Annotated in this window: 39 protein-coding genes, 2 tRNA genes and 2 rRNA genes; 13 read left to right on the top strand and 30 right to left on the bottom strand. The window is 26.8% G+C overall.

Translation table 11 applies throughout. The features are described from left to right. Positions 1-56: 56 nt before the first annotated feature. Positions 57-812: a hypothetical protein gene (locus WC356_00215; GenBank protein MFA5381566.1), complete on the top strand. Its 756-nt coding sequence runs from the start codon at positions 57-59 to the stop codon at positions 810-812. A 379-nt stretch (positions 813-1,191) separates the two neighbouring features. On the opposite strand, the gene WC356_00210 is transcribed toward WC356_00215, so the two are convergent. The 8 genes from WC356_00210 to WC356_00175 all read right to left on the bottom strand — a co-directional run bounded on the left by WC356_00210 (position 1,192) and on the right by WC356_00175 (position 10,656). Then, positions 1,192-1,575 (bottom strand) — tRNA-Ala (locus WC356_00210). A gap of 62 nt (positions 1,576-1,637) precedes the next feature. Next, positions 1,638-3,644: a methionine--tRNA ligase gene (gene metG, locus WC356_00205; GenBank protein ID MFA5381565.1), complete on the bottom strand. Its 2,007-nt coding sequence runs from the start codon at positions 3,642-3,644 to the stop codon at positions 1,638-1,640. A 64-nt stretch (positions 3,645-3,708) separates the two neighbouring features. Next, positions 3,709-4,179, bottom strand: coding sequence for a hypothetical protein (locus WC356_00200; GenBank protein MFA5381564.1), 471 nt, complete (start codon positions 4,177-4,179; stop codon positions 3,709-3,711). Positions 4,180-4,624: 445 nt separating this feature from the next. Then, entirely contained in the window at positions 4,625-5,458 is an 834-nt protein-coding gene (locus WC356_00195) for a hypothetical protein (protein ID MFA5381563.1), read from the bottom strand. A 30-nt stretch (positions 5,459-5,488) separates the two neighbouring features. Continuing rightward, positions 5,489-7,236, bottom strand: a 16S ribosomal RNA gene (locus WC356_00190). Positions 7,237-7,507: 271 nt separating this feature from the next. After that, complete coding sequence (locus WC356_00185; GenBank protein MFA5381562.1) at positions 7,508-8,281, bottom strand: hypothetical protein; 774 nt, start codon at positions 8,279-8,281, stop codon at positions 7,508-7,510. Positions 8,282-8,312: 31 nt separating this feature from the next. Further along, on the bottom strand, positions 8,313-9,842 hold the full coding sequence (locus WC356_00180) for a tRNA uridine(34) 5-carboxymethylaminomethyl modification radical SAM/GNAT enzyme Elp3 (GenBank protein ID MFA5381561.1): 1,530 nt from the start codon (positions 9,840-9,842) through the stop codon (positions 8,313-8,315). Positions 9,843-9,852: 10 nt separating this feature from the next. Beyond that, positions 9,853-10,656: a hypothetical protein gene (locus WC356_00175; GenBank protein MFA5381560.1), complete on the bottom strand. Its 804-nt coding sequence runs from the start codon at positions 10,654-10,656 to the stop codon at positions 9,853-9,855. A 62-nt stretch (positions 10,657-10,718) separates the two neighbouring features. On the opposite strand from WC356_00175, the gene eno reads away from it, so the two are divergent. Further along, entirely contained in the window at positions 10,719-12,020 is a 1,302-nt protein-coding gene (eno, locus tag WC356_00170) for a phosphopyruvate hydratase (GenBank protein ID MFA5381559.1), read from the top strand. Here the strand turns inward: eno and speB are convergent. Next, the gene (speB, locus tag WC356_00165) at positions 11,971-12,834 is read right to left on the bottom strand and encodes an agmatinase (protein MFA5381558.1); all 864 of its coding nucleotides are present in this window, start codon (positions 12,832-12,834) and stop codon (positions 11,971-11,973) included. The two genes, eno and speB, sit on opposite strands and share 50 nt — an antisense overlap. 59 nt (positions 12,835-12,893) lie before the next feature. On the opposite strand from speB, the gene WC356_00160 reads away from it, so the two are divergent. Together WC356_00160 and WC356_00155 are read left to right on the top strand one after the other, a co-directional pair. Next, positions 12,894-13,754: a UbiA family prenyltransferase gene (locus tag WC356_00160; protein MFA5381557.1), complete on the top strand. Its 861-nt coding sequence runs from the start codon at positions 12,894-12,896 to the stop codon at positions 13,752-13,754. 8 nt (positions 13,755-13,762) lie between these two features. Further along, the gene (locus WC356_00155; protein MFA5381556.1) at positions 13,763-14,338 is read left to right on the top strand and encodes an rRNA adenine N-6-methyltransferase family protein; all 576 of its coding nucleotides are present in this window, start codon (positions 13,763-13,765) and stop codon (positions 14,336-14,338) included. Here the strand turns inward: WC356_00155 and WC356_00150 are convergent. The 14 genes from WC356_00150 to WC356_00085 all read right to left on the bottom strand — a co-directional run bounded on the left by WC356_00150 (position 14,318) and on the right by WC356_00085 (position 25,351). After that, on the bottom strand, positions 14,318-14,632 hold the full coding sequence (locus WC356_00150; GenBank protein ID MFA5381555.1) for a hypothetical protein: 315 nt from the start codon (positions 14,630-14,632) through the stop codon (positions 14,318-14,320). The two genes, WC356_00155 and WC356_00150, sit on opposite strands and share 21 nt — an antisense overlap. A gap of 71 nt (positions 14,633-14,703) precedes the next feature. Further along, entirely contained in the window at positions 14,704-16,425 is a 1,722-nt protein-coding gene (locus WC356_00145) for a cation:proton antiporter (protein MFA5381554.1), read from the bottom strand. 77 nt (positions 16,426-16,502) lie between these two features. Continuing rightward, a tRNA-Leu gene (locus tag WC356_00140) sits at positions 16,503-16,728 on the bottom strand. A gap of 132 nt (positions 16,729-16,860) precedes the next feature. Further along, complete coding sequence (locus tag WC356_00135) at positions 16,861-17,307, bottom strand: hypothetical protein (protein ID MFA5381553.1); 447 nt, start codon at positions 17,305-17,307, stop codon at positions 16,861-16,863. Positions 17,308-17,316: 9 nt separating this feature from the next. Next, on the bottom strand, positions 17,317-18,063 hold the full coding sequence (locus WC356_00130; protein ID MFA5381552.1) for a PAC2 family protein: 747 nt from the start codon (positions 18,061-18,063) through the stop codon (positions 17,317-17,319). 65 nt (positions 18,064-18,128) lie between these two features. Continuing rightward, positions 18,129-19,859, bottom strand: coding sequence for a type II secretion system F family protein (locus WC356_00125; GenBank protein ID MFA5381551.1), 1,731 nt, complete (start codon positions 19,857-19,859; stop codon positions 18,129-18,131). Between the two features lie 5 nt (positions 19,860-19,864). Beyond that, the gene (locus WC356_00120) at positions 19,865-21,229 is read right to left on the bottom strand and encodes an ATPase, T2SS/T4P/T4SS family (protein ID MFA5381550.1); all 1,365 of its coding nucleotides are present in this window, start codon (positions 21,227-21,229) and stop codon (positions 19,865-19,867) included. Positions 21,230-21,240: 11 nt separating this feature from the next. Further along, positions 21,241-21,558, bottom strand: coding sequence for a DUF192 domain-containing protein (locus WC356_00115; GenBank protein MFA5381549.1), 318 nt, complete (start codon positions 21,556-21,558; stop codon positions 21,241-21,243). Next, complete coding sequence (gene uppS, locus WC356_00110) at positions 21,555-22,229, bottom strand: polyprenyl diphosphate synthase (protein ID MFA5381548.1); 675 nt, start codon at positions 22,227-22,229, stop codon at positions 21,555-21,557. The genes WC356_00115 and uppS overlap by 4 nt, the downstream gene beginning before the upstream one ends. A 1-nt stretch (position 22,230) precedes the next feature. Then, the gene (locus WC356_00105; GenBank protein ID MFA5381547.1) at positions 22,231-23,268 is read right to left on the bottom strand and encodes an NAD(P)/FAD-dependent oxidoreductase; all 1,038 of its coding nucleotides are present in this window, start codon (positions 23,266-23,268) and stop codon (positions 22,231-22,233) included. Beyond that, on the bottom strand, positions 23,261-23,908 hold the full coding sequence (locus WC356_00100; GenBank protein ID MFA5381546.1) for a PHP domain-containing protein: 648 nt from the start codon (positions 23,906-23,908) through the stop codon (positions 23,261-23,263). The genes WC356_00105 and WC356_00100 overlap by 8 nt, the downstream gene beginning before the upstream one ends. Continuing rightward, the gene (locus WC356_00095) at positions 23,901-24,668 is read right to left on the bottom strand and encodes a nucleotidyl transferase AbiEii/AbiGii toxin family protein (GenBank protein ID MFA5381545.1); all 768 of its coding nucleotides are present in this window, start codon (positions 24,666-24,668) and stop codon (positions 23,901-23,903) included. Before WC356_00095 ends, WC356_00100 begins: the two co-directional genes overlap by 8 nt. Continuing rightward, positions 24,665-24,835: a hypothetical protein gene (locus WC356_00090; protein ID MFA5381544.1), complete on the bottom strand. Its 171-nt coding sequence runs from the start codon at positions 24,833-24,835 to the stop codon at positions 24,665-24,667. The genes WC356_00095 and WC356_00090 overlap by 4 nt, the downstream gene beginning before the upstream one ends. Before the next feature lie 291 nt (positions 24,836-25,126). Continuing rightward, positions 25,127-25,351: a hypothetical protein gene (locus WC356_00085; protein ID MFA5381543.1), complete on the bottom strand. Its 225-nt coding sequence runs from the start codon at positions 25,349-25,351 to the stop codon at positions 25,127-25,129. Positions 25,352-25,643: 292 nt separating this feature from the next. Here WC356_00085 and WC356_00080 point away from each other — a divergent pair, with 292 nt between their 5' ends. Further along, positions 25,644-28,628, top strand: coding sequence for an STT3 domain-containing protein (locus tag WC356_00080; protein ID MFA5381542.1), 2,985 nt, complete (start codon positions 25,644-25,646; stop codon positions 28,626-28,628). Here the strand turns inward: WC356_00080 and WC356_00075 are convergent. Next, positions 28,615-29,769, bottom strand: coding sequence for a glycosyltransferase (locus WC356_00075; GenBank protein ID MFA5381541.1), 1,155 nt, complete (start codon positions 29,767-29,769; stop codon positions 28,615-28,617). The two genes, WC356_00080 and WC356_00075, sit on opposite strands and share 14 nt — an antisense overlap. A gap of 96 nt (positions 29,770-29,865) precedes the next feature. Here WC356_00075 and WC356_00070 point away from each other — a divergent pair, with 96 nt between their 5' ends. After that, positions 29,866-30,534: a class I SAM-dependent methyltransferase gene (locus WC356_00070; protein ID MFA5381540.1), complete on the top strand. Its 669-nt coding sequence runs from the start codon at positions 29,866-29,868 to the stop codon at positions 30,532-30,534. Then, the gene (gene wecB / locus WC356_00065) at positions 30,531-31,637 is read left to right on the top strand and encodes a UDP-N-acetylglucosamine 2-epimerase (non-hydrolyzing) (GenBank protein MFA5381539.1); all 1,107 of its coding nucleotides are present in this window, start codon (positions 30,531-30,533) and stop codon (positions 31,635-31,637) included. Before WC356_00070 ends, wecB begins: the two co-directional genes overlap by 4 nt. A 76-nt stretch (positions 31,638-31,713) precedes the next feature. Here the strand turns inward: wecB and WC356_00060 are convergent, their stop codons facing one another. The 4 genes from WC356_00060 to rrf form a co-directional block, all read right to left on the bottom strand. Next, positions 31,714-32,322: a class I SAM-dependent methyltransferase gene (locus WC356_00060; protein ID MFA5381538.1), complete on the bottom strand. Its 609-nt coding sequence runs from the start codon at positions 32,320-32,322 to the stop codon at positions 31,714-31,716. Positions 32,323-32,333: 11 nt separating this feature from the next. Beyond that, entirely contained in the window at positions 32,334-33,878 is a 1,545-nt protein-coding gene (locus tag WC356_00055) for an oligosaccharide flippase family protein (GenBank protein ID MFA5381537.1), read from the bottom strand. A gap of 13 nt (positions 33,879-33,891) precedes the next feature. After that, positions 33,892-34,851, bottom strand: coding sequence for a glycosyltransferase 4 family protein (locus WC356_00050; protein ID MFA5381536.1), 960 nt, complete (start codon positions 34,849-34,851; stop codon positions 33,892-33,894). Between the two features lie 58 nt (positions 34,852-34,909). After that, positions 34,910-35,023: ribosomal RNA gene (gene rrf / locus WC356_00045) — 5S ribosomal RNA — on the bottom strand. Positions 35,024-35,076: 53 nt separating this feature from the next. Between rrf and WC356_00040 the strand changes: the two genes are divergently transcribed. The 6 genes from WC356_00040 to WC356_00015 all read left to right on the top strand — a co-directional run bounded on the left by WC356_00040 (position 35,077) and on the right by WC356_00015 (position 41,644). Next, a complete protein-coding gene (locus WC356_00040; protein ID MFA5381535.1) occupies positions 35,077-35,460 on the top strand; it encodes a hypothetical protein in 384 nt (127 codons plus the stop codon). 73 nt (positions 35,461-35,533) lie between these two features. Next, entirely contained in the window at positions 35,534-36,343 is an 810-nt protein-coding gene (locus WC356_00035; GenBank protein ID MFA5381534.1) for a hypothetical protein, read from the top strand. Positions 36,344-36,358: 15 nt separating this feature from the next. Continuing rightward, positions 36,359-37,933, top strand: a complete 1,575-nt coding sequence (locus tag WC356_00030) for an ATP-binding protein (protein MFA5381533.1) — start codon at positions 36,359-36,361, stop codon at positions 37,931-37,933. Between the two features lie 10 nt (positions 37,934-37,943). Continuing rightward, complete coding sequence (locus WC356_00025; GenBank protein MFA5381532.1) at positions 37,944-38,366, top strand: hypothetical protein; 423 nt, start codon at positions 37,944-37,946, stop codon at positions 38,364-38,366. A 4-nt stretch (positions 38,367-38,370) separates the two neighbouring features. Next, complete coding sequence (locus WC356_00020; GenBank protein MFA5381531.1) at positions 38,371-39,135, top strand: hypothetical protein; 765 nt, start codon at positions 38,371-38,373, stop codon at positions 39,133-39,135. A gap of 1 nt (position 39,136) precedes the next feature. Further along, complete coding sequence (locus WC356_00015; GenBank protein ID MFA5381530.1) at positions 39,137-41,644, top strand: hypothetical protein; 2,508 nt, start codon at positions 39,137-39,139, stop codon at positions 41,642-41,644. A gap of 2 nt (positions 41,645-41,646) precedes the next feature. Here the strand turns inward: WC356_00015 and WC356_00010 are convergent, their stop codons facing one another. Together WC356_00010 and WC356_00005 are read right to left on the bottom strand one after the other, a co-directional pair. Continuing rightward, entirely contained in the window at positions 41,647-42,777 is a 1,131-nt protein-coding gene (locus tag WC356_00010; GenBank protein MFA5381529.1) for a glycosyltransferase, read from the bottom strand. Next, the coding region (locus WC356_00005) for a DUF2070 family protein (GenBank protein MFA5381528.1) at positions 42,774-43,644 on the bottom strand (871 nt) is incomplete at its 5' end. The genes WC356_00010 and WC356_00005, both read right to left, overlap by 4 nt.

Below are 43,644 nucleotides of genomic sequence, written 5' to 3'. Positions count from 1 at the left end.
AACCCATAAAACAATATATTAAATAACAAAAATATAATTTTTGGGAGGGATGAAATATGTCAGATATAATATTTAGAAAAGTTGAAATACCAAAACCAAATATTCCGAAAATAGGAGCTTTTAAAAATGATATGACTCCTTTAGAAGCATTTGGAAATTTCGTAGAAGATAAAACAAAAAGAGGAATTACAATTCCTGAACATATAAAAGTTTTTTATGACGAAAAAGGAAAATTAAGAGAAGAAGCAATAAAAGAATTTGAAACCCCATTTGGCTGGATTTTAGGACAATCTATTGCAGATACAAATAAAAAACCTGGTCCAGTATCAATTTTTGAATGTCCAGTATCAAAAGACCAATTAGATAATAATTCCTTAACAGGTAAAAAAATAGATGAAATATCAAATGCAATTGTATTTGAAGAAGAAAATAATAGAATAATAACAGACGTAACAGGTATTTCTTTTAATCCTGAAAAAGATATGTTATCATTTATACAACCAAAAATAACAATAGCAACACATCCAATAACTGGATTTACTGAATGGATAATACAAAACGGAAAATTTGATCCAATCACAGCAGCAAAAATAACAAAAAATGGAACATGTAAAATAGATTTAGAAACAGGTTTACCAAATAAAGACGCAAATTCAAACTTAGAACTGTATGTTTGGATAAGATATAATGGAGAAATGGCTGGCTTTCCGCATGGCGGCGGGTGCGTCGGCGGCGGGAACCTCAGCTTCGGCGGCAGGCTTGGCTATTCCTTCAGGCTGTTTTATACCGACGCTACCGCAGGTAGCGAGTAAAGTTTTTTTAGTTTTTTTCTTTTTGTTTTCCATTTTTATATAATTAATTTTAATTTTATTCTAAATTTATTTTTGAAAAAAAGAAAATAGTCCCACCCGGATTCTCATTTCCTGTTTTTTCTTTTTAGTACAGGTTTTTCTTTTTTCTTAAAAAAGAAAAAAGTGTATTCGAACCGGGGTCCTCAGCTTTCTTTACCCTTTCTTTTTCCCTAGGGTTTTTCTTTCGGGAAAGAAAAAGGCTACCAAAGGCTGATATCCTTGACCAATGTCCAACCTTTTCTGATTTTTTAATCAGAATTTCTTTCTTTTTGGTTAAGCTTTTACTTTCTTTTTAAAGAAAGAAAAAGGTTACTAGACTATGGGACTTTAAAATAAAAAATGGACCTGGGGGGAATTGTTCATTTCCCAATTTCTTTTTGGGATAAAGACCTTTTTCTTTTCAAAGAAAAAGGGATTTAATTGAACCCCCGGCCTCCTGCTTTCGGAACCGCGTGGGAACCTAGGTTCCCCCTCAGTTTGACGTTTTTCCTGATCCCCCTCCTTTGAGGAGAAGCGATTTTTCTGGAACCTTTCCTAGTTCTTTTCTTTCCTTAGGGTTTCTTTTCTTTTAAGAAAAGAAAGGCTATGCAAAGCAGGCGCGCTTTAGCGAACAAATACTTTTACCAATATTAATTAGAACAACTTCTGTTCTTTCTTTTTTGGTAACGTAGCTTTTTTCTTTCTTCCAAGAAAGAAAAAAGGTCGACCGCTGCGCTACAGGCCCATATTCTACAATTTAACAAAGTTAAATTGTGAGAAATATTATCTTTAAAACTCTTTATAAATTTAACTAACTTTCCCTTCTTTGATTTTTTCTGTTTTTATTGGTTTATTTTCAATAAAAAGCTGTTTTCCATTTATAAATAAATTATTATTTTCTATATTAAATTTAATTTTTTGGAATTCTTTAAAATCTATTTCTTTTTTATATTCTTGTTTTATTCCTTGAATTAAAATTTTATCTCCGATTTCAAAATCTTTGCAATCAATAACTTCAATTTTTCCTTCTTTATCTCCCCCCGCTAATAACATACCTTCAGATATTATGCCCCGTAATTTTGCAGGTTTTAAATTTTTAAACCAAATGATTTTTTTATTAATCAATTCTTCTTTTGAATAATAGGGGGCAAGTCCAGAAACAATAGTTTTTTCACCTTCTGAAGTTTTTAATTTTTCAATATATAATTTTTCTGCTTCTGGATGTTTTTTAATTTCAATTATTTGTGCAACTTCTAAATCTATTTCTTGTATTTCTTCTTTTATCTCTTTTATTTCTTCTATTTTTTTAAATAATATTTCTGCTTCATTTAATTTTGAATTTTTTTCCAAACTCAATTCTCCTAAATTATCCCATTTTTTATTTTCAGTATTTAATTGTTTAAATATTTTTTCAGAAGCATTAGGTAAAAATGGATTTATTAAAATAGCTAAATCTTTTACTTGATTTAATAAAACATAAATAACAGTTCCACATCTTTCTTTATTTTCTTTATTTAATTTCCAAGGTTCATTTTCTTGAAAATATTGGTTTGAATTTTTTGAAACTAACATAATTTTATCTAAAGAGTCTCTAATATTATTTTCATTTAATAAATTTTCTATTTCTTTGTATATTAATTTTTGTTTTTCAATAAATTCTTTATCTTTTTCATTTAATTCAAATCCTGGAATTTTAGATTCGAAGTATCTATTAGCAAAAACCATAGTTCTATTAACTAAATTCCCAAAATTAGCAACTAATTCATTATTATTAATTTCAATTAATTTTATTTCTGAGAAATCTCCATCTAAAAAGGTCGGGATTCCACTTAATAAATAATATCTTACACTATCTATTTCATATTTATCTATTATTTCTAAGGGATCTTTAATATTTCCTAAAGACTTACTCATTTTTTCTCCCTCTATTGTGATATAGCCATGTATGAATAAATTTTTTGGTAATTCAATTCCTGCTGACAATAACATTGCAGGCCAATAAACAGCATGAAATCTTGTGATTCCTTTTCCAATTGCATGTATATCTGCCGGCCACCAATTTTTATATTTTTCATCTGGATATCCAATACCAGTTAAATAATTACTCAGTGCATCATACCATACATACATTATTTGATTTTCATCATCTGGAACAGGTATTCCCCACCCATGTGCTCTTTCTTTTGACCTGGATACACTAAAATCTTCTAATCCACTTTGTATAAAACTTATTACTTCATTTTTCCTTGATTCTGGTATTATTTTATAAATGTCATTTCCTATTAATTCTATTAATTGGTTTTCATATTTTGATAATTTAAAAAAGTAATTTTCTTCTTCAATAATTTCAACTGGTTTTTTATGTTCTGGACAAAAATATTCTTCTCCGTGTTTTTCTAATTCATCTTCTTTATAAAAACATTCACATCCTACACAATATAAACCCCTATATTTTTTTTTGTAAATATCTTCATTTTTATAACTTAATTCCCATAATTTTTTTACTCCTGGAAAATGTTTTTCTTTATTTGAAGTTCTTATAAAATTATTATATGAAATATTATATTTTTTACATACTTCAATAAAAACAGCAGTATTTTTATCACATAATTCTTGAGTTGATATTCCTTTTTTTTCTGCTGCTTGTACGTTTTTTAAACTATTTTCATCAGTACCAGTTAAGAAAAAAACGTCTTCATTTAAAAGTCTGTGATATCTAGCAATCACATCTGTCTGAACGTATTCTAATACATGACCTAAATGTGGAGTTGCATTAACAAAAGGAATTGCAGTTGTAATATAAAATTTTTTCATTTTAAACACCCAATTTTAAATAAATTTAATATGTATTAAAGATGAATGATTTTAAATTATTTGTTTAAACATCCATTTTTCTATATTTTCCAATATATGCTAAAAATTCATTTTTATTTGCAATTAATAATTGTTTTTTAAATAATTTTACTTTGAAACCCAATCTTAAACAGGTCATTTCATCATGTTTATCTGCATCAACTATATAAATAAATTTTTTATCTCTAGATTCTCCTCCTTTTGCATCATATAATCCTGCTAAAAATGCTTTTGAATATTCATTATGGTATTTGAATTTATCTTCTTGTTCTTTTAGTATATCTTGAAAATATTTTCTATATGCAGTATGATAAAAAAATACTTTCATTCTATCAATTTGTATTTTATCAGAAGTAGTTAATTTTGCAGTTATTATTCCTTTAATAAAAGCTGTTCTTAAATTTTCATTTCCAGAAATTCCTATGCCTTCAGTTGTTTTTTTTAGTTTCCACAAACCAATTACATAGCTCATTTCCGGAGTTAATTTAATTTTCATATAATTCTATTATTTGTTTGTATTTATATTTTTAATGTTTTATAATTTAATGGGGCTATAGGGTAATCTGGTTATCCTCCTGGTTTCGGGGACCAGGGATCTGAGTAAATCCTTTTTTCTTTTAGAAAAAGAAAAAAGTCTTTATCCAAAAAAGAAAATTTGATTTCGGAAATTCAAAAGAGATTTATTTTATGAAAATCTCAGTGGCCCCATTTTTTTACAAAGTTTACACTAATTTTTATAAAATTATAAAAACTTCAAAAAATTTCAATCTCTGATTGAAAATTTTGAAGCGAATAGCTTCAAATGTAATTTGATAGGAGTAAAATACATATTGGTGTATTTCCTAAAATCATCTTGCAACATACAAATTTATTATTGGTTTTTCCTTAAATATTTAATTAAGGAGGTGATCTATCCGCAGGTTCCCCTACGGATACCTTGTTTATCGAACAACGAGATAGGTATGTTTGTTTCCAAGCTTATTTTTTATTATTAATCTTTTTTTAGATAAAAATATCAATACTTTTCTGGTTTTATAATAAGAACATTTTAATTCTTTCATTAAATATGCAATAGTAATATCTTTTTTACCAAAAACATTTAATATCTCTTCTTCTGTTGGATCTTTTTTGAGTTTAGAAATCTCAATCAAGAGATTTAATGTCTCTTGTTTTTTTCTATCTATAAATCCTATAAGATTATTATATTTTTCAAGATCTTTAACACAGAAATATATGTCTTGTTTTTGTTTTGTAGTATCATTTTTGATTTTGGGTTTTGTACATTTAATTTTATTAATTGTTAGTTCTTTAAATATATTTTTAACCATTTTAATTTTTTTAGGGTCTGCTTTTTGTTTAAATTCTATATATCCTTTATAATCAACATGGGCTTCTGCATCAAATAAACCTTTGATAAAGAGTCTTTTGTTTTTAATAGTCCACTTCTCTTTATTTTTAAGTTTTTCTTTAATTAAATTAACCATATCTTTTGATGCAATCCTAATTCTTACTCTTTCTAAATTAGTTGTCCATGGACTTAAATTTTTCTTTGTTTTGACATTTTGTAAAGGAATTTTTAAGAATTTAGACCATTTTATACATGATTTACAATTATTAGAATATACATCTACTTTAATGTGTGTTAATGGGAAATTTAATTCTTCTTTAATAACTCTAACTACTTCAGATATAATTGTTTTTGAAGAATTGTGTATTTCTATATGTCTGTCATCTATATATCCATCACCTAATAATATACCTAAAAACCAACTCACTTGAAAACACCCCTCTCGCCATTTTACGACTTTAGGCCCACAAAATATAAAAACATTTATATTTTGTGGTTAACCCCCCTCACAAAGCATAGACTCGACACTAACCGAAATTAGCGCCTCATCAACACCTCGCTTGGGTGATTTGACGGGCGGTGTGTGCAAGGAACGGGGACGTATTCATCGCACGATCCTTACATGCGATTACTAGGGATTCCAGCTTCACGTGGGTGAGTTTCAACCCACGATCCGAACTTAGGCCGGGTTTTTGAGATTGGCTTCTCCTTTCGGAGTTGCTGCCCATTGGCCCGGTCTTTGTAAGCCGCGTGTAGCCCTGGGGATTCAGGTCATACTGACCTACCGTAGCCCTCAGCTTCCTCCCACTTAACGCGGGCAGTCCTCCTAGAGTGCTCCATATCCGGAGACATAGATAGCAACTAAGAGCAAGGGTCTCGCTCGTTACAGGACTTAACCTGACACCTCACGGCACGAGCTGACGATGGCCATGCAACACTTCTCAGCGCGTCTGGCAAGATCTTTAGTCTGACCGTCATTCTGCTGTCGCCCCAGGTAATATTCCAGGCGTTTCATCCAATTGAACCGCAGCTTCCACCCCTGGTGGTATGGGATACGATAAGATTTTTTTTGGATGTTCAAATCCAATTTTGTTTAAAAATAATATTGTATTTTTACTATAAATTCTAAATCTAAAACATCTTGTTTTTTTGTTATTAGATATATGGCCATCTGCAGCTATAAGTCCTGCAAGATAGGATAAATTATTTTTTTGCATAAGTTGTTTATTTATTAAACTATTAAAATCTTATCGTAAGTTCCCCCGCCAATTCCTTTAAGTTTCAATCTTGCGATCGTACTCCCCAGGTGGCAGACTTAACGCCTTCGCTTCGGCACTATTATACCTCAAAGGTAAAATAACACCAAGTCTGCATAATTTACTGCCAGGACTACCGGGGTATCTAATCCCGTTTGCTCCCCTGGCCTTCGTCTCTCACCGTCAGATACGTATTAGTCAGGCGCCTTAGCGAAGCCTTTCTTAGCTTCTTTTGCAAGCTTTTCTTTCTAAGAAAAGCTTTTCGCCACTGATAGTCCTCATAGGATCACTTGATTTAACCCATACCCTATGAGTACTCCTGACCTCCTCCGTTCTCAAGTCAAACAGTATTCACTGCACGCCTTGAAGTTGGGCTCCAAGATTTCACAGTGAACTTATTTAACAGGCTACAGACTCTCTAGACCCAGTATTCGTGGGCACCACTCGAACTGTCGGTATTACCGCGGCGGCTGGCACCGATCTTACCCAGTCCTTATTCGCCAAGCTGTTTACACTTAGCAAAAGGCAGCGAACTTTGTCCACTACCACTCAGAATTCCCTTATCACACTTTCGTGCATTGTAAAGGTTTCGCGCCTGCTGCACCCCGTAGGGCTAGGGACCTTGTCTCAGTTCCCTTCTGGGGGCTCCATCTCCCAATGCCCCTACCGATTATAGGTTTGGTGAGCAGTTACCTCACCAACAGCCTGATCGGCCGCAGTCTCATCCTAAGGCAGAATTGCTCCAATTCACAATCTATTTGGACAATAGAACATTCCAGTATCTATTATCTATCGAAGATTCCCCTCAATTTCTCAAGGTTATGTTCGTCCTTAGGGCAGATTGACTACGTGTTACTCAGCCGTTTGCCGTCCTTCCAAGTGAAAGGGCTGACTTGCATGGCTTAATCGAATTCTGAAAGCAGTACCCTCCAGCAGGATCAACTGGAATTGATCCTATTTTTGAGCACACTATACTGTATTAACAAGACTTGAATTGACTTTTGGGTTTTCACCACTTACGTCTTTTACTCCTTTTATCAATACATTTGAAGCCTGCGACAAATCCAATAATAATTAGATTTCAATTTACAAAAGTTACTCTTTTTCAAGAGTTAAGAATTTCCTCGTTTGCGCAAGCGCACGTTGGAAATAAAATTAGTGTTATAGTTATAGATGACATCTCTTTATAAATGTTTTGTTAGGATTTTGAATTTATTAATTTAACAAATGATTAATGAGTATGTAAAACCTTTTAGTTCTTTAAATTTACTATGTGGTGTTTGTGTATATAAAGAAAAGGGGACATAAATTTTTGCAATATATTCTTCATTCTCTTCTGTAATTAATATAAGAGGAATTCTATTTATTTCTGAACTCATTTTATCATCCCACGAAAAATTAGTATTAGTTCCCTTTGGGTGCGTATGCCAATAAAATAGTGAGTTTGAAAAAATTAAAGTAGAAAATCTAGCATCTGCCGAAAGGGGTTTTGTGTTTAGACCACATGAAGATATTTCTAATTTATTTTTATTTAATCTTGCTGTTCCCCAAAGTTCATGATTTTCTGGGATATTTTTTGTTCTCTCTAAAACATCAATTAAATCTTTTTTTGAAATTTCTATTGAAGAAATATCAATCATATTTATTTTTTTAAGGATAGTATTAATGTATCCTATATATTCTTCAGAAAGTAAGATTTCATTTAAAAGTTCATTACCTGGAACTTTTCCAAAACCTAATGGATTTTCTTCTAAATCATTTACCCCTTCAAATAGTTTTAAAATATTATCAAATGTTGGTTCTTTTTTTAATAATTCTTCTAAATTACTTATTATTGGTTTTAAATTATCCCATTTTTTTCTTATTTTTTCTTGTGAGGAGTTGGGTATATTAGGCGCATAACTTTTAAAATCTTTGAATGCTCTTCTTTGGTCTTCTATCCTTTCTTTAATTGAGGATTTTATTTTTTTGATGCGCTCTTGGTCTTTAAACATAATAATATTCTACTTACCACTCTTTATAAATCTATTTATTAATGATTTTACTAACATAAAAACCATCTAAAGAATATCCTAATTTGTAATAATATTCGCGCACACCAATACCTGAAATAATATATAATTTATTTATTTTATTTTTCTTTGTAATTTCCTCTGCTTTTTTTAACAAGCGCTTTCCATATCCTTTATGTTGAACTGATTCATTAGAATCTAAACCAATATTTATTTCAGAACCATAAACATGAAGTTCTCTAACAATTGCTTTTTTATCTGCGCAAATTCTTAAACGTACAAAACCAATTAAAATATTATTTTTTGTGTCTTCAAAAGAAATGAAATATTCTGTTCCTTCAGAAGCAGTATATTTTTTTATTTTTAATTTAATATTTTTTTCTTGAATATCTTTTCCAAATTTATATTTTTGCAATCCTGCTTCTCTATAACGTATTTCTTTAATTTTAATTTTTTTCTTTTTACATTTTTCTTCAACTAATTGTCTTAAATTGCTTTTTTCAACTCCTGCCGTAATTAAAGGAGTAGGGATATCTCTTTGAACACGCATAACACGAACGTATTCTGGAATATATTTATAGCATTCAGAAATTACTTCTGCTGCTTGTTCAGCAGAATAAGGTTTGAATTTTCCTTTTTTCCATATATCATAAAGTTTTGTATTTTCCATAACCATTGTTGGATAAATTTTAAGCATGTCTGGTTTAAAATCAGAATCAGAAAATAATTTTTTAAACATTTGAATATCTTGTTTTGGTGTTTGAAATAGGCCAGGCATAATGTGATATGTTATTTTAAGACCTGCTTCTTTACATTTTTTAGTTGCATCAATTACATCTTTTAATGAATGGCCCCTATTAACTTTTTTATAAATTTTATCAGATAAAACTTGAACTCCTAATTCTACACGAGTGCATCCATATGAAAGCATTTCATCAATAAAAACATAATCCGGCCGAGTTTCAATTGTTAAACCTACAATTCTATGTTCTGCCTTTTCGTTTAATTTTTGGGCTTCTTTTAATGTTTTACTTTTTTTATTATTAAAAGCATCAAAACAGTCTTTGATAAATGATTTTTTATATTTTTCTTTATTTGATAAAAATGTACCTCCCATTATTATTAATTCGCATTTGTCCATCGAATGTCCCATTTCTTTATATTGTTTTAAACGTGCTTTAACTTGTTTATAAGCATCAAAATTATTTTGTCTTGCTCTTAAAGCAGCAGGTTCTTCTCCAGTATAACTTTGAGCAGCTTCTTTTCCGCGAGGACAATAAATGCACCCAGAATGTGGACAGCCAGAAAAAGACATTACTGCAACAGGAGTTACTCCAGACATAGTTCTAGAAGGAGATTTTTTTAATATTAATAATAAATTTTTATCTAATTTTTTTTCTTGTTTTAATTCTTTTATTATATCTGAATTTCGTATAAATGTTTTCAAAGAGTATTTTTTACATATCTCTCTTTTAATTAATTCAATATCTTTTTCTGGATTTTTAAGGAATTCTTTAACTATTTCTTCAATTGCTTTTTTCATTTTATATCAACTAGAATAAGTTACTTATTAAACCCATTAAAGAATAAATAGGAGCTTCAATAATAGGAAAAATTAATAATCCATTATTTGTTGCTTTCCAATCTGAAATTAGATTTGTTTCTATTTTTATATGCACCTTTTCAGATTCTGTGATTATATCTGAACTTTCTGAAGTGGATTTTATAAAAATATCATATTCAGCCTTTTCTTTTCCAACAACTTCATATAAAATTTCTTTTTCACTATTTCCAGGGACATAAACACTTTTCTTAAAAGTCCAATCAGGGATATCTGAAGAGCTTATTTCAAATTTATCTTGTACTAGTCCTTTGTTTTTTATTTTTATTGTAAAAACTGCTGGTTGATTTGCCCCAGTTATTTTTGTTTTTGGTGAAACTTCAAAATCCATGATGTCATGTTTAATTTCAGTTATTAAATATAATGTTATATTTCCTAATTCATCAGCATTATCTTCATCAAAAATTGTTATTGTTGAACTGTAATTACCTTCTGGTGCATTTTTTGAAGCTGTAATTTCAATTTGAGAAGGATTAGAATATAATTTACTATCTGAGGATTTCCATTCTTCTGGTACTGTGGTCACTTCAATATAATCCCAAAATCCACCAGTTCCGTATTTTCCACCTTCTTTAATTTCTGGATTAAAAGAGATGCCTATTGTTTGACCAGGTCCTATTGCACCTAAATAAATTAATTCCCCATTTTTTACATTTTTTGATATTGGTTCTATTAATTCAATTGAAGCAAAACACATTCCAATTATTATAATAAATATAATAGCAATTAATTTCATAATTAAATATAAAAAGGTATAAAATATAAATCTTATTGTTTTAATTGAGGTTAGGTGGTTTTATGCCAAAAATAAAAAAACTATTTGCTAGAGAAATTTTAGATTCTAGAGGAAATCCCACAATAGAAGTTGATTTATATATAGGAACAAAGATTTCACGAGCAGCAGCACCAAGTGGGGCATCAACAGGTATTCATGAAGCATTAGAATTAAGGGATAATGATATTAAAAGATTTAAAGGAAAGGGAGTTTTAAAAGCAGTAGAAAATGTAAATACAAAAATAAATAATTTATTGAAAGGTGAAGAAATTTCTATTCACAACAAATTAGATAGAAAAATGATTAAACTAGATAATATGCAAAATAAATCTAATTTAGGTGCAAACGCAACAACCGCCGTTTCAATGGCAATGTTAAAAGCAGCAGCAAAAGCAGAAAGGAAAGAAGTATATGAATATTTAGGTGGAACAATTTTACCTATTCCTATGATGAATATAATAAATGGAGGACAGCACGGCGGTAATTCTCTTGCTATCCAAGAATTTATGATACTTCCAATAATGGCTTCTTCATTTAAGGAAGCTATTCAATGGGGATCTGAAGTATATCATAATTTAGGTAAATATTTAGAAGTAAACTATGGAAAAAATAGTAAAAATGTTGGAGATGAAGGAGGATATGCACCTAATTTTAAAACCTCTGAAGAAGCATTAAATGCAATAACTTATGCAATTAAAGAATCTGGGTATGAAGGTAAAGTATTTATCGGATTAGATGCAGCAGCTTCTTCTTTTTATAATAAACACACCAATAGATATTTTATAGACGGCAAAAATTTAGAATCTTATGAACTTGTTGATTATTATGAAAATTTAGTTGCAAAATATCCCATTATAAGTATTGAAGATCCTTTTGATGAAGAGGATTTTAATTCTTTTTCAATTCTTAATAAAAGAATAGGTGAAGATGTTCAAATTATTGGTGATGATTTAACTGTTACTAATATACAAAGAATTGAAAAAGCTATCTCCCAAAATTCAATGAATACTTTATTATTAAAAGTAAATCAGGTTGGAACAATAGCTGAGTCTTTTGAAGCAGTTAAAGTATGTTATCAAAGAGGATTAAATGTTGTTGTTTCACACAGAAGTGGGGAGACAGAAGATACTTTAATAGCAGATTTAGCAGTTGGTTTAGAAACAGGCCAAATTAAAACAGGAGCTCCTGCGAGAACTGAAAGAACTGCAAAATACAATCGTTTATTACGTATTGAAGAAAAATTAGGTAAAAATGCAGTTTATGCCGGTGTTAATTTTAAAACTTTGAAAAGAAAGAAAAACCTAAGATTTTACAAATTAATTTAACTGTTAAAATATCTGATGTTTTATTTTCTTTTGGAGATAATTCAACTATATCTATTCCTACAATTTCTTTTTCTTGAGAAACTCTTTTTAGTAATTCTAAAATTTCAATCCAAAATAAACCTTCTGGTTCTGGATTTCCAACTGAAGGAATTAAAGAAGGATCAAATACATCTAAATCAATTGTAATATATACTTTATCTTTTAATTTTTCTAAAATTTGATCTGTGTCAAAATCAATTCCAAAAACATCTAATTTATTTTCTTCAATAAATTCTTTTTCTTCTTTTGACATGCTTCTTATTCCTATTCCAATATAATGTGGAGATATTTCATTTATTCTTCTCATTACACACGTGTGCGCATATTTACATCCTTTAAACTCATCTCTTAAATCTGCGTGTGCATCTAATTGTAGAACAGAAACATTTTCCATTTTTGCATTTATTGCTCTTACTGCACCTAAAGAAATAGAATGTTCTCCACCTAAAAGTAAAGGAAATTTTTTATTATCTAAAATTTCTTCAATTGTTTCTTGCACTCTTTTTATTGTTTCTAAAGAACTTTCTAAACTTATTTCTAATTCATCTAATGTATAAATTCCAATATCTCCCAAATCTTTATCAAATTCAGGATCATATGTTTCAATATGTCTTGAAGCTTCTATTATTGCTCTTGGACCATTAGCAGCGCCTTTGTATGGATATTGAGTTCCATCATAAGGAACTAGTAATATAACTACTTTTGCGCTTTGAAAGGCTTCTTTAGTTTTTTCCAATCCTAAAAAGGTATATGGTAATGAGTAAAAAGGTTCCATAAATATCTATTATTTAATATGGTTGTAAGTATTTAAATGTTTCATATTATAGTTTATTTATGAATAAATTTATTGAATTTTTGAAATTAGTAAGAATAGAACATTCTATAATGTTAGTTATTGCTGTTTTGATTGCGCAGATAATAGTTTTAGGTTCTTTTCCATCTTTAGATTATAATTTATATTTGTCATTAATCGCGCCATTTTTTATTGGAATGGCTGCTTTTGCTTTAAATGATTATTTAGATATTGAATCAGATAAAATAAATAAAAAATTAGACCGGCCTCTTACAAAAGGAGTTTTTTCAAAGGAATTTGTTATTATTTTTTGTTTAACTGCATATCTTATTGGAATCATAGCTTCTTCTTTTGTTGATTCATGGCCAATACCTTTTGTTATAGCAACTGGTTTTGCATTTTTATCTTTACTTTATAATTACAAATTAAAAGATATTGCATTATTAGGAAATATTTACATTGCATTTACAATGGCGATTCCATTTATTTATGGAAATTATATTTATTCTTCAGAATTAAATTTCACAATTTTAATTTTATTTATTGTTGCATTTTTTGTTGGTCTAGCTAGAGAAATTATAAAAACAATTGAAGATATTGAAGGAGATAAAAAAGCTAGAAAATCAGATACACTTCCAATGAAAATAGGAATTAAAAAATCAATATATTTAGCTTCAGTATTTTATATTTTATTTATTTGTTTAACTCCTTTACCTTTTATTTATGGACTTAATCAATACTTGCCTTCATTAATTTTAGTTTTAGTATGTGATATTGGTTTTATTTATTTAACAATAAGACTAATAAAAGATGATTCGCAAAAGTTCTTAAGAAAAAACAGAAATATAAGTTTAATCTTATTATTTATTGGATTAATAGCGCTTTTGTTAGCTGCGATTTAGGTGATGATATGGAAGAATTAAGATTAAATCCCATTTTAGAAAATTTAAAAAGAGGAGGTCCGGCAGTAGTTTTACCAAAAGATTTTGGACAAATAATTGCGTATACAGGAATAGGAAAAGATTCAATTTGTATTGAAGCAGGAACAGGAAGTGCTTTTTTAACAGTTTCATTAGCAAATATTTGTAAAAAAGTTTATACTTATGAAAGAGATACAAAATTTTTTGAATTTGCTAAAGAAAATATAAAACGTTCCTTACTATCAAATATTGAAATTAAAAACCAAGATGTTGTAAAAGAAGAATTTGATGAAACCAATGTTGATTTAGTTATTTTGGATTTGCCTAATGCTGAAAAAGCAATTAAAAATGCTAAAAATAGTTTAAAAAAAGGAAAATTTTTAGTTGGATATTTAACTAATATAGAACAAGTTAAAGAGTTTGTTTATGAATGCGAAAATTTAAAATTTCAAGATATTTTTACAATAGAGACTTTTCAAAGAGAATTTATTGTTAAAGAAAAAGGAACAAGACCAATTCATAATGGTCTTTTACATACTGCATATTTAGTTTTTGCTAGAAAATAATTTTTCTGTTTCTTTATTTTCTATTCTTTTCCCAATTTCTCTTGCTTCAATAATTCTTCTTTTTTTTTCTTCTCTTGCTCTTATTCGTTTTTCTATATTTTGAATTGTTTTTTCTCCATATATAGTTGGATTTTTCCCAATTTCTAATGGTTTAAATGCTTCTATATCTTTACTAATTTTTGGTTTAGTTCCAGTCCTATTTTGAAAAGAAACGTTTATTTCTATTCCACCTAAATCACTTTCATTTTTTTCTATTAAAATAATATTATTTTTTCCTATTATTGCAGTTTTCATTTTATCACCTTGTTTTTTGTGATATTATTTAAATATTTACCACTTTAAAAGGTTTTCTATAACTGCTATTTTTATGCTTTTTCTCTTTTTGGGTGATCTTGGCCTAATTTTTTTCTATATGCCATACTATCTATATGTTTTCTTCTTTCTTTTAAGAATTTTTTTGTATCTAATTTATTTTTTTGAATCATTGAAGAAAATTGTTTTCCACCTAAGAAATGAGGCATTATTACATAAGTTGCTCCATCGCCATATAATTTAAGTGCTTCATCTATTTGATATGCAACAGCAACAAGTATTATTTTCTTATTTTTTTCTCGAATTTTATTAATAATTAAAGAATTAGTTTCTAAAATAGGAATTGTAGAGATTATCATTTTAGTTTTAGAAAAATTTAATTCATCTAGTAATTCACTATCATTTGCATCACCGTATCTGCAATTATGCCCTTCTTTACATAAATTAATTATAGTATCAGGATTATAGTCAATTATTAAATATCTTTTTTTCAATTTATTTAAAGATTCTAATACATCAAAACCAATTCTATTATAACCAAAAAGAATTATTTCATATTCTTCATTTGTATAATATTTATGTTCATCAACTTTTCTCCCTTTTCTTTCAAAAATAGAGAGGTATTTTGATAGGATAGGATATATTTTGTGAGAATAAAGTATCATATAAGTTGATCCTGCAAAAGTTATTAATCCAATAGCAGTTACTAATGATAAAGTTTCTTGTGTAATATGTCCAACAGATACCCCCATTGCAACAACAATTAATGAGAATTCACTTATTTGTGCAACAGTTAAGCCTGCTAAAAATCCATTCCTTTTTGTATATCCTTCTAAACCCATAAGAATCATAACTATTAATGGATTTCCAATCAAAACAAAAATAGATAGAATTAATATAGAATTTATATTTTCAAAAATATTTGAGAATATCATTTGAGAACCAAGCATTATAAAAAATAAAATTATAAAAAAATCTCTTAATGGTTTCATTTTTGAGCTTATTTCAAAATGATATGGAGAAATAGATAAAGCAACACCTGCTAGTAACGCACCAGCTTCAATTGAAAAATTAATATAATGAAAAATAGATGCAATTGCAAAACACCAAGCTAATGAAAATAAAAGTAAGAATTCTTGTGATTTTGCAATTTTTTTGAGAATAGTTGGAAGGAAGTAAATTGCTATTGCTACTAGAAGAGAGATACCTATTAATCCTTTTATTACTGTTTCAATCATTAATGCTGCTAAATCTCCTCCAGTACTCATTGAGGAAATAATTAATAATAAAATAATAGCGATAAAATCTTGAACAATTAAAAAACCAATTGATATTTTACCATAAAGTGAATCCAAATCCTCTTTATCAGATAATAATTTCATAATAATAATAGTACTACTAAAAGCAAGAGCAATTGCCATATATATTGCAGTGATAGTTGGAAATCCAAGTGAGATGATTATTAAATACCCGATTCCTGTTGTAAATAAAACTTGTCCTACACCAGTTAATACTGCTATTTTTCCTATATCTTTTATTACTTTTGGGTTTAGATTTAGCCCAACAAAAAATAGAAGTAATGCTACGCCTATCTGAGAAAAGGTAGTTATAGTTTCCCCAGTAGAATTAATAATATTTAAAAAAAAAGGTCCTGCTAAAATTCCACTAAAAATATAACCAATAGTTGCAGGCTGTTTTAGTATTCTAAATAAACCTGTAGTAAAAACAGTTATTGCAAGAATTTTACTTAACTCAATAAATATTTCTGGGTCCAATCTCTTCCACCTTTTTATTTTAATTAGTAGAATAAATATAAATTATATAAAGCTTTCTATTTTTTTGAAAAAATAAGTGCAGGGGAAGGGATTTGTTCTTCCAGTTTCTTTCTTATTTCAAGTTCTTTCTTTTTGATTAAACTTTTACTTTCTTGTAAGAAAGAAAAAGTTTATTGAACCCTCGCAGACACTAAGTCACAGGATTTCTTCCAAGTTTCTTTTTGGGATAAAAACCTTTTTCTTTTCAAAGAAAAAGGGATTTACTTAAGTCCTGCGCGATTGACCAGGCTCCGCCACCCCTGCATTTAATATAATTGGTGGCGGGCATTTGAACTTTGTTCAAATATAACCGCCACCCCTGCATTTAATATGTTAATCTCTACGTGATTAGTAAATATTGTATAAATAAATGTATTTAAAAAAGCTTTTGTTAGTTTATTTTACAAACCATGACCAAATTGTAATACCAATATTTGCTATGCCGGTTTTTATAGAATTAATTATTCCAATTCCTTCATATCTTATTTTATTATATTGGAGTGCTTCAGCAAAAGTTATTTCATTATTTGCTATTTTTTTGATTGTATCTTCATCTGTATATACATTCATAGTTTTATCTTTAAGTTCTCCAAAACCAATATTTTCCATATTTCCTTTTTCCATTATTATAAATATGGGTTTATTTTCATAGTCTTTAACATATAAATTCATTTTTTCATTACCAAATAAATTTATTGCAATTTCTGGTACTTGGTTTATGTTTTTGTTGTATTCTTGTTTAAACATATTTAGATGTTCTTGAGTTATATCTTTTCCAGTTATTTCTGATGCAAAAGCAAAAACCATTAAAAAACAAAAAATAAACGAAATTATTTTTTTCATTTCATCACCTCAACCATACATACTTGAAAAATTATCTCCACCTTCTATTTCTTTGTATTGTTTTTGTGCATCTTGTCCTTTATGTATAATCTCTTCAATTCTTTTTTCCATTTCTTTTGCTTCTTTATCTAATTGTGCAGTACATATTTTCAAATTTAATAAAGAATTTAAAGTTTGTAATACCATTGAAGCTGCTTTTGGGTCAACGTATTCTGGATTAGCTTCTGCTAATAAAGATATTACAGGTAACTTCTCAACAGCTCCCTTCGCCAATAACATTGCAGTAACTCCAGTTGTTGCTCCTTCTTTTATTAGTTCAACTTTTTTTAATTTTTTTATCTTTTCAAGGTCTTTTTTATCACTTGTTATTATATATACTGTATCTTGTGCTCCTTTAATATTTATACTACCTAAAGAAATTATTTGTTTTACTTTCTCTTTTTTACAAAAAGTATATATCTCATCAGATAGTTCTTTTACTGCAGATAAGGGGATTATAAATTCAGATAATAATACAATTAAATTATGTTGTTTTGAATAGTAAAGTCTTATTGGATACTCAGGAACATGATTATGGACAGCGATTAAAGGAGGAAATTTTTCACTTATTATATAACCATAAGGTTTCATTTTTAATTTTTCTACCATATAATTTGCAGCAATTGTTCCAACGAGTCCTAATCCAGGTAAACCTTCAAGTAAAATTGGTTTTGTTAATCCTGGTTTTTTTTCAGTTATAATAAATTCTATCGCCATTAGTATGACCTCCTTAGTATTATGTTTTGAATACAATACTAAGTTTTATAAATTTGCCTTTATTTTTAAGAGATTAAAGGAGTAGATGAGAAGATATTAAATAATAAAAATGAAATAATTGCCATAAACATAAAATATATAATTGCTTTTTTTGGTTCTCCTTCTTGATCAGCAATCATATAACTTGATAATAATGAGTATATAATTAAGTAAATAGGAATCACCATAAGACTTGTTTCATAAATTGCTTTGGTATCTACTTTTTGACCTAAATAATCCATTATTAAACTTAGATTTAATCCGCCAACTACCTGCATTACAATTCCTAAAATTAATGGAACTAAGATAGCACCGCCAATTAAAATAGTATATTTTTGTAAAGATAATACTGCCCTTCTTTCTCTTATTAATGAAAATAAAGAGAACATATCTTCAGCAGTTTCTCTTAAAGCTTGATACATATCTGCGCCTGTTTGAAAACCATAAATAAGCATTTTATTTGCTCTTTCAATTAATGGTGAAGCATTTCTTTCATACATATTTGTCAAAGCAGTTTCAATACTTAATCCTGCTTTTATTTGTCTGTATGCAATTGAATATTCTTTTGATAGGGGACCATAGTCATATCTAGACATTTGTTTTATTGGTTCTTCTGTTCCAGCACCTTTTTGGAATGAGGCAGCTTGAAATAATAAATCAGGCAATGAATGTTCCATTTGCAAAGTTCTTTTTTCTATTTTATATGATAGATATAAATAAATTAAAATAGGAAACAAGAAAGCTAAAAAAGCAAAGACTATAAATAAATTAGAAAAAGTTAAAGAGAGATAAATAAAAATAATTCCAAGAATACTTGATAAAATAATTGAAATAATCATTAATTTTTTAAATTTAAATGGGAAATTTATTTCATTTAAATATCTTTCAATTTGATGAATATCCTTTTTTATATTGGAATTTCTTAAGTCTGTTGCAGTTGGGGTTTTTAATTTTATAATAAAGATGATTATCAAATCAAAAAAAGGAAAAACAAACAAAAACATTATCCATAAATGTATTGGTTCTATATTTATTGGAAGCATCATTCCCCCAATTATTATAAATATTTGAAAAAAAGCAGGAATTAAACATGCAACAGCTATGAACATTAATCCAATAAATGATAATTTAGATTCAAATTCTTTTAATTTTGAAAATTGAATATCAATTAATTCATTTGCTATTCTTTTTAATGAATCTCCTTTTCCTCCTCTTTCATAAGTAATTATTAATTGATTTATTGCTCTTTTTATAATTGTAGATTCAATTCTTTCTGTCATATGAGTAAATGCTTTTGGTATACTTGCACCTGCTTTTATTTCTTTTAGAACTCTTTCAAATTCATATGAAATATTGTATTTTGAATCTACAACATATTCAATTGTTTTTTCAAAAGCCATATTAATTTCTAATTGAATTGCAATTGATCTTAAAACTAAAGGTAAATCTGCTTCAAACAATTCTGCTCTTTTCTTTTTTTCTATTTTTGGTATTGATTTCAATCCAAAAAAAGAAATTGCAAAAAATATTAATCCAATAATTATACCATACATAAAAAATCCAATTACTGTTAGTATAAAGAAAATTATACTTCCTAATAATAACGAAGAAGCTAAACAAAAACACATAAATGTTCTTGGTTCAAAATTTAAATCTGCTTTTTTAATATCTATTTTTAAAGTTTCTAATGATTTTTCAGAAAAAAGACGTCTTAATGGAATATTTTCAAATTTTTTAACAATTTTTTCTAATTTCATTATTCTCACTTTTTAAAGACAAAATTTTGTATTTCTTTTACAGAATCCACAAAATTTAAGTTTTGTTTTTTAATTTTTTTCAAAAATTCAGTTCTTATTCTTAATTCTTCTTCTAATTCTTCTTCTGTTAACCCTAAACTTTTTCTAATTTTTTCAATTAACATTGAATTTTTATATTTCTTTTTTAGAATGTCTTTTTCATAATCATATTCAAATAAATAGTTTGTTTTCATAGGATTTTCTTTATCAACTTCAGATATTTCTATTATTCTCCTTATTTCTTTTGATTCTCTTTTTTTGATATCATATTTCATCATTCTTCTTTGAACAATAATTAAATCAATTGATTGTAAATCAATATCTAATACTCCCAATGAATGCAGTCTTCTTAAAGTTTCATGTGCAGATTGGGCGTGAAAAGTAGCATAACTGCCTCTTGCTTGTCCGCTTAAAATCGTGTCTATCAATGCTTGTACTTCTTCTGTATTTCTTACTTCTCCAACAATTACTCTATCTGGTCTCATTCTTAAATTATCAGATACTAGAGAACTTATTGATATTCCCAATTCATAATTTGCAATCATATTGACTTTGTGTTCGTGTGGTATATTTATTTCTGGTGTTTCTTCAGTAATTAAAACTCTTTCATTTAATGGAATGAATGAAAATAATGCATTTAAAGAGGTTGTTTTTCCACTTGCAGTATTTCCTGAAATTAATACTGATAAATCAGCCTGCATGAATACCCATAATAAAGCTAATGCTTCCTCATTTATAGTTTTATAATTTATTAGATCTAATATAGTAAATGGATTCTCTTTTGTTTTTCTTATTGTTATCTCTGTATTTGAAATAGTAGGAATAGATGCATGTAATCTTGAGCCGTCTGGTAAAATAGCACTTAATTTTGGATTTTGATATGTAATTCTTCTCCCTAATTGTCTTGCCATTTTATTAATTATATCTAATATTAGATCTAAATCTGTAAAATATCCATTAGTTTTTTGCCATCCTTTATCTCTTAAATATACATAAACAGGTTTATCCAATCCTATTATTGCAATCTCTTCAATATTATCATCTTGTAGTAATTTATCTAAAAACCCAAAACCAAAAATATGTGCAGTTGCAGTTTCTGTTAAATATTCTAATTGGTCATTATCTGCTTGAATATGATTATCTGTTAAATGTAATTTAATTATTTTTTTTATTTTTTCTCTTGCTTTTTCTTTTGAATCTATGTCTTCGTATTTCGAAGCTTCTTTGAATAGAGTTTCTACCTCATAAATAACTTTTTCTTCATCAATACTTAGTTTTGGTAAGTTTAAGACATAATCTACTTCTTCTTTTTTTATTACCCAACCTAGCATAAAACACACCACTATTTTGTTTTAATAGTGATATTTTTATGTAAATTAAGCTTTTTAACACTTTCTACTTCCATTTCCAACAAATATTTAGCTTTTTTAGTAGGTTTTATTAAAGGAGTAAATGGTTTTATGTTTTTAAAAATTTCTACGATTTTCATATTTTTATCTAAATAAATAGCATCAAATTTAAAAAACACAAAAAAAGAGTGAATGGAATAGATACCTTCTTTATCAAAAATAAATAATATTCTTTTAGGATTTTTTCTGAACATTAAACCCCTTACCTTTGAAAAAAATGTATTTGCTATCTCATCTATTTGGATAATCATTTTCCAAACCTTCTTTTTCTATTTCCATATTCTTCAATGGCTTTTTCTAGATCTTCTTTTGTAAAATCTGGCCATAATTTATTTATAAAATATAATTCGCTGTATACTGACTGCCAGGGCATTAAACCACTTAATCTTTTTTCTCCAGAGGTTCGTATTATTAAATCTGGATCAGGAATTCCATTAGTATATAGATGGTCTTCTATTAATTTTTCAGTAGTTTCTTCTTTAGTATTTTTTAATTCTTTTATTATTTTTATAATTTCTTCTCTTCCTCCATAATTTAATAAAATATTTAATTGAAAATCTTTATTGTTTTTTGTTAATTCTTCTACTTTTTCAATTTTTTTTGTGAATTCTTTAGAAAATTTACTTCTGTCTCCAATGAATCTTATTTTTGCTTTATATTTTTCATGTTCTTTTAGATATTCATCAATTTTTTCATTAAATAAATTAAATAAATAATTTACTTCATTTTCATTTCTATTAAAATTTTCAGTTGAAAAACCCCAAATACTTAATATAGGTATATTTAATTCTCCTGTCCAATCTAATAATTGTCTTAGAACTTCAGTTCCTTTTTTATGTCCTAAAATATAATCTAATTTATTTTCTTTTGCCCATCTTCTATTTCCATCAGGTATAATTGCAATATGTGTTGGTTTTTCCATTTTAATTCCTCTTTATTATACTGTTAATTATAGACTCCATTGAATCTGGGTCTCCGTGTTTTTCTATTAATCTTTCTATTCCCAAAACTTTAAAACTCTTTAACCCTGCTTTTAATGTTAAATCATTTTGAATATTCATAAAACTTCTTATAAATGAAAGCATTTTCAAATCTTTTTCATATTTTTCTCTCCAAGTATTTTCATAAGTTTTTAATTGATTAATATTTTCACCAGCTATTTTAGCACATAAACACCCATAGTAAATTCCTCCACCTGTGGTTCTTTTTACTTGCCCAGCTGAATCTCCTACTAAAATTATTTCTTTTTTATCTATTCTTTTATATGTAGTTTTTCTTATTTCATGTGGAATTAATCCACCAATTAAATTTAATTTTTGTTTTATACTTAGCTTCTTTTTTAAATAATCCATAGCTGTTTTACCATTATTTGGTAATCTAATTCCTAATCCTATTTCTTCTTCTTCTTCATTTTGAGGTATACTCCATCCAAAAAATCCAGGTATATATTTTTGAGATAAAAATATTTGTATTACATTTTCATTTTTATTTTTTATTATTGCCTGCTGTGTTGAAATAAATTTATTTATTTTAGGAAAATTAAAATATTCTGCCGTATTTGATAAAGGGCCGTCTGCACCAATAATTGTGTTTGCTTTGTAATTGTTTTTTATTTTTTTATTTAATTCTATTTTAACTCCTTCTTTTTCTGCTTTTTCAGCACATAAAATATCGAATAATTTTCTATCAATTAAAAACATCGGTTGCTTTGCGTTTAATTCAATTTTATCTTTTCCAAAATTAACTTCTGCTTTTGTGAATTTTCTTTTTATACATTTTTTTATATTTATCTCTTTAGATAAAAAATCTACTGCTTTTTGAGATATTAATCCAGAGCATTTAACAGGTAATCCTATTTCTTTATGCTCTTCAGAAATTAAAATATCTAAATTATTTTTTAATGCGTAAATTGCTGAAAAGCATCCTACTGGTCCTGCTCCAATTATGTGGACATCATTCATTTTTTATTCCTCTTAATTTTTTATAATATTTTATTATTGTAGTAGTTCCATGAACATATATAGGAGATTGTTTTTTATAGAATTTAGCTTTTTTTAATTTTTTTAGAAAATCTTTTGAGTCTTTAAAATTTTCTATTTCTTGGTAAGCATTTCCAATTTCAAATATAAAATGCGCATCACTTCCAACACATTTGATCATTTTGTGTTTTATTGCAAATTCTTCTGCTTTTTGATTTTCTTCTTTTGTTGATCTGCTGTTAAATACTTCTATAATATCACACGTTTTAATCAATTTTTTATTATTTAACCCATTCCTATATTTTGAAAATGGATGAACTGCTATTGCTAATCCTTTTTGTTTGTGTATTAATTCAATAGTTTTTTTAGCAGTTAAACCAGGATTTATCTTTTTACTACAAAACAATCCGATTATTTCTCCTTCTTTTGTTTTAATTTCAATTCCCGGTATAAATCTAAAATTAGGATATTTTTGTTTTATTTTTTCTACTGCTTTTATAGAATCATGGTCTGTTATTGCAGGTATTATATTTTTTTCTTCACATGTTTTTATTATGTCTTCTAATGAATTTAAGGAATCTTTTGAATATATAGTGTGAATATGTAAATCTAATTTAATCATTTTCATCCCCAAATAAATTAGTTAAAATAGTTTTTTTACATTCAATAAATGACGGAATATTATTCAATAATATTGAATCTAATTCTGAATTCCAAATTTCTTTTTTATTTTGTAGAGCTTTTTTAAATATTTTTAAATCAAACTTTTCATTATAATATTCCATTTTTATATTAACTAATTCTTTTTTTGGTCTGTACTCTTTTTTTATTAGGTAATATAAATCATAAACATCTCTTGCATAATTTCTTTTTATTATTGCTCTTATTTTTTCACTTGTTATTTCTACTGGATTCATAATAAAAACTGTAAATGGAGGAATTTCATTATAATAAGGAGAGATTTCTTTTAAAATTGGTTTTAATTTTATGTCTTGTCTATCACTAATTTCTATTTTTACATAACATCTGCTTATTTCAGAAGTATATAAAGGCCCTTGAACACTTATTCTAAAATTTATTCCTGTTTTTGTTTTTATATCTTTAATTTCTGGTTTAAAATTAAGTAATTCTAGTTTTAACATAATTTCTTTTTTTATTTTATTAATATCAATTTCACCATTTAATGTAAAATCTAAATCCTCAGAAAATCTTTCAATTCCATAAAAAAACATTAATGCAGTTCCTCCTTTAAAAACAAGTTCTTTACCAATTTTTGAATAAATTGCATTGAGGATTATAGTTTGCATATAATGTTTTTCTTGTTGATAAAGTTTCATTTTTGTTTTTTTAGTTAATTCTATTAATTCTTCTTTTGTCATCATTTTATCTCCTCATTTATCCACATTTTCCATTTTTTATTATATTTCCCTTTATTTTTAATATTCGGATTTAATTTATGCCAATTTTTTAAATTTTTATAAAGATTTGTTTTTATCCCCTTTAATTCTAATAAATATCCTATCCTTTTTTTAACTGCTATATTTTCCATTTTTTTTACATATTTTAATATTTTTGGTATATCACACTCATCAATTGCATTAAATGCATATTGAATTCTAGAGTATTTGGGAAGATATAGTATATCTAAAATAATTTTTTCAATATCTCCTAAAAGAATATAAGAATTTTCATATTCTATCCAGGAGTATCCAAAAAAATTATTTGGTTTTATTTTAATGAATTGAAAACTGTTAAAAGATTTTTTATTTCTGGGAGAAACTATCTGTGCTATATTTATAATTTGATCAAGCTGCTTATGTAAATAAAGTCCTGAATTAAATTAGAGATAACAAGGTTCAAATATTTGTGAACCATTTACAAATATATTATCTGAAATGGTATATTTGTTTCTTTCAATTCTTGTTAGTAATTTTTTTTCAATCATTCGGTTAACATAAATTACGGTATTTTTATTTGGTATTCCAGAGATTTTTCTAATCTCATTAATTGTAAAAACTGCTTTTTTACTTTTTTTAAGTTTTTCATAAATTTTATATATTTTCATATATTTAATTATTAACCTAAAAGTTTAAAATAGTTATCTATAATATACAAAATTGTATATGATAAACAATCAAATTAAATAAAAACTAATTATCTCCATCATAAAGGAGTTATTTTGTTAGTTATCTCCATCATAAAGGAGTTATTTTGATAAGATATTCTAATTAAAAAAGGAGGATTTTATTATTTTAATATCTCCCACAATTATATTATTAAGATATTCTTGTTTTTAGTTATATTTATAAATATTGTTTAATTTAAGAATAATAGTAATTTATAAGGGAGGTTAGAATATGTTTACATTTGATCCAATAAGTTTATTATTAATAATATTTTTTTCAGCTTTTATTCCAGGCACTTTAATTGCATTACCTTTTTTCAAAAAGGTTAATTTAAATTTATTAGAAAAATTATTTTTAGGATTTATTTTAGGTATGGTATTACCTGCGTTTGTATTATTTTTATTATCTTTAATAGGAATTGATTTTTCCTTTATGCTTGCTTTAAGCGCAATATTAATTATAACTATAATAGGCGCTGTTTGGACTTATAAAGAAAAAGCTTGGGAAGACCTTAAAATGCCAAATATAAAAGAAATTAAAGAAGATTATTGGAAATATATTGGTTATGCGCTTTTATTGATTTTTATATTTTTAGCATTCTTTATAAGAGTTCAATCTTATTCTCCAATTTATCAAGAATTAGATCCCTATTGGTATATGTATGGGACACAGCAGATTTTAACGGAAGGTTCTGTTCCTTTAACTGATACTACTGCTTGGTATCCTTTGGTTGAAAGTTCACATAGATCTGTTCCAGTTTTGCAATTTATAGAAGCTTCTTGGTATTCCTTATATACACAAGGAGGCGTTTATGATAATTATTTATTATCTGTTATTTGTTCATTTTATCCCCCATTAGTAGCAGGATTATTAGTATTTTGCGCTTATTTGTTTTGTAAAAAAGAATTTGGAAATAATTGGGGTTTAGTAGCAGCAGGTTTAATGGCTTTTTTACCTTCAACAATAATGAAAATGGCTGCTGGTGTTTCAGAAGCACAGCCAATGGCTCTTTTTGCAATGTTTTTCTTTTTAGCTACTTTAGTTTTAGCTCTTAAAGAGAAACAAAAGAAATTATTTGTTTTAGCAGGATTAGCAGCTTCAACAGTTATTTTAGGTGCAACTTCATTAACAGTTGTTTATCTAGTATTTGCTGGATTTTTTGTTTTACAATCAATGTTATATTTTATACATAATCAAAAAGATGAATTATATGAATTTATAAAATCAATGGGAATTTTAGTTTTATTTATTTTAATCTCTGTTTTATTATATAATTATTATAGATTTGGAAATATAGTTAAAGGAATAAAAGATACAGGTACAATTTTATCAATTGGGGCTTTAGTGGTTTCTTATATTTTATATCACTCATTATTAAAAGTAAAATTAAATAATTTAAAAAGGATAGTAATTCCAATTGGTATTTTTATTTTAATTTTTATTTTATTCTTTTTGCCTTTTACTTCAGATATTTTAAAATCATTAGGAGAAGGATTTTTAAGACAAGCAACTTATGATTCTCCTTTATGGAAAACAATTCAAGAACAAGCATCAGCAGGAATATCTTTTGAAGGTTATTTAGGTGCAATAGGTGCTGATTTTGGTTCATGTCAAAAAGGAGCAGATTTATCATTAGGTAGTTTCTTTTGCTGGATAAATTATATATTTAGGGCATTTGATGTTTTATTTAAACACGTGTTTGATTTACCTTTATTAGAGACTTCTTTTAAAAATGGTGGATTTACATTAATATTTTTATTTGGTGCATTATTAGCATTTATTTATGAATTATATGAAAATATTAAGACAAAAAAACATATTAGTTTATTTTTCTTATTATTTTTATTTATATTTCCAATTTCATATGTTGGATTGAATAAAGCAAAATATTCTATTTATTTATCATTAGCAGTTGTTATTGCTGCTGTTTGGACTTTTGCTTTTATTTGTAAAGTGTTTGATAAATTCTTCAAAAGCAAAGAAGGAAAATATTATGCTAAATTATTAATTTTAATAATTGCATCCTTATTTGTTGTCTCAGAATTTTTTTCATTTTTACCAGATAATCCAACAATGGCGCAATCAGTTTTATCTGTATCATTAGAAACAAGATATCAAGATAATCCAGAAGCATTAATGGAAAAATTTGAAAGATTATGTGATAAAACAGGAGATCAAAATTTATGTAATGCAGTTTTAAATAAAAATCATTGGAATTCATCAATAAATAATAGATATAATCAACAACTTTGTTTATATTCTATATTTTCTGAAGAAGAAATATTAGGAAATCAAACTATTTCAAATGCAAGACAAATTGGTGCTTCTTTAAAATGTTCTAAAATCGCTGATTATTGGATAAGTTCAATGGAATGGATCTCAGAAGAAACACCTAATACGGATTCAACAAGAATTATCTCTTGGTGGGATTATGGACACTGGATTAATTTCTTTGGAGAAAGGAATACTGTTTTAAGAAATGAACATAGTTCTCATGAGATGATTGAAAGAACTGCATTTGCTTATTTACATGGAAATGAAACAGATCTTATTAATACTATGAAAGATTATGGTTCTGAATATGCATTATTTGATTCAGAATTATTATTAAGTGGAAGTTCTTTTGGGGGAAAATATGGGGCTTTAAATTACTTAGGTTGTGCTTATTTAAATGAAACAACAGTATTAAATGATCCAGGCCAATCTGAATGCGAACAAAATAATCTATGGGAAGAAGTATATCTTCCAACAGAACCAGATTTAACTGAAATCTGTACTATTTCATATGAAGAAAATAAAAAAGGAACAATTGGGTATTATGGGGGCTTAACAGTTGTTCAAACCCAAGAAGGCACTCAACAATACCGTGCTTATTTAACAGATAAAAAATATTGTATATCTGAAAAAGGAGTTATGTATTTCTTAGATAAAAAAGATGATGAAGGTAATTTAATTATACAAGGAGGGATATTACAGCCACAAGGAACAATATATTCAACAAAAGGAGATGTAGTATTAAAAGCAACAGTTATTTATATGGATGAAAATTATACAATTACAGATGCGCAAAATAATACCATAACAATAAACAATTGGGAAAATAGAGTAGAAAGTTTTTATGATTCAAATCTTTACAAAGCATTTATTTTAGATGAATTAGAGGGCTTTGAAAAAGTTTATGATAATGGAAATGTTAAGATATTTAAGAAGAAGTAATTATTTTTTCTAATTTTTTACATATTTTTTCCCATGAAAAGTCTTTTTTAATTTTTCTTTCATTCTTTTTAAATTCTTTTAAATTTATTTTTTTATTTAAAACTTCTTCAATTTTTTTGGTTAATTCTTTTTCTGAGTATGCAATAATTCCAATATTATTATATTTAACAAAATTAGATAATTCATTATTTTTTTTTGATAAAATGAGCAATGGAATCTCTAGTCCAATGTATTCATACGTTTTACCTCCAATTGCATTTGAAAATACAAATCCTTGTCCATTATATGCTAAATCTGCATTTTTAATCATAGAATAAGTTTGGTCTTTTGATAAATAGCCAAAGAAATTTATATTTAATTTATATTTTTTTGCTTTTTGTTTAAGTAGATATTCATAATAGAAATAAAAACTTCTTGATTTCCCTATGATATCTATAACAATTTGATTTTTATCATTTTTAGATAAAGTACCAACTGAATCTAATAATATATCAATTTTATGTCTTGGCGTAATAGCCCCTGCATAGACTATATGAAATAAATTATCATTATTTTTTTTTGATTTTATGTTATTTAATTCTTCTATTGATATTCCTCCTTCAATTACTTTAATATCTGTTCTTTTACATTGTTTTTTAATAGTATCTTTATATCCTTCTGTCACTGTTATAATGGCCTTTGCATTTTGAAGTGCTTCTATATGCATTTTTTTAAATAAATGCGGAGGTTCCCAAGGATCACGATAGTCTAAAATATATGGAATATGCATTTTTTTAAATATATTATATGATATAATACTAATATACCCTGGTTTAATTGAAGAATAGATTATATCTGGTTTAAATTCATTACATATTCTTTCTACTTCTTTTCCTACAAATATTGACCATAATTCTCCATCTGGAAGAATTTTTATTATTCTAGTTAAAATTTGAGTAATAGAATTATTTTTATTAAATGTTCTCATAACTTGTATCTCATTTGGAATTTTAATAGTTTCATCAACATAATCTAAATTTGTTTTCTTAGCACTTATAACTATTACCTCATGTTTTTTAGATAACTCATTTACTATATTTAAGGTACGATTAACTGAAGCGACAATTGGTGGAAAATGATATGCTAAAACCAAAATTTTCATATATAAAATACATCCTCTGAAGTTTTAAATCTTTTTATCTGACAAAGAGAAATAAAATTTACATATACTTAAAAACTTTAGTAAATATATTTTTGTATGGATACTAAAGAGAAGACAATAACAGGGGAAAAAGAGTATATTAAAGAATTTTATTTTGAAAATTATGATACACTTCCACGTTTTATTTCTTATTTTAATCAGATATTTTTTACTAAACAATTAGAAGGTGTTAAAAAAATCCTAGAGATAGGAATAGGAAATAAATTGGTTTTTGATTATTTAAAACGAGAAGGGTTTGATATAAAATCTTGTGATTTTAATAGAAATTTATACCCAGATATCCTTGCAGATATAAGGGAATTACCTTTAAAAGAGAATTCTTTTGATTTAATTCTTGCTTGTGAAATTTTGGAACATATACCTTGGTTTGATGTTGATAAGGCATTATCTGAATTATCAAGAGTTTCTAAAAAATATGTAATTATAGCTATTCCATTTTCAACAATTTATCTAAGTTTTAATATAAAATTTCCTAGATTAGAAAAAATTTTTAAAAAATCTTTTCTTGGTTTTTGTGTATATCTTCCACTTTTTAAAAAGTCTCCAAATACAAAAGAACATTATTGGGAAATGGGACTAAGAGATTATCCAAAATCAAAGGTACTATCTACAATTAAAAAACATTTTATAATTTTAGAGGAATATAGAAATTCGTTAAATCCATACCATTATTTTTTTATTTTGGAAAAAAAGGTGCAACAATGAAAAAAATATGTTTAATTGCGGGTACAAGACCAAATTTTATGAAAATTGCACCATTAATTAATGAAGTTAAAAAGCATAGAGATATTAAATATATTTTAATTCACACAGGTCAGCACAGTGATATTGAGATGTCTGATTATTTTTTTAAAGATTTAGATATTCCAAAACCAACGATAAATCTTAATATTAGTAATGGGAATCAAACAAACAAAATTTGGAAATTTTTTGGTTTTTTAAAGGAATTTCCTAGATTAATACTGTTTTATATTAAAACAAAACCAGATGTGGTTGTAGTTGTTGGGGATGTTACATCTACTTTGTATTGTGCTTTAGTAGCAAAACTTGTTGGTATCAAAGTTGCTCATGTTGAAGCGGGATTAAGAAGTAATAATAAAAAAATGCCAGAAGAATTTAATAGAGTATATACTGATAAAATATCTGATTTTCTCTTTGTTACAGAAGAAGATGCGTTGGTAAATCTTAAAAAAGAAGGAATACAACAAAACAAAATCTTTTTTGTTGGTAATATAATGATTGATTCATTAGTTCTTAAACTTTCAGAAGCAAAAAAAAGTAAAATTTTAGAAAATCTCAATTTAAATAAAAAAGAATACTGTGTTTTAACATTACATAGAGTTGAAAACATTGAAAATAAAGAGGTTCTTAAAAATTTATTAGAAAGTATTAAAGAAGTTCAAAACCATATTAAAATTGTATGGTCTCTTCACCCAAGAACAAAATTCCAACTAGAAAAATTTGGTTTTATAAGATATACTGAATTACCAGGGATTATTTTAACAAAATCATTAGGTTATCTAGATTTTTTATGTTTAGTATATAATTCTAAATTTGTATTAACTGATTCTGGGGGTATACAAGAAGAAACAACGTATTTAAGTATACCTTGTTTAACAATGCGCACAGAAACAGAAAGACCGATTACAATCAAGATCGGAACAAACACAATGGTTTATTTAGATAAAAATAAAATTATTGAAGAGTCTATAAAAATAATAAATGGAAATATAAAAAAAGGAACAATACCAAGATATTGGGAAGGAAAAACTAGTAGAAGAATTATCAACGTATTAAAGAGTATTTAATTTGCCATAACAAAAATCTCTTTTATAATTTAATTAAAGACCATTATGTGTTTATTTATTTTATTAATTTAGTAGATTATTGTTTTATTTTTTCAAAAGATATTAAATATCCACTAAATAAAATTGGTAATCCAATGTATCCTGTTTCCCAAAATCTAAAATCCCCAAAATCTAAACGATAACGTATTTTTATTGTTTTATATTTTTGTAAATTAAAATAAAAAGGAAGACCTGTGTTATTACATAATATTAACTCAAGAGAGTTAGGGGGGTAGGGGCGTATATGGTCTGGAGTTAAATAAAATTTTTGATTAAATAAGGGAGAACGGATTGTCAAAATACCACCAATTTTTAAAATTCTGTCAAATTCGCTTAAACAGATACTTAATTCTTTTGGAGTTAGATGTTCAATAACATGAGAACAGTGAACACCATCAAAACTTTTATCTTTATAAGGTAATTTTAAACAGCTACCTTTTTTTATATTAAATCCCCGTTCTCTTCCATATTCTGGTTTTATGTCGATACCTTCTATTCTCTTTGGATCTAAAGAAATAAATTCACAATTTCCAGTCCCTACATCTAGTATTTTTCCGCAATTATTAAACAAATTAAAGGCTACTTTATCTTCTTTTTCTATAATAATTTTTTTTCTTATTTTTTTTATATATTCTATTATTCCCATTTAATCACCATTTATTTTTTTATTCTTTTTATCATCCCAAATATTAGTTTTTTTTCAATATTATTAATACCTATCACAAAATATAAAAGCGCAACATATAAAATCAAATATGGTGCGATTATTTTTATTAAATATATAAAGCCAGATAATAAATCATTAGGTAATTCCCATGTTGCCTGTGCATAGCGCGCATAGGAAAATAACACAAGCGCGCTTAATATAGCAATTAAAAAGATTTTAGGAACTGATTCATGCGGTCTTACCTTTGCGCGCTTATAGCCGTAGTAGATAAATAAACTTTGAGAAATTATATATGTTGCTGAACTTGCTACTGCTGCGCCTAGAACACCATAAATTGGTATTAAAATTATATTAAGCGCTAAATTTGGTATAACAATAATTAAAGATGAAGCCATAAAAATATCTGAGCGCCCAATAGCCCATAAAGCGTCTCTATATGGTGCGCCAACTAAGGTCATAAAAAATGTAGGCCCCATTATCCATAATAACCAATGATAAGATTCATATTGAGGAAAAACAATATGCATTATTTGATATGATAAAATAGTAAATACAATAAGAACAGGCAAACCTAAAATTAAAGCCCATTTTCCATAGTATCGTGCTAAATCTAAAAAATTTTCTTCTGATTTTTCTCCTTTTCCATGTAAATTTGCAAACATAGGTTGTATGATTTGAGATAAAGGCATTGAAACTACAGGACCAATATTTCTCGCAATTAATGCAATTGCATTATATGCAGCGACTATTGGACTTGTTAAATAAAATCCCAATGTTAAAGTATCTGTCCAATTACTTAAATATGTGCCTAGGGAAGAGATATACATAGGGATTCCATAAGAAAAAATTCCTTTCATTTCTTTATTTTCAATTTTTTCGCCTTTTGGAAATTTATTATATTGCATAATTGCCCAAATTCCAATTATTATTGTACTTAATGCTGTTGAAAGTGTTATAGAAATAAAAGAATTATATGCATTTTTTGATATTAAAAATATTAAAGTAAATAATACAATAAATTGAATAATATTTTTAAAAGAAGCAATCAAAGCAAATGAAACAAAATGTTTTATTCCTCTTAAAAATCCACAGAAAAAATCAAAAAACATCATAAAAGGCGTAGTAATTGCTACTAAAATAATTAATGAATTTAAAGCAGGTTCCCCATATAAATCTGCGATTTGTTGAGAAAAAACTATTAAACCAAAACAAATAATTAGAGAAATAATTAAAAGATAAATACCCAATTTTTTGAATAAAGGTGCAACTAACTCTTCTTTGTTCTTTCCTAAATATAATGGAATAAATCTATTGATACTTATAGGAATGCCAATTCCTGATATTACATGAGAGAATCCAAATATTGCAAACCCTATAAAAAATATTCCAGCTTCTTCTGGAGGAAGTAATCTTAAGATTAAAAAATAAAATAAAATACCTAATATTTTTGTTAATGAACTTGAAATAACATTTATAATTCCGCCTTTAGCTGCTGTTTTAGCTACATCTAATTTTTCTTCTTCATCTTGAACCATATAAATTCTTCCTTTAAATTAATAATGCAATTACTGCAAATATAATTTCTATAAATATTAGTGTTAAAGTTAAATGTGTTTCTTTCATTCCTCCAGAAATTCTTAAAAGTAAATCTGCTAAACCTCTTGTTTTTCCAGAAGGAGCATATAATTTTCCATCTGACGAATTATAAACAGCAAATGATTTAGGAAATCTATTTTTAGCTTTAATAAACCAATCAATAATATAAGGAATCATTAAAATAAACCCAATTTTTTCAAAATTTCCTATTATTACAACTACAGCTAATGTTCCACCAATCATTAAATTAAGAACATCACCAGGAAATGCTTTTGCTGGATACCAATTAAATTTAAGAAAAGCAATTAAAGCACCTAACATTGCAATTGAAATAAATAATGATTCTACTTCATTATTCATAAATGCAATATATGAAGAAGTTAAAAATATCACAATTCCCATTCCTACTTCATTTCCATTAAATCCTGCTAACATATTTGTTAAATTAGAAGCAACTGCAACCCCTAAAGGAATTAAAGCAATTAAATAAATTATGCCAAAATCCATAGGCCCAAAAAATGGTACATCCATTATTGTATAACCTGCACTTATAGCAATCAAAGGAATTGAAGCAAATAAAGGAAGTAAAGCTTTAATTAATTGTCTCATTTCAAATAAATCATCAAAAATTCCCATCAAATTAATTAATAAAATTGTTACTAATCCTGCTAATGTTATTGTTAAATTTATTGAAGTATGAAAAAATGTTCTTAATCCAATAGCTAATACAATTGCAGCTGCAACCCCAATAACAACAGCAAAACCCCCCATATTCGCGACTTTTTCATTTCCTGATTTATGCATGTCTTTTCCTACAATACCTGCATCAATCTCTTTATTAATAATACTGGGAGAAACAAGTAAAGTAATTATAAATGCAGTTAAAAAAACTGCTAATAAAGCAAATAACATAAATAACATAGAAATATTAATATTTTAAAACCTTACATAAAAAAAGATAATTTATTGATGTTAACAACAGTGTGCTTTCCCGCCGGATGGCAGTACAGGCAGCACCGTGAGAGAGCTTAACTTCTGTGTTCGGTAAGGGAACAGGTGTTTCCCCTCTCCTATGATCGTTAACATACTTTTAATACCCACATCTCTTTAAATAACTTTCGGTTATGTTAAATACTCATGAAATTTAAACAGAAATTATTTTTATTAGCTTTAGCTACCTCATTACCATTTAGTAGTTTAGATTCATCTATTTTTCAAAAAAAAAGTATTTCTGAATCTCGAGGTTTTATTGATATTCCTCTTCCTAAAGTGGAAGAAAAATTACAAGAAAAAGAACTAACAGAAGAAGAGATTTTAGATGATTTTTTATATTTTAATAAATATCATGAAGCAGGAGTAATTGTTTTAAATCTTTTAGAAAAAGGAAATAACAAGAAATATTCTAGGAAGGAATTAAATGATATGTTTTGGAAAAGAATTATGGAATATTTAAAAGTAGATGAAGAAAGCAGGCAAGATTTATTAGAAAGATATAATCAAGCTTTTCCAAAGAAAGAGTAAAATATAACAAATATTTAAAAACCTCTCATTCGTATTAGAAACTATAATTTATGTTCATAAGAGGTGAATTTTAATGTCATTTATAATGAGACCTAGTAATTTTGCATATGCATGTATGGCAATTGGATTATTAGGTGCAGTTGGGGCAGTTATGTCTGGTGGAATGATTGGTTTTTTTGCAGCTGCATTGGCTGGTGCTGGTGCGATAGGAGCTTTAATACTTTATAAATATGGATATTTTATTGTTCCATTATTAACTAAATTTTCAAAAATTATTTTGATAACTGATTCTGGATATGAGGTTCCACCAAGTCAAGATGTAATAATAAAAAAAGTAGGGAATGAATATTATGGGACTAAATTTTTAGGAGTTAGAATTTATGAATCAGCAGCAGAGAAATCTTTAGAAGAAAATGTTATTTATTCAAATTATTTTGAAAGAGCGATTTCATCAGTTAAATTTGTAACTAAATTTTGTATGATGGTTTATGTTAAGGATATGGGAGATTACAGAATGAAAATAGAAACTAAAAAAGCAGAATCACAATTAAAACTTTCAAGAGAAAGAGAAAAACCAGAACCAGATATTTTGAAATTAGATAGATATGAACGAGAAGTTGCAATGTGGACTTCTGAAATAGAAAAATTAGCAAGAGGATTTAAACCAATGGCGACTGTTTCATATGTAATGACAACTGCATCTGGTGTGAGTAAAGAAGCAGCAAAAGCAGCTGTTTCAGCACAAGCAAGTGAATTAAAAGCAACTATTTCAAATGCTTTAAATTGTGAAGTAGAAGAATTAACTGGAGATGAAATGCTTAGATGTGTTGAATGGGAATACATGCTTCCTCCAAGTGTTCAAGAATTAAGGGAGCAAATTTAATTAGGTGTTGTAATAATGGGAAGATTAAAATTAACAGACGTTTCAAATGTTACATTAAGTAAAAGAAACATTTTTGTTAGACCTCCAGAGCCCCCAGCAGAATTTTTAATGAATGATCCAGGAAATTCAATTTTTGTTGGCAAAACTAAGATATTTCATATACCATTTAGCTGGTCTTTTGCTAAACTTACAAATCCACATATGGCAGTTGTTGGAATAACTGGTTCGGGAAAATCTTATTTTATAAAAACATTTTTAACTCGTGCTTCATTTGTATGGAATACAAATGCGTTAATTATTGATTGGGCTGGAGAATATAAAGATTGGGTAAAACAAACTGGCGGAACAGTAATTGCGTTAGGAAAAGGAGCGTCAATAAATTTATTAGATCTAGGTGGAATGAGGCCTAATGATAGAGTAAAACAAATTATAAGAACATTAGGAATTTTAACAGATATTGAATCTTATCCAGAGCAAAAACGATTGACAGAAATGGCAATTGAAAAAGCATATAAACAAGCTGATTTTAAGATGGATAATAAAATTCAAAGAGATAATTTAGGAAAACCACTAATTCCACCAACTTTAAAAGATGTTCAAAGACTTTTGGAAAAACAATTAAAAAGTGGAACATATGAATTTCCAGCAGAATTAGAAAATGCTATTTATAGAATTAAAAAATTCACTAGGCAAGGTGATGATTATTTTTCTACTCAAAGTACAATTGATTTAGATGATTTAACTACATCTGGTCTTGTTGGGTTGGATTTATCTGGATTGCCTGATGAAGTTTTTAGGGCATTAGCTGCTTTATCTATCTTACAATTTCTTAAGGAAAAAATGAGAGCAACAGGATGGAGTGATGTAAAAGGAATAAGATTATTAGTTGTTTTAGATGAAGCATGGAAAATTGCGAAAGAAGAAACAAGTGACGCAGTTATGATTGTAAGGGAAGGTAGAAAATATAATTTTGGTTTAATAGTTGCTTCTCAGCATCCAATTGATATAAGTGAATCTATTTTTTCTAATGTTGGGTCAACATTTATTTTTAGAGTAAAATTTGAGAGATATCTAGATTTTCTGCAGAATACTTTGAATTTCAGTGATTATATAAGAAATGAAATTAGAGGATTTGGTGTTGGTCAATGTGCAGTTAATTTAATACCTTATCAAGCAGTAAGATTTTCTGAAAATTTCTTAGTAGATAAAGTATTAGGAGAAGATCCAATTTCTGAATATTTCTTAGATTTAAAAAATGTGCTTACTGAAGCGCAAATGAGGGATGAAAATATGGCTAGAACTGTTTCGTTTGAAAAAGAAGCGTTAAGAAAGAAGATGAGAGCTTATGGTCTTGAAGAATTGCAAATCGAAGACATAAGTAGGTTATTTGAACAAAAAAATAGACATATTGATATTATATCTTTTGTTATTTTGTTAGAAAGATATGGATTAGCAAGAAGAAATATTACTTCTTTCTTAAAAGATTTGGGATTGAATGATAGTACAATTATAAATGTTTTTTCAAAAGCAGATTTCAAGAAACTTGGCATTGGTGAAAGTGAAATAATGCAGGTAATTTTAGAGGAATAGAGGTGAATTTATGAAAGGAATTTGTTTAATTTGTGAAAAAGAAAAAGAAGGATCAAAAATAAAAGAAGGTCATGTTATTAAAATAATAAGAAAAATAAAAACTTTTTTTGGAATTTCAAGAGGCAATACGTTAGTTATATGTAGCTCTTGTTTAGAAGAATATACTAAAAGAAGAAATGGATTTGAAAAAACTATGCTTATTTGGACAGTTATAGGTATTATATTAGCTCTTTTATTAATTGTGCCTTCCATTTTAGTTGGGGGAGATATATTTTATATCTTGAGAAGTATTGGTCTGTCAATTCTATTAATAATTGTGTTATTAGCATTAGTTGGGATAGTAAGATATATCCCAAAGTTAGAAGAAGATAGTCCTAAGAAAAAAACAATAATTAAAAAAAATTTAAAAAATAAAAAAAAGAAAAAAAGGTGAGTAGATGATTTTAGGAGATAAAAAGAAAAAAGTACTGCCTGCAAAAGAAGAAAAAATTTTAAAAGAAGCAACAGTTGATGGATTTGAAATCAATGGGAAGTTTAAAGGTAATAAAAAGTCTTTTTTCGATAGTTTATCTCAGCTTACTTTCTTACAAATTGCAGAAAGAAATGAAGGGTTAGTAGCTATAAACGTTGAAAGTAGAGATATTAAAAAAAATCCATATCTTTTTTCTGTAATTTATTTTGATAAAAATTCAATAAAAGTTTTATACAGTTGTATTGTTGGAATGAGCCCTAAAAAAAGAAGATTAGATGTTCTTAGTTATTTCTTAAATATAATCACTTTAATAGGAGAGAATTATTTAATAGATATCAAAGAATTATATCAATTACTTCAAGATGCAATCAAAAATATGTCTGAATATGTAACTTTAGATTATGAAAAAATGTATGCGGAACACGATTTTCTCAAGAACGAAAAAGAAAACTTAAAAAAAGAAAATATCACTTTAAGAGAATCCAATGATTTATTATCTAGAGAAAATTATGAATTAAAAACAAAAATAGAGGATTTAGAGATAAAACTACAGAAATATGAGACTATTTCAGATGATGTATTAGCTGTTAGATTACAAGAATGGATTTCAGAGCATTTAGGAAAAATTGATATAACAGAATTTTCTAGAGTTTATGAAGTTCCAGAAAGTAGAGTTGAATTATTATTGAATAAAATGATTATGAAAGGATTTTTAGAACCAAGGGATTAATATGGTTAATAAAAAAAAGACAGAAGATTCAGATGCAACCAAAAATTCTAAATTTAAAAAGGATCATTTTGTCTTTAATATAAGAAAGAAATTTAGTAATTCAAAACATTTATCTGTTAAAAAGAAATACGAAAAAGATTCAAACAATAGTTTTTCTTTTTTAAAAAGTAAAAAAACAGAAGGAGTTAAATCTACAATTATCTCAAAAAAGATTATTTTTATTGGTTTATTTATTTTAATTTTAGCAGCCATAATATTTGTTGTTTTATCTTCTTCTTCACAAACCCAACAAAAAGAAAAAGAGCCAGTAAATCCTTACTTACATTTTTCTATTTATGAAAAAAATACAGATATTGTTAGTTATGGACAGAATGAATTGGTTGCTTATTTTATAATTGATTATCAAATAGAGAATGCAAATTCACTTAAAGCAAAAATAGATGTTTATAGAGATTTAGATTCAAAAACAGTTTATTTATTAAAATCTGAGAAGTATGAACCAAGATCTTCAGAATTTGAAAATTTTAAAGAAGCTTTAAGGGATAAGTTAATAAAAGAAGGATATACTTTTAATGAAAAAACGAAAGAAGAATTGTTTAATCTTCCAGAGTCATCAATAATATTAATTCCAACTGGACATATACCAAGGGATTTGATAATTGGAGATAAAACACTAATTGATTTAATTGAAAAAAAGAATGTTATTATATATATTGGATATCCATTTAATCAAGCATTAGATTATGATGGAACTCTTATTTCAATTGAGGACCAAAATACACTTAATTTTAATTTTATTCTTAATGAAGCGCTTAAACAAGGAGATAAGTTAGTTTCTTCTGGTTTGAATCTGCAAAGCCCAAGATATAAAGTTACTTACCAAAGAGTAGAGTCAGATATTCTTTTTGGAGCAGTTTCCTCATTTAAAATTGGAGAAGGATTTATTTTATTTATTCCTCAATATCTAGATGATGGTTGGGTTAATGGAACCTTAGCTGCAGAAGACATTACTAAAATTATATCACAAAGTTCTTGGCATAAACCAATAACTTCTAAGGAAATAAATTTATCTACAAATAGTGATACTATCTCTTTATTTTCAAATCCATTTAAAGAAAACGCCAATTATGTTAAAATTAAATTCATTGCGGAGGGAGAGAATGAGGGGTTAACAAATCAAGTAGAAGTATCTAAAATATCTAAATCAACCTTAGGAACCATATCAGTAGATACTTGGCCTATCCATTCTTATAAAATAACAAAAAATAATATATTCATGTTATTTACTTTTAAAGAACAAGACAAAGTTAATATAAATCCAAATATGTTAATCTATTCTGGAAATACTCTTTTAAAATCTGAAAATTTAGGATCAACATTTAGTGATATTGTTATTTCAAGGTCATTTTCTCCTGATTTTGAACCTGGTAATTATTTAATTACAATTGAAGAGGGAAAGACATATGCAAAATATCTTTTAGATATTAAAGATATAAAAATAGATGAAGTTTTAAGATCAGATTTTAATAAAGGTAATTTTAAATTTAGGATAGTTGATGAGAATGGCAATCAAGTAAGATATGATAGTGTAAAAGTAAGTATAAATGGAAAGGAAGTTGGGGTATTTAATAAAGGAGAAGAAATAGCATTAACTAATTATCAAGGTCTTCCAAATGGGGAAAATACTTTTACTTTTGATTTTGGTGAGGGAGTATTAAAAGAGATTAAAATTAAAAATAATGCTACAAATCCATTTATGCAGATAATTGAAAACCCATTAAATCTTTCATTATTAATAATAACCATTATTGCAGTAATTATTGCTTTTTATGTTAAAAGGCCTGAAAAACAAATGTTTTCTTTAGATATTCCAGATTTTCCACCTGTTTCTTCAACAAAAGTAACTATGAAAGAAAAAGATGTTTTGGATATATTTGAAAAAGTTAATAAAAATTATTCATGGAATTTTATGCCTTTATCTTTGGAAGAATTAAAAACTGGATTTTCAAAAATTTCAATACGCGGCAGAAATATAATCATTGGAGAATATAATCTTGAATTATTATTAGATAAATTAATTGTTAGGGGACTTGTAAAAGAAAGGCATCATTATTATATATTGAGTTCTTGGGAAAAAGAATCTGGAAATGAGCTCGAACATTTAGTAATGTTTAGAAGATTAAGAAATATATTTTTAGAAAATGTGATTTCATTTACAGATTTAAACAAGTCAAAAGATTGTGATGTTTTTATTGAAGTTAGTGGTGAAAAAGTGTATCTTCATATATTTTCAGATAAAAATATTATTTTTAAAGCATTGAAAACAGTAATTAAAGGACAAACAATAATTTTATTTGATTCTAAAAATCAAATGAAAGAATTTGAAAATGATCTTGCCTCTTCAAATCCAAGTATAGTGTCATTTAAATTAGAATTAAGTAATGGCAATATATTTTTGTATACATTAGAAGATTTAGTTAAATTTATAAAAATTGCAAAAGCAAGATAAAATTATTTTTTTAATAATTCCTTATATAAATTAAGCATTTTTTCTGCCATTTTTTCTTTTGAATACTCTTCGGCTATTTTTCTTGAATCTTTCAATGGTTTTTTAAATTTTAAAGCTTTTTCAAATGATAAAGCAAATGATTTTGGAGTATCATTAAATAAATATCCATTTTTTCCAGAGACTATCATGGGTTCTACTGCAGAGTTTTTAATCCCAATAATTGGTGCACCACAAGCCATTGCTTCCAAGGCAACTAATCCTTGTGTATCGAATTTAGAAGGGAACATATAAACATCTGCCATCGAATAAAGTTCTGGAAGATCTTTTTGTTTTATCATTCCTAGAAATAAGAATAGATGTTCTACTCTTTTTTCTTTAACTCTTTTAATATAATATTCTTTAGCTGGTCCACCCCCAGCAAAAACAAATTTGACATTTGGGATATTTTTTTCAATCAGTTTAGCAGAATCAATTATTAGATTAATATTTTTTTCTTTAACTAATCTTCCGACATGAAATCCAATTATGTTTTTTTCTAACTTTAATTTTTTCTTTATTTTTGATGGGTTTTTATAATTAAATATTTGAGTATTAATACCATTTGGGTATGTTTCTGCGTCTATCCCATTTTTTTTGAGAATTTGTTTCATATAATTGCTTGGGGTAGTTGTTTTGTTAAATAATTTATAATACCATTTGCAATATTTCCAAATTGTTTTTTTTGTTATCCCTTCAATTATTTTTTTATCACTAATATAATGGGTTGCATCAGAAACCATTGTATGATATGTAGCTACACTTGGAATTCCTAAGGTTTTAGCAATTATTCCTGCTGCTAATCCCATTGTTGCTAATGCATGGGAATGAATTATATCTATTTTTAATTTTTTAATTTTTGTAATAGAAGTGAATGGAAATAATGCTATTTTATAATCTGGATATGGTTTGAATTCTGTGCTTGTACAATAAAATACTCTTGGATTTTTATTTTTTTTCTTATCTTCTTTAGTTCCTGGACAAAATATATATACCTCATGTCCTTTTTTTTCAAATTCTTCTCTATATGATTCAATTGCAAAAACAACCCCATCTACATTTGGTAAATATGTATCTGTAAAAAAGGCTATTTTCATATTAATGTCAACCCCCATAAAATGATTATAATAGTTGTTATTAATATAAATGGCAAGGCAATTTTTGCTATAGCAACAATTGCATTAATAGTTGAAATCAATTCTGAAGTGTGCATTGTTCCAAATACATTAATACTAAATGGAATTTTTACCATATCTCCATTTACTTTTTCTAAATTATTTTCTGCTTTTTTTATCATATTTTTTATTAAGGGAGTTATTTTTTCTACTTCTATATTTGTAATTGGATTTAATACCCCCCGTACATTATTTATTTCATGGGTATCTGTAGTTATTATTTCAATAATTGTATTTTTTCTTTTTAAATTATTTAATAAAGTATCTCTAGCATTCGGAGTTATTCCATTACTATCTAATATAATTAATATCATTGTTTTTTTTGCTTTTATGACAGCTATTTTTATTCCTGCCTTACCAATATTGTTTATATTAATTTCTTCTTGTGCAGTGCCAATATTTAATTCCTGTTTAATCTCTTTTTTTGAAAAGCACTGTTCTATTAGACTTGCAAATTCATTATAATAAGGGCTTCCAGATATTACATATTCTACTTTTCCAGTTTCAGAATTATGCTCATCAAAAATAATCGCATTTTTAGTGAATTGTTCTGCTTTATTTATTAAAGATAATCCAATACTATATTCGATATCTTCTGTTGTTTCTGGTGCCCTGCTTAATCCAATAAATGCATTATTTTCTATTTCTATTGAATGACAAATACAACTTTTATAAGAGCAGTATTTTAATTGAGCTTTTACTGGTTTTAGTTTCATGTTGTTTATTCCATTTTTTATTGCATTTATTATTTTAGAAAGTTCATCTGATGCAACTGGATTAAAATCATGG

The organism is Candidatus Micrarchaeia archaeon, from assembly GCA_041653315.1.
Lineage (GTDB): Archaea > Micrarchaeota > Micrarchaeia > Anstonellales > JAHKLY01 > JAHKLY01.
Note: the sequence above shows the minus strand (reverse complement) of the source record. Positions and strands in the feature narration are given on the sequence as shown.

Bases quoted from the DNA above. Each gene is read 5' to 3' on its own strand.
- WC356_00215 (MFA5381566.1), top strand. From the start codon at position 57: ATGTCAGATATAATATTTAGAAAAGTTGAAATACCAAAACCAAATATT.
- metG (MFA5381565.1), bottom strand. From the start codon at position 3,644: ATGAAAAAATTTTATATTACAACTGCAATTCCTTTTGTTAATGCAACT.
- WC356_00200 (MFA5381564.1), bottom strand. From the start codon at position 4,179: ATGAAAATTAAATTAACTCCGGAAATGAGCTATGTAATTGGTTTGTGG.
- WC356_00185 (MFA5381562.1), bottom strand. From the start codon at position 8,281: ATGTTTAAAGACCAAGAGCGCATCAAAAAAATAAAATCCTCAATTAAA.
- WC356_00180 (MFA5381561.1), bottom strand. From the start codon at position 9,842: ATGAAAAAAGCAATTGAAGAAATAGTTAAAGAATTCCTTAAAAATCCA.
- WC356_00175 (MFA5381560.1), bottom strand. From the start codon at position 10,656: ATGAAATTAATTGCTATTATATTTATTATAATAATTGGAATGTGTTTT.
- eno (MFA5381559.1), top strand. From the start codon at position 10,719: ATGCCAAAAATAAAAAAACTATTTGCTAGAGAAATTTTAGATTCTAGA.
- speB (MFA5381558.1), bottom strand. From the start codon at position 12,834: ATGGAACCTTTTTACTCATTACCATATACCTTTTTAGGATTGGAAAAA.
- WC356_00160 (MFA5381557.1), top strand. From the start codon at position 12,894: ATGAATAAATTTATTGAATTTTTGAAATTAGTAAGAATAGAACATTCT.
- WC356_00155 (MFA5381556.1), top strand. From the start codon at position 13,763: ATGGAAGAATTAAGATTAAATCCCATTTTAGAAAATTTAAAAAGAGGA.
- WC356_00150 (MFA5381555.1), bottom strand. From the start codon at position 14,632: ATGAAAACTGCAATAATAGGAAAAAATAATATTATTTTAATAGAAAAA.
- WC356_00135 (MFA5381553.1), bottom strand. From the start codon at position 17,307: ATGAAAAAAATAATTTCGTTTATTTTTTGTTTTTTAATGGTTTTTGCT.
- WC356_00130 (MFA5381552.1), bottom strand. From the start codon at position 18,063: ATGGCGATAGAATTTATTATAACTGAAAAAAAACCAGGATTAACAAAA.
- WC356_00125 (MFA5381551.1), bottom strand. From the start codon at position 19,859: ATGAAATTAGAAAAAATTGTTAAAAAATTTGAAAATATTCCATTAAGA.
- WC356_00120 (MFA5381550.1), bottom strand. From the start codon at position 21,229: ATGCTAGGTTGGGTAATAAAAAAAGAAGAAGTAGATTATGTCTTAAAC.
- WC356_00115 (MFA5381549.1), bottom strand. From the start codon at position 21,558: ATGATTATCCAAATAGATGAGATAGCAAATACATTTTTTTCAAAGGTA.
- uppS (MFA5381548.1), bottom strand. From the start codon at position 22,229: ATGGAAAAACCAACACATATTGCAATTATACCTGATGGAAATAGAAGA.
- WC356_00105 (MFA5381547.1), bottom strand. From the start codon at position 23,268: ATGAATGATGTCCACATAATTGGAGCAGGACCAGTAGGATGCTTTTCA.
- WC356_00100 (MFA5381546.1), bottom strand. From the start codon at position 23,908: ATGATTAAATTAGATTTACATATTCACACTATATATTCAAAAGATTCC.
- WC356_00095 (MFA5381545.1), bottom strand. From the start codon at position 24,668: ATGATGACAAAAGAAGAATTAATAGAATTAACTAAAAAAACAAAAATG.
- WC356_00090 (MFA5381544.1), bottom strand. From the start codon at position 24,835: ATGGAAAATATAGCAGTTAAAAAAAGGATAGGATATTTATTAGAATTA.
- WC356_00085 (MFA5381543.1), bottom strand. From the start codon at position 25,351: ATGAAAATATATAAAATTTATGAAAAACTTAAAAAAAGTAAAAAAGCA.
- WC356_00080 (MFA5381542.1), top strand. From the start codon at position 25,644: ATGTTTACATTTGATCCAATAAGTTTATTATTAATAATATTTTTTTCA.
- WC356_00075 (MFA5381541.1), bottom strand. From the start codon at position 29,769: ATGAAAATTTTGGTTTTAGCATATCATTTTCCACCAATTGTCGCTTCA.
- WC356_00070 (MFA5381540.1), top strand. From the start codon at position 29,866: ATGGATACTAAAGAGAAGACAATAACAGGGGAAAAAGAGTATATTAAA.
- wecB (MFA5381539.1), top strand. From the start codon at position 30,531: ATGAAAAAAATATGTTTAATTGCGGGTACAAGACCAAATTTTATGAAA.
- WC356_00060 (MFA5381538.1), bottom strand. From the start codon at position 32,322: ATGGGAATAATAGAATATATAAAAAAAATAAGAAAAAAAATTATTATA.
- WC356_00055 (MFA5381537.1), bottom strand. From the start codon at position 33,878: ATGGTTCAAGATGAAGAAGAAAAATTAGATGTAGCTAAAACAGCAGCT.
- WC356_00050 (MFA5381536.1), bottom strand. From the start codon at position 34,851: ATGTTATTTGCTTTATTAGCAGTTTTTTTAACTGCATTTATAATTACT.
- WC356_00040 (MFA5381535.1), top strand. From the start codon at position 35,077: ATGAAATTTAAACAGAAATTATTTTTATTAGCTTTAGCTACCTCATTA.
- WC356_00035 (MFA5381534.1), top strand. From the start codon at position 35,534: ATGTCATTTATAATGAGACCTAGTAATTTTGCATATGCATGTATGGCA.
- WC356_00030 (MFA5381533.1), top strand. From the start codon at position 36,359: ATGGGAAGATTAAAATTAACAGACGTTTCAAATGTTACATTAAGTAAA.
- WC356_00025 (MFA5381532.1), top strand. From the start codon at position 37,944: ATGAAAGGAATTTGTTTAATTTGTGAAAAAGAAAAAGAAGGATCAAAA.
- WC356_00020 (MFA5381531.1), top strand. From the start codon at position 38,371: ATGATTTTAGGAGATAAAAAGAAAAAAGTACTGCCTGCAAAAGAAGAA.
- WC356_00015 (MFA5381530.1), top strand. From the start codon at position 39,137: ATGGTTAATAAAAAAAAGACAGAAGATTCAGATGCAACCAAAAATTCT.
- WC356_00010 (MFA5381529.1), bottom strand. From the start codon at position 42,777: ATGAAAATAGCCTTTTTTACAGATACATATTTACCAAATGTAGATGGG.